69 protein-coding genes and 3 pseudogenes (1 of these 72 cut by a window edge) are annotated in these 54,388 nt (G+C 53.4%); 8 read left to right on the top strand and 64 right to left on the bottom strand.

Annotated elements, in window-relative coordinates:
- From traD to traM, 33 genes are all read right to left on the bottom strand, one after another.
- On the bottom strand, positions 1-2,177 hold the 5' portion of the coding sequence (gene traD, locus DBR02_RS26485) for a type IV conjugative transfer system coupling protein TraD (RefSeq protein ID WP_064343438.1). Its footprint begins 133 nt before the window's first position; 2,177 of the gene's 2,310 nt are visible here — the first part of the coding sequence; it begins with the start codon at positions 2,175-2,177; its stop codon lies beyond the left edge, outside the window.
- A 125-nt stretch (positions 2,178-2,302) separates the two neighbouring features.
- Positions 2,303-2,995: a hypothetical protein gene (locus tag DBR02_RS26750; RefSeq protein WP_009309879.1), complete on the bottom strand. Its 693-nt coding sequence runs from the start codon at positions 2,993-2,995 to the stop codon at positions 2,303-2,305.
- Between the two features lie 734 nt (positions 2,996-3,729).
- The gene (traG, locus tag DBR02_RS26470) at positions 3,730-6,603 is read right to left on the bottom strand and encodes a conjugal transfer mating-pair stabilization protein TraG (RefSeq protein WP_107535769.1); all 2,874 of its coding nucleotides are present in this window, start codon (positions 6,601-6,603) and stop codon (positions 3,730-3,732) included.
- Positions 6,603-7,973, bottom strand: a complete 1,371-nt coding sequence (traH, locus tag DBR02_RS26465; protein WP_009309877.1) for a conjugal transfer pilus assembly protein TraH — start codon at positions 7,971-7,973, stop codon at positions 6,603-6,605. Before traH ends, traG begins: the two co-directional genes overlap by 1 nt.
- The gene (locus tag DBR02_RS26460; RefSeq protein ID WP_004152689.1) at positions 7,960-8,388 is read right to left on the bottom strand and encodes a hypothetical protein; all 429 of its coding nucleotides are present in this window, start codon (positions 8,386-8,388) and stop codon (positions 7,960-7,962) included. The genes traH and DBR02_RS26460 overlap by 14 nt, the downstream gene beginning before the upstream one ends.
- Positions 8,381-8,953: a type-F conjugative transfer system pilin assembly thiol-disulfide isomerase TrbB gene (gene trbB, locus DBR02_RS26455; RefSeq protein ID WP_009309876.1), complete on the bottom strand. Its 573-nt coding sequence runs from the start codon at positions 8,951-8,953 to the stop codon at positions 8,381-8,383. Before trbB ends, DBR02_RS26460 begins: the two co-directional genes overlap by 8 nt.
- Positions 8,925-9,164, bottom strand: coding sequence for a type-F conjugative transfer system pilin chaperone TraQ (gene traQ, locus DBR02_RS26450; RefSeq protein WP_009309875.1), 240 nt, complete (start codon positions 9,162-9,164; stop codon positions 8,925-8,927). The genes trbB and traQ overlap by 29 nt, the downstream gene beginning before the upstream one ends.
- 10 nt (positions 9,165-9,174) lie before the next feature.
- Positions 9,175-9,927: a type-F conjugative transfer system pilin assembly protein TraF gene (traF, locus tag DBR02_RS26445; protein ID WP_042946327.1), complete on the bottom strand. Its 753-nt coding sequence runs from the start codon at positions 9,925-9,927 to the stop codon at positions 9,175-9,177.
- Between the two features lie 20 nt (positions 9,928-9,947).
- The gene (locus DBR02_RS26440) at positions 9,948-10,274 is read right to left on the bottom strand and encodes a hypothetical protein (RefSeq protein ID WP_004194451.1); all 327 of its coding nucleotides are present in this window, start codon (positions 10,272-10,274) and stop codon (positions 9,948-9,950) included.
- Between the two features lie 12 nt (positions 10,275-10,286).
- Positions 10,287-10,535, bottom strand: coding sequence for a hypothetical protein (locus DBR02_RS26435; RefSeq protein ID WP_004152675.1), 249 nt, complete (start codon positions 10,533-10,535; stop codon positions 10,287-10,289).
- Positions 10,513-10,767: a conjugal transfer protein TrbE gene (locus tag DBR02_RS26430; RefSeq protein ID WP_004195500.1), complete on the bottom strand. Its 255-nt coding sequence runs from the start codon at positions 10,765-10,767 to the stop codon at positions 10,513-10,515. The genes DBR02_RS26435 and DBR02_RS26430 overlap by 23 nt, the downstream gene beginning before the upstream one ends.
- A gap of 31 nt (positions 10,768-10,798) precedes the next feature.
- The gene (gene traN, locus DBR02_RS26425; RefSeq protein WP_107535768.1) at positions 10,799-12,754 is read right to left on the bottom strand and encodes a type-F conjugative transfer system mating-pair stabilization protein TraN; all 1,956 of its coding nucleotides are present in this window, start codon (positions 12,752-12,754) and stop codon (positions 10,799-10,801) included.
- Between the two features lie 58 nt (positions 12,755-12,812).
- Positions 12,813-13,451, bottom strand: coding sequence for a type-F conjugative transfer system pilin assembly protein TrbC (trbC, locus tag DBR02_RS26420; RefSeq protein WP_011977786.1), 639 nt, complete (start codon positions 13,449-13,451; stop codon positions 12,813-12,815).
- 12 nt (positions 13,452-13,463) lie between these two features.
- On the bottom strand, positions 13,464-14,453 hold the full coding sequence (gene traU, locus DBR02_RS26415; protein ID WP_009309872.1) for a conjugal transfer pilus assembly protein TraU: 990 nt from the start codon (positions 14,451-14,453) through the stop codon (positions 13,464-13,466).
- Positions 14,450-14,839 carry a hypothetical protein gene (locus DBR02_RS26410; protein ID WP_004194992.1) on the bottom strand — a complete coding sequence of 130 codons (390 nt, stop codon included), beginning with the start codon at positions 14,837-14,839 and terminating at the stop codon, positions 14,450-14,452. The genes traU and DBR02_RS26410 overlap by 4 nt, the downstream gene beginning before the upstream one ends.
- 41 nt (positions 14,840-14,880) lie before the next feature.
- Entirely contained in the window at positions 14,881-15,507 is a 627-nt protein-coding gene (traW, locus tag DBR02_RS26405; RefSeq protein ID WP_009309871.1) for a type-F conjugative transfer system protein TraW, read from the bottom strand.
- Entirely contained in the window at positions 15,507-15,896 is a 390-nt protein-coding gene (gene trbI, locus DBR02_RS26400) for a type-F conjugative transfer system protein TrbI (protein WP_004197815.1), read from the bottom strand. Before trbI ends, traW begins: the two co-directional genes overlap by 1 nt.
- Positions 15,896-18,535: a type IV secretion system protein TraC gene (traC, locus tag DBR02_RS26395; RefSeq protein WP_107535767.1), complete on the bottom strand. Its 2,640-nt coding sequence runs from the start codon at positions 18,533-18,535 to the stop codon at positions 15,896-15,898. The genes trbI and traC overlap by 1 nt, the downstream gene beginning before the upstream one ends.
- A gap of 71 nt (positions 18,536-18,606) precedes the next feature.
- Positions 18,607-19,005 (bottom strand): hypothetical protein, encoded by a 399-nt coding sequence (locus tag DBR02_RS26390; protein WP_023179972.1) that lies wholly within the window; start codon positions 19,003-19,005, stop codon positions 18,607-18,609.
- Positions 19,006-19,381: 376 nt separating this feature from the next.
- A complete protein-coding gene (locus DBR02_RS26375) occupies positions 19,382-19,786 on the bottom strand; it encodes a hypothetical protein (protein ID WP_004197817.1) in 405 nt (134 codons plus the stop codon).
- A 66-nt stretch (positions 19,787-19,852) separates the two neighbouring features.
- Positions 19,853-20,164, bottom strand: coding sequence for a hypothetical protein (locus DBR02_RS26370; RefSeq protein WP_107535766.1), 312 nt, complete (start codon positions 20,162-20,164; stop codon positions 19,853-19,855).
- Positions 20,157-20,381: a hypothetical protein gene (locus tag DBR02_RS26365; protein ID WP_060598869.1), complete on the bottom strand. Its 225-nt coding sequence runs from the start codon at positions 20,379-20,381 to the stop codon at positions 20,157-20,159. The genes DBR02_RS26370 and DBR02_RS26365 overlap by 8 nt, the downstream gene beginning before the upstream one ends.
- 23 nt (positions 20,382-20,404) lie before the next feature.
- Positions 20,405-20,689 carry a hypothetical protein gene (locus DBR02_RS26360; RefSeq protein WP_107535765.1) on the bottom strand — a complete coding sequence of 95 codons (285 nt, stop codon included), beginning with the start codon at positions 20,687-20,689 and terminating at the stop codon, positions 20,405-20,407.
- Between the two features lie 4 nt (positions 20,690-20,693).
- Positions 20,694-21,104 carry a hypothetical protein gene (locus DBR02_RS26355; RefSeq protein ID WP_009309869.1) on the bottom strand — a complete coding sequence of 137 codons (411 nt, stop codon included), beginning with the start codon at positions 21,102-21,104 and terminating at the stop codon, positions 20,694-20,696.
- Between the two features lie 131 nt (positions 21,105-21,235).
- On the bottom strand, positions 21,236-21,820 hold the full coding sequence (gene traV, locus DBR02_RS26350; protein ID WP_009309868.1) for a type IV conjugative transfer system lipoprotein TraV: 585 nt from the start codon (positions 21,818-21,820) through the stop codon (positions 21,236-21,238).
- 113 nt (positions 21,821-21,933) lie between these two features.
- A complete protein-coding gene (gene traB, locus DBR02_RS26345; protein ID WP_004194260.1) occupies positions 21,934-23,358 on the bottom strand; it encodes an F-type conjugal transfer pilus assembly protein TraB in 1,425 nt (474 codons plus the stop codon).
- Positions 23,358-24,098: a type-F conjugative transfer system secretin TraK gene (gene traK / locus DBR02_RS26340; RefSeq protein WP_009309865.1), complete on the bottom strand. Its 741-nt coding sequence runs from the start codon at positions 24,096-24,098 to the stop codon at positions 23,358-23,360. The genes traB and traK overlap by 1 nt, the downstream gene beginning before the upstream one ends.
- A complete protein-coding gene (gene traE, locus DBR02_RS26335) occupies positions 24,085-24,651 on the bottom strand; it encodes a type IV conjugative transfer system protein TraE (RefSeq protein WP_004194424.1) in 567 nt (188 codons plus the stop codon). The genes traK and traE overlap by 14 nt, the downstream gene beginning before the upstream one ends.
- Positions 24,652-24,670: 19 nt before the next feature.
- A complete protein-coding gene (traL, locus tag DBR02_RS26330; protein WP_004178059.1) occupies positions 24,671-24,976 on the bottom strand; it encodes a type IV conjugative transfer system protein TraL in 306 nt (101 codons plus the stop codon).
- A 13-nt stretch (positions 24,977-24,989) separates the two neighbouring features.
- On the bottom strand, positions 24,990-25,358 hold the full coding sequence (gene traA / locus DBR02_RS26325; RefSeq protein ID WP_004194426.1) for a type IV conjugative transfer system pilin TraA: 369 nt from the start codon (positions 25,356-25,358) through the stop codon (positions 24,990-24,992).
- 61 nt (positions 25,359-25,419) lie between these two features.
- Entirely contained in the window at positions 25,420-25,584 is a 165-nt protein-coding gene (locus DBR02_RS26320; RefSeq protein WP_032444506.1) for a TraY domain-containing protein, read from the bottom strand.
- Positions 25,585-25,775: 191 nt separating this feature from the next.
- Positions 25,776-26,450, bottom strand: coding sequence for a hypothetical protein (locus DBR02_RS26315; protein ID WP_004197737.1), 675 nt, complete (start codon positions 26,448-26,450; stop codon positions 25,776-25,778).
- 238 nt (positions 26,451-26,688) lie between these two features.
- Complete coding sequence (traM, locus tag DBR02_RS26310; protein WP_004197733.1) at positions 26,689-27,078, bottom strand: conjugal transfer relaxosome DNA-binding protein TraM; 390 nt, start codon at positions 27,076-27,078, stop codon at positions 26,689-26,691.
- 444 nt (positions 27,079-27,522) lie between these two features.
- Here traM and DBR02_RS26305 point away from each other — a divergent pair, with 444 nt between their 5' ends.
- Positions 27,523-28,005 (top strand): transglycosylase SLT domain-containing protein, encoded by a 483-nt coding sequence (locus tag DBR02_RS26305; protein WP_022644940.1) that lies wholly within the window; start codon positions 27,523-27,525, stop codon positions 28,003-28,005.
- 23 nt (positions 28,006-28,028) lie between these two features.
- Here the strand turns inward: DBR02_RS26305 and DBR02_RS26300 are convergent, their stop codons facing one another.
- The 5 genes and pseudogenes from DBR02_RS26300 to DBR02_RS26280 all read right to left on the bottom strand — a co-directional run bounded on the left by DBR02_RS26300 (position 28,029) and on the right by DBR02_RS26280 (position 30,184).
- The gene (locus DBR02_RS26300) at positions 28,029-28,571 is read right to left on the bottom strand and encodes an antirestriction protein (RefSeq protein WP_022644941.1); all 543 of its coding nucleotides are present in this window, start codon (positions 28,569-28,571) and stop codon (positions 28,029-28,031) included.
- A 348-nt stretch (positions 28,572-28,919) separates the two neighbouring features.
- A pseudogene (locus DBR02_RS27105) lies at positions 28,920-29,156 on the bottom strand (N-6 DNA methylase); the annotation flags it as partial.
- Between the two features lie 47 nt (positions 29,157-29,203).
- Positions 29,204-29,350 (bottom strand): hypothetical protein, encoded by a 147-nt coding sequence (locus DBR02_RS26290; RefSeq protein WP_022644943.1) that lies wholly within the window; start codon positions 29,348-29,350, stop codon positions 29,204-29,206.
- A gap of 92 nt (positions 29,351-29,442) precedes the next feature.
- A complete protein-coding gene (locus tag DBR02_RS26285; protein WP_022644944.1) occupies positions 29,443-29,790 on the bottom strand; it encodes a hypothetical protein in 348 nt (115 codons plus the stop codon).
- Between the two features lie 55 nt (positions 29,791-29,845).
- Positions 29,846-30,184 carry a hypothetical protein gene (locus tag DBR02_RS26280; protein WP_022644945.1) on the bottom strand — a complete coding sequence of 113 codons (339 nt, stop codon included), beginning with the start codon at positions 30,182-30,184 and terminating at the stop codon, positions 29,846-29,848.
- 290 nt (positions 30,185-30,474) lie between these two features.
- Between DBR02_RS26280 and DBR02_RS27210 the strand changes: the two are divergent.
- Positions 30,475-30,583: pseudogene (locus tag DBR02_RS27210) on the top strand (hypothetical protein); the annotation flags it as partial.
- A 386-nt stretch (positions 30,584-30,969) separates the two neighbouring features.
- On the opposite strand, the gene DBR02_RS26260 reads toward DBR02_RS27210, so the two are convergent.
- The 20 genes and pseudogenes from DBR02_RS26260 to DBR02_RS26145 form a co-directional block, all read right to left on the bottom strand.
- Positions 30,970-31,845, bottom strand: coding sequence for a DUF4942 domain-containing protein (locus tag DBR02_RS26260; protein ID WP_165758762.1), 876 nt, complete (start codon positions 31,843-31,845; stop codon positions 30,970-30,972).
- Between the two features lie 48 nt (positions 31,846-31,893).
- On the bottom strand, positions 31,894-32,124 hold the full coding sequence (locus tag DBR02_RS26250; RefSeq protein ID WP_087744744.1) for a hypothetical protein: 231 nt from the start codon (positions 32,122-32,124) through the stop codon (positions 31,894-31,896).
- 91 nt (positions 32,125-32,215) lie between these two features.
- Positions 32,216-32,443 carry a hypothetical protein gene (locus DBR02_RS26245; protein WP_087744756.1) on the bottom strand — a complete coding sequence of 76 codons (228 nt, stop codon included), beginning with the start codon at positions 32,441-32,443 and terminating at the stop codon, positions 32,216-32,218.
- 818 nt (positions 32,444-33,261) lie between these two features.
- On the bottom strand, positions 33,262-33,585 hold the full coding sequence (locus DBR02_RS26240) for a hypothetical protein (protein ID WP_020314937.1): 324 nt from the start codon (positions 33,583-33,585) through the stop codon (positions 33,262-33,264).
- The gene (locus DBR02_RS26235; protein WP_107535764.1) at positions 33,582-34,310 is read right to left on the bottom strand and encodes a plasmid SOS inhibition protein A; all 729 of its coding nucleotides are present in this window, start codon (positions 34,308-34,310) and stop codon (positions 33,582-33,584) included. The genes DBR02_RS26240 and DBR02_RS26235 overlap by 4 nt, the downstream gene beginning before the upstream one ends.
- On the bottom strand, positions 34,307-34,741 hold the full coding sequence (psiB, locus tag DBR02_RS26230; RefSeq protein WP_087744750.1) for a conjugation system SOS inhibitor PsiB: 435 nt from the start codon (positions 34,739-34,741) through the stop codon (positions 34,307-34,309). The genes DBR02_RS26235 and psiB overlap by 4 nt, the downstream gene beginning before the upstream one ends.
- 40 nt (positions 34,742-34,781) lie before the next feature.
- Positions 34,782-36,782: a ParB/RepB/Spo0J family partition protein gene (locus DBR02_RS26225; RefSeq protein WP_107535763.1), complete on the bottom strand. Its 2,001-nt coding sequence runs from the start codon at positions 36,780-36,782 to the stop codon at positions 34,782-34,784.
- A gap of 66 nt (positions 36,783-36,848) precedes the next feature.
- A complete protein-coding gene (locus tag DBR02_RS26220) occupies positions 36,849-37,097 on the bottom strand; it encodes a DUF905 family protein (RefSeq protein ID WP_107535762.1) in 249 nt (82 codons plus the stop codon).
- Positions 37,098-37,145: 48 nt separating this feature from the next.
- On the bottom strand, positions 37,146-37,703 hold the full coding sequence (ssb, locus tag DBR02_RS26215) for a single-stranded DNA-binding protein (RefSeq protein ID WP_102024089.1): 558 nt from the start codon (positions 37,701-37,703) through the stop codon (positions 37,146-37,148).
- 812 nt (positions 37,704-38,515) lie between these two features.
- Positions 38,516-38,836, bottom strand: coding sequence for a hypothetical protein (locus DBR02_RS26200; protein WP_040118460.1), 321 nt, complete (start codon positions 38,834-38,836; stop codon positions 38,516-38,518).
- Between the two features lie 23 nt (positions 38,837-38,859).
- The gene (locus DBR02_RS26195) at positions 38,860-39,123 is read right to left on the bottom strand and encodes a DNA polymerase III subunit theta (protein ID WP_040118459.1); all 264 of its coding nucleotides are present in this window, start codon (positions 39,121-39,123) and stop codon (positions 38,860-38,862) included.
- Between the two features lie 193 nt (positions 39,124-39,316).
- A complete protein-coding gene (locus DBR02_RS26190) occupies positions 39,317-39,508 on the bottom strand; it encodes a hypothetical protein (RefSeq protein ID WP_020803881.1) in 192 nt (63 codons plus the stop codon).
- Between the two features lie 41 nt (positions 39,509-39,549).
- Positions 39,550-40,056 (bottom strand): antirestriction protein ArdA, encoded by a 507-nt coding sequence (locus DBR02_RS26185; protein ID WP_065803199.1) that lies wholly within the window; start codon positions 40,054-40,056, stop codon positions 39,550-39,552.
- Between the two features lie 43 nt (positions 40,057-40,099).
- Positions 40,100-40,528 (bottom strand): antirestriction protein, encoded by a 429-nt coding sequence (locus DBR02_RS26865; protein WP_065803198.1) that lies wholly within the window; start codon positions 40,526-40,528, stop codon positions 40,100-40,102.
- Between the two features lie 434 nt (positions 40,529-40,962).
- Positions 40,963-41,727, bottom strand: a complete 765-nt coding sequence (locus DBR02_RS26165) for a hypothetical protein (protein ID WP_065803197.1) — start codon at positions 41,725-41,727, stop codon at positions 40,963-40,965.
- 48 nt (positions 41,728-41,775) lie between these two features.
- A complete protein-coding gene (locus DBR02_RS26160) occupies positions 41,776-42,186 on the bottom strand; it encodes a DUF1380 family protein (RefSeq protein WP_065803196.1) in 411 nt (136 codons plus the stop codon).
- Positions 42,187-42,231: 45 nt separating this feature from the next.
- A complete protein-coding gene (locus tag DBR02_RS26155; protein ID WP_065803195.1) occupies positions 42,232-42,453 on the bottom strand; it encodes a hypothetical protein in 222 nt (73 codons plus the stop codon).
- Positions 42,453-43,154: a DNA methyltransferase gene (locus tag DBR02_RS26150; RefSeq protein ID WP_065803194.1), complete on the bottom strand. Its 702-nt coding sequence runs from the start codon at positions 43,152-43,154 to the stop codon at positions 42,453-42,455. Before DBR02_RS26150 ends, DBR02_RS26155 begins: the two co-directional genes overlap by 1 nt.
- A 71-nt stretch (positions 43,155-43,225) precedes the next feature.
- A pseudogene (locus DBR02_RS27205) lies at positions 43,226-43,395 on the bottom strand (hypothetical protein); the annotation flags it as partial.
- A gap of 194 nt (positions 43,396-43,589) precedes the next feature.
- Entirely contained in the window at positions 43,590-43,820 is a 231-nt protein-coding gene (locus DBR02_RS26145; RefSeq protein ID WP_022644907.1) for a hypothetical protein, read from the bottom strand.
- Positions 43,821-44,023: 203 nt separating this feature from the next.
- Between DBR02_RS26145 and DBR02_RS26140 the strand changes: the two genes are divergently transcribed.
- The 4 genes from DBR02_RS26140 to DBR02_RS26125 all read left to right on the top strand — a co-directional run bounded on the left by DBR02_RS26140 (position 44,024) and on the right by DBR02_RS26125 (position 46,300).
- Positions 44,024-44,269, top strand: a complete 246-nt coding sequence (locus DBR02_RS26140) for a DinI-like family protein (protein WP_022644908.1) — start codon at positions 44,024-44,026, stop codon at positions 44,267-44,269.
- Positions 44,266-44,715 carry a translesion error-prone DNA polymerase V autoproteolytic subunit gene (umuD, locus tag DBR02_RS26135; RefSeq protein ID WP_044596206.1) on the top strand — a complete coding sequence of 150 codons (450 nt, stop codon included), beginning with the start codon at positions 44,266-44,268 and terminating at the stop codon, positions 44,713-44,715. The genes DBR02_RS26140 and umuD overlap by 4 nt, the downstream gene beginning before the upstream one ends.
- Before the next feature lie 11 nt (positions 44,716-44,726).
- Positions 44,727-45,998, top strand: a complete 1,272-nt coding sequence (locus tag DBR02_RS26130) for a Y-family DNA polymerase (protein WP_053390141.1) — start codon at positions 44,727-44,729, stop codon at positions 45,996-45,998.
- A 113-nt stretch (positions 45,999-46,111) separates the two neighbouring features.
- Positions 46,112-46,300, top strand: coding sequence for a hypothetical protein (locus DBR02_RS26125; protein ID WP_223834410.1), 189 nt, complete (start codon positions 46,112-46,114; stop codon positions 46,298-46,300).
- 184 nt (positions 46,301-46,484) lie between these two features.
- Here the strand turns inward: DBR02_RS26125 and DBR02_RS26120 are convergent, their stop codons facing one another.
- The 3 genes from DBR02_RS26120 to DBR02_RS26110 form a co-directional block, all read right to left on the bottom strand.
- On the bottom strand, positions 46,485-46,760 hold the full coding sequence (locus DBR02_RS26120; RefSeq protein ID WP_032072061.1) for a hypothetical protein: 276 nt from the start codon (positions 46,758-46,760) through the stop codon (positions 46,485-46,487).
- Positions 46,751-47,398 (bottom strand): AAA family ATPase, encoded by a 648-nt coding sequence (locus DBR02_RS26115; protein WP_022644912.1) that lies wholly within the window; start codon positions 47,396-47,398, stop codon positions 46,751-46,753. The genes DBR02_RS26120 and DBR02_RS26115 overlap by 10 nt, the downstream gene beginning before the upstream one ends.
- 353 nt (positions 47,399-47,751) lie before the next feature.
- Positions 47,752-48,270: a hypothetical protein gene (locus tag DBR02_RS26110; RefSeq protein ID WP_022644913.1), complete on the bottom strand. Its 519-nt coding sequence runs from the start codon at positions 48,268-48,270 to the stop codon at positions 47,752-47,754.
- Between the two features lie 539 nt (positions 48,271-48,809).
- On the opposite strand from DBR02_RS26110, the gene DBR02_RS26100 reads away from it, so the two are divergent.
- Both DBR02_RS26100 and DBR02_RS26095 read left to right on the top strand, forming a co-directional pair.
- Entirely contained in the window at positions 48,810-49,397 is a 588-nt protein-coding gene (locus tag DBR02_RS26100; RefSeq protein ID WP_022644914.1) for a recombinase family protein, read from the top strand.
- A gap of 107 nt (positions 49,398-49,504) precedes the next feature.
- A complete protein-coding gene (locus DBR02_RS26095; protein ID WP_065803191.1) occupies positions 49,505-50,458 on the top strand; it encodes an Rpn family recombination-promoting nuclease/putative transposase in 954 nt (317 codons plus the stop codon).
- Positions 50,459-50,497: 39 nt separating this feature from the next.
- Here DBR02_RS26095 and DBR02_RS26090 read toward each other — a convergent pair whose 3' ends face one another.
- The 3 genes from DBR02_RS26090 to repA all read right to left on the bottom strand — a co-directional run bounded on the left by DBR02_RS26090 (position 50,498) and on the right by repA (position 54,388).
- Entirely contained in the window at positions 50,498-51,079 is a 582-nt protein-coding gene (locus tag DBR02_RS26090) for a DUF2913 family protein (RefSeq protein WP_032408940.1), read from the bottom strand.
- A gap of 368 nt (positions 51,080-51,447) precedes the next feature.
- A complete protein-coding gene (locus DBR02_RS26080) occupies positions 51,448-52,353 on the bottom strand; it encodes a hypothetical protein (RefSeq protein WP_022644917.1) in 906 nt (301 codons plus the stop codon).
- Positions 52,354-53,368: 1,015 nt separating this feature from the next.
- Complete coding sequence (gene repA, locus DBR02_RS26070) at positions 53,369-54,388, bottom strand: plasmid replication initiator RepA (RefSeq protein WP_032408924.1); 1,020 nt, start codon at positions 54,386-54,388, stop codon at positions 53,369-53,371.

Genomic DNA, 54,388 nt, shown 5'->3' with positions numbered 1-54,388 from the left:
TCAATCACACCGTCCTCGTTCATACCGGCCGGCAGCATGGCCTGCCCCTGTTCTGCGGACTGCTGCGCCAGTACCTGTTCTGTCCCGCCTGCCGCTGCAGCAGGGGTACCGGCAGAGGATGCTGTTGCGGCAGTTCCGGCCGCTGCGGCTGCTTTTGGTTTGATCAACGGTACGGTCGTGACCCGCAGGACGGGAGGCTCAGCTGTCCTGGCGGAGGGTTCCGCTGCCGGACGCTTTGTTGTCGGCGGCGATTTTACCGGTGCAGGAGTTACCGTCATTACTGCTGGCGCAGGCTGACTGACCGGCTCAGGCTGTTCACCGGCGTGACTGCCGGCATCATCTGGCCCGGATGCCGGGGCATCCGGCGTGAAAAGCGCCCTGGCAAGACTGCCTTCAGCTTCCCGCGCTTCAAGCAGCGCACTGAGCCGCGCATCCACCCGCGCATCGAGAGTGCGAGGAATAAATCCTTCGGCAATTTTCGGACGCGGTTTGTATTTGAGGGCCAGTTTCACGGCCGGATACGGCCCGGGCAGCGTGACATAGCAGGACAGGTCAGGCAGCGTCTGAATATCGGAGTAACTGACCAGCGTTTCCCGCTCTTTTTCTTTCCCGGTCGATACACCATCACGCACCGGGTCAGCACCGTAAGAATACTGCTCGCTGGCCTTGAGGATTTCCTTCTCACCAATTTCACCGGCAGCAAACTCCGCAATCTCCTTACTCGGTGAGCGGAAGAAGGCCCGGGTGTTCATCACGTCAAAGAGCGTGGCGGCAGGCTTGACGCCATAGATATCTTCCAGCTGGGCATAGGACTGAATACCGAACACATAACAACCACCAAATTTACGCGCCTCCGGGAGGATTTCGACCAGGTCCGGCAGCTTGTGCAGCGTGGGGAGCTCGTCGGCGAAAATCCACACGCGCCGGTTACGGTTCTCCCCCATCGCCAGCAGGCCGCGGATAGCAATTGACAGCCACATCGAGATAACCGGCTTCAGGGAAGCATGGGTGTCAGCGTTGGAGGAGATAAACAGCCAGCCATTGGGTCGGTCCTCACGGACACCGCGCATCCAGTCCCGGATAGTGAACGGCTCGCCGTTCTTCTCAATGCCCTGCAGGTAGCGAATAGCCTTGACGTAGTTGGTCAGCACGGCACGAATGGAGATGGCCGTTTTCTCAATTTTCTCTTCAACCAGGTTCGCTGCCGGCGTGTTCTGCAGATAGGCGCGCAGCTTGTCGATTTTAATGGACAGCATGGTATCGACCAGCTTCTCGTAGCTGCGATCCTTGTCTTCACGCATCAGGTACGCGCCTTCGGCAAAGATAGTGCGACCGGAGCCCTGCCAGAACGGGTCTTCTTTGGTACCCATCGGGATAAGGGTGTTGGAGATGTTGTCGAAGTCCGGCAGCGTCAGGCACTCTTTCCACAAATCCCAGGCCGCGCAGCGCGAGTCCAGCGGGTTGAGGATTTTATCCAGTGACGGGTCGTAATAGCTTTTGACGAACTCACAGGAGCGATCGTAAATGATGGCCATATCGCCCCGGGCACGGACATAATTCAGTAGCCGGCGGATCACTTCTGATTTACCGGAACCCACGGTACCGTGGAGGCAGAAGTTCTGGATTTCGGAGTTTTTAAGGATAGGCAGGTCGCCAATTTTAATATCGGAGGCCACACCATCACGCTTCATCTGACGGGCCACTTCTTTGGGTTTATCGGAAAGCTGGCGCCCGCCGGTGTTCTCATCCTCACTCTGCTGTTTCCCCTGGCGGCCCAGCACCCAGCTGGCGATGAAGAACGTCACGATACAGATAACAAGAGAAACCACGGCAGCAAAGGCGAAACCAGTCCACAGCTGCTCTCCACACCAGATAGTATATTTATCGGCCAGGATTTGTTCTGAGGTATATTCCAGCGACTGGCCGTAATACTGAATGGTGTATACCGGCTGGGAGCGAATAATATCGCGCATCGGACCCAGCGTCGTACACCACCAGTATACGCAGCCGTTCACAAAGGTCTGCCAGCTGAGCCGGTACATCAGCATCAGTCCGCACAGCACCCAGAATAAAATAAACAGCACGTAGAAAATAATATTGGCAATCTGACCAAACATGCGAAAGCGCATATTGGCGATCTGACCGCCCTGCGTCATATCTTTGGCATTGAAACTCATGGCACTAATCCGTCAGTAAAGTATTAGGGTCGGAAGGACAAATTAATCAGCGGAAACACACCGGCACAGAAAACAGGATTACAGTCATGCCCGGATCCATAGATGGCCAGGCCGGATACTGGCTGCTATTCAGAGGTTATGCAGAAGCTATAGCCCTCTGAGCCAGGGCAATGTCCGCCTTTAATGTATGACTTCGCCACCTGCCGTCCGGCCTCATCGACCAGGGCATGCAGTGTGGATGGCAATGTTTCAGCCGTGTACTGCAGGCAGACGCAGTAGCATTTCACCGGAGGTTTAATCATATCCGGACGTTCAAACCAGCCGGTCGACGGGAAAATCCGTGTGCCGAAGAGCCTGTCAGAAGGAAACTGAGTCTGCACGGACCAGGCAAACACGTCGTCAGCGCTGTCGCGGCGATTGACGCCGGGGATATACAGATTTTCAGCTTCGCGGACAACACGGGAGGCAAGAGAGGACAAGGCGGAGTCATCCGTGCTGGCCGGGCCTTCCACACATATGGAAAGATGGAAGTATTCCGTTTTGCTCTGTGCTTCTGGCTTTGTATTGGGAATAACTGACGCCGTGTCTCGCTTACGTCCCGTGGAAGACGTCATTAATTTTCGGAAAAAGACACCTGCGATGAAAACAAGCAGAAGAATAACTAACGCGCTGCAGATATACATGATGTGGTCACTGAAGAGAGAACAGACCTCGCGATGTGACAGGGAATCAATTCCCCCCGCTGCAGGATGTGGGTAAATATCGCCAGGCATCAGTTCATGTGCATCAAGAGACCTGACAGGTTCAGATATTGTCATAAATAACCTCTACTCAAATAAAGACGAAAAGACACCGCCAAAGGCGGCAACGCCTCACAGATGCACAAATAAATTGCGCAACTGTTCACCGTTTATATTAGGAAAAAACCGTAAAAATTAAGAAATGAAGAACAAAAGGTTTACTAACCGAACGATTAGATTCGGTTAGTAGAGAGCAGGAACTCAGTTGTTATTGCAGTTTTATTTCTTTATTTTTAACCGATTCAATAACAGACGTCAGAGTAGTTAACTGATAACGACCGAGATCAATATTCATCACCATAACCGTAACTATTATGCAGAAGAATGTTATTACACAGAAGATAATAGAATCTAGATGAGTAAATGAAAAATAAAATGCTAAACATGGAAATATAAATAAGATACAGACCCCATACATCTTACATTTAGCCAGAAGAAAATTAACAAACCTTGAATTTTTCCTGAATGATTCAGGTAGCGAAAGAAAATAAGATCGCGTTTTAGCTGTCACTACGATGGAAAAAAAACCCATCGCACCCGCAAAAACCATAACTGTTATTTTATCAATACCAGAAGCATAATCACTTAGCCAGTACGAAAAATAGGATGAAAGAAGAAACCATAACATACATGTCAGTCCAGGCCAGATACAACTCCAGAACGAGGGGATCATCAAATCCTTCTCAGTCAGAATCCGTTTTAACTCTTCAACTTCACTTTGTATTATTTGATGGGTTATCATCCCTTCCTCCCTATCTCTTTGATTTATCGTTTTCTAATTTTGTTGCCTTATCCAGTAGCTCTTTGGTTGAGTCCGCGCCAGGCAGTCTGGTATGATGTTCTTTCTTATCATTATAAGAATTTTTGAAATCATTTTCTTTTGTTTTGTGGTCTTTTTCCAGTTCAGCATTCTCTTTTTTCACCTCAACACCTTGCTGTTGTATTTTTTCTCGGGCTTCCTGATGCTGTTGTTTATTCTCTGCAATCATCCCATCCACTTTTTGCCCCACATCATCCTTAATACCCGCCTCTTTGGTCATGGCATCAATACGGCCGGCATTATGTCCGTAGTCCGCCATGACCGAACCATTGTCGCCACCGCCTGACACCCCAGACATATTCTGACCGATGCTTTCGCGACCCTGTTGATACGCACCATCAACCCTGGGTTCAACCTGCTCTTTGACGAATTCACGCGCCAGGGCTTCACGCTGCGCCGCAACTTCAGGAGAACTGGTGTTGGTCAGAATAGTTTCAGCGTCCTGAGGTGCACGATGCTGAACAAAGTTCGCAAACTGCTGAGTGAGATTCTCGCTCATCTGGCCAGTCATGCTCTCTGTACGCGAAGCCATCTCACTGTACTCGTGGCTGCGTGTCCGGCTGCTTGTATACTGGTCATAGCTGTTTTTGGCACTGGAGAGTGACGCGGCAAACTGGTCAACACGCGAACTGGCATTGTTATCGGTGTTATTGCCTGATGTGGTTGTTTTATGGCTGGTAAAGTAATCGGATGCTTCCTTAAAGTCTTTCGCCGCCTGAGTGCTGGTATCATGGCGATTATCTTCAGAATGCCTACCTGATCGTCCAACAGTATCCGTTGACCCCGTACTGGCGGCACCACTGGCTGCCACTTTAACACCACCAAATATACTGCCTCCGGTAACCCAGCTCCCTATTTTCCCAAGAGCTGCATCAGAAGAATCAATTTTAGCACCGCCATACAACTCACCCGATATTGTTCTTTTTCTTGACTCATCCATTAAATTCTGGAAAGACTGCTCATTGCTAATGTTGTTGGCTTTCGCATTAGCAACAACCGCATTCCACATTTTGCTTCTGGCCATCGAATCCTGCGAAGACTCGGTAGTATCGGCCCCGGTCGTTGTTGATGCACTGTTCCCTTTATTGGTGCCAAATTGCTGCAGACTATTCCAGGCACTGGTGACGCTGCTGTTATAACCATGCAGTGCGCTTTCGGCCTGGACATCGGCCTCCCTGGCCATCTGCTGCTGCGCACTGGCTATCTGACGACCGACGTTGATATCCACCGGCAGTTTTGACATGGCGCCACTACTGTCCAGGACCGTTGAACCATCCCGGGTCTGGGTACTCATCCCTCCATTCCCCAGCTGACGCGACATCTGTCCGAAACTGGTTGTGCTGTTCGTTCCCCAGCTGTAGCCGCTGACGTTCTCCATCTGCATGTTGGCAAACGAGTAATTGCCGTCCACCACGCCGGAAGCCGCCTGCGATGTTGCACCAAGCCCGGAAGAAGAAAAATGGCTGTAGGCACTGGAGAAGGCTGCTCCCATGCTCTTCACGATCCCCCACGACAAAGGCGGTATCATCACGGCAATATAGCCCGCGGTGGTCGCAATATCCGAGTTTTTGAGCTGAACCTGCGAGAGTTCAGACAGCACCACCGGCACACCGTTTTGTCTGGCGTAATACGCCATTGCGCTGTTCAGGATGGCGAACAGTAATGGCCACGTCTGCAGCCAGATAAGCGCAAACACATACCCCTTTAGCACCTGCAGCGTCATCATATTAAACATGGCGGCCATCACCATGATCGGGAACATCCCAATCATTATCCCCATGATAACGGTCTGCATCAGCGGAAGTGTGCGAAGCGCCTGGTGCCCCATTGTGGCCTGTGCCAGCCGCTGCTTTTCAAGGGATGATGTGTTAGCGATATTGACCAGACTGGCGGTATCGCCGCTGCGGGCTGCATAACTCTGGATCCCGCTGCGCAGGGCGTTCATCGTGACGTTCTGGCGGATAATCTGCCCGGCGCTCTGTCCTGAGCTGTAGAAGTAATTGTAGCTGTCGCCAATCATCTGGCTGAAAAGCAGATCGGGATTAGGTTTGCCGCCAAACAGCTGACGAACATAGTAGTTCCAGGTTTTACCGCCTGTCTGGGTATCCAGTGCAAGGCGTTGTTTCAGCTCCGTCGCCGCCTCCTGGCAACTGATAAATGTGGTACCAAGATAGTTTTTATCCAAAAAATTATAGCTGTTATTGGGAACCTGGCGCAGTGGACTCGGGTTTGCAAAAATCAGGGTGTACGGGTCAGGTGAATTCAGTAAATCCTCAAAAGAGTACTTATGATTGAGGAAAATGTCGCCCATCACACAGTTTTGTACGTAATCGGAGAACAGCGTCGTAATTTCAGGATTTTGTGATAAAAAATCCGTACTTTTCGCGACCAGATTACTGCCAAATAGCATCCCCGTTTTACTGTACGTGACACTGTCCGGCAGAGAGAAGACCATCTCATAACTCTGGATAAGCGCGTTTCCCACCCGTGTTGTCAGCGACGCCGGAATGGCCAGACCAATTGGAACATTATCGACTTCATAGACCTGCGCAACGTTACTGTAATCGATGATCTGCACAGGGGTGCGAATGACAACCAGCATAGAGACCAGGGTGAGCGAAAAGACCCAGCCAATCAGGTCCATTACGTTGTGTTTTTTTACCCAGCTCCCCGCCACAATGAGTACCGAGATGGCGATACACATCTTTTCTATGGTCGACCATGTGCCGGTCCCCATAAACGCCGCAATCGCGTTCAGGTTGCCCCGTAACCAGTCACCGCCTGCAATGGCATATATCTCAAGCATTACTGATTCCCCCCAAAATGATAGTTATTCTGGTAGCGGGTCATCATGCGGGCAGAGACCTGCTGGCGCATGTAACTCATTTGTCTGTCAACCACAAGCAAGGCGTCCTGCTGGACCTGAACGCGGGACTGGAAAGCGGCAATCTGGACACTCGCCTGGTTGAGGTTTTCCATGATCATATCCATTGTCGACTGGGGATAATTACCGGTTGAGATCATCGCCCGGGCCTGCTGGATAAGTTCCTGAATGTACTGCAGCAGGATGTCGTAGCCGATATAGTCCGTCAGCTGGTAAATAAGTGAGTTAGACACCCCGAGCATCTGCGGATCGACCAGGTATTTGAACACCGGGATGGTGGTGCTGGAGATAAACCCTTTCTCCTGCTCCGTCAATGCGACGTCCTCTACGGCCTTGTTCTGGATACTGCTCAGCAGAGCTGATATCTGATTTTTCAACGCCTTCTTGTCAGAAATCGTCACGCTGGCATCGGCCACCACCTTCAGGCACTTATCCGAATCATTGCAGTGGTAGATTTTCGCCGTGCCGCCCTCCATCATGGCTTTAATCAGATCCTGGTCGGTGGTGCGTGCCGGCAGCGGGGTAATTTCACTGTTCTCACCAAAAATCAGCGTCCCGGTCAGGGTCATGACGAATTCCTTCAGCTCCTTGTTGTCATCAAAGAGCCGGTTTTTGGACAGGGCATTCCACATAATGTTGATATTCTTCATCACACGCTCCTTGTCCTTATCGCTGGCTTTATCCTGCACTTTGTCCATCTGCCCCCCCACCGAACAGCCCTGACGGGAAGCCGCCCAGTCCGAAAAAATGTTGCTCTCGCCGGCAATGTCCTGGCAGACCTTTTGCTGCGCCACCTGGGTCCGTGGAAACAGACCGCCCACAATGCCCTGTGCGGCCTGGCAGGAGCTGAGGTTCATGCTGTTAATGTCGCTCGCCATCTTCTGAAGGAAATCCTTCGCGGTTTTGATCTCCGGAACCGTAGTCTGCAGGGCAAGGTCAAAGAAGTAGCCCGCGGCGTTGGACATAATTTGTTTGGCAAAGCGCTGCAGCTGCTCGCTGTTGATAAAGGAGAACGACCCCAGGTACGCATCGATGCCGCCGCAGCCGGCGTTAATATCCGGCAGGGTCATGCTGACCAGCTGGATCGTTTTCACCTGCGTTCTTGCATACAGCGAACCGCCGGAGGCGTAGCCCGCAGCCTGTCCCTGCCAGACCTGCGGCTGGCTGGTATTGGACGCAAACCCCAGCTTATTGAAGAAGTTATTCATGTCACCGTTAACATCTGCAGCCGCCGTCAATGACACCCCTAGCAACATCCCACAAAGCACCGATAATGGTTTACGGATGAACATCAGGCTCTCCTTCTTTCATTTTATTTTTCCGTCGAAGGTTGCGGTTTAAATATCTCTGGAAGCTTTTTTCAAAGGCATATTCAAACCAAAAAGCTAGTTCGGCAATGAGTACCCCCAGTAAAGCCGTTGCCAGACAACCAATGGAAAGCGAGAAAAGAATAAAGGGAACGAAATACATCAGGACATTCCACTGATTGATGATGTTATTTGCCGACTCCAGTTTTTCCGGCGGGGTTAACAGGTCAGTGAACACATTGAAAAAAGCATGGCTTCCCCACCACAGAAATAATCCGGCAAAACCAAACATAAAAGCGAGACAATAATAAACATCGAATCTCTTTTGCCGGGATAACTTCAGGCGTTTATTTCTTTCCAGTACGGGTATCGAAGAATATATTTTGTTGAGATTATCCATTATTCGGGTTCTCCATCATCTGAAATACCGTATCCACTCTGGCCATAAAGCCCTGCGCATCCGTGGCGCCCTGCAGGATCGGGTACGCAGCCAGCGTGTTTACGTTCACCAGAAACGTGGTCGGTGTAGCCACCGGGATATTGGGGAAAAAGGTCTGCATCACGTCAGGAGGCGCCGGCAGAGACTCCGGAAACGCGTCATCACCCTGTCCGTCAATGGTGTAAGAGAACACGGAGAAGCCATACTGTCCGGCCAGCTGCTTCAGCACCGGGTCAAATTTATGACAGTAGGGACAGTGTCCCTGCATGAACAGCACCACTTTCCAGTCGCGCAGGTCCACCTGCTTTCCGTTGCTGAGTCGTAACCAGCGTGGCTGAGATGCCCCGCTCACCGCCTGGGGAATGTCGCTCTGCGGGAAAGCTGTTTCACTACCGGAGATTCCCCGCGGATCCCAGAGCGACTTCACCTCATCGAGCGTTCCCGCCTGTGCCATCCCGGCCAGAGCAAGGGAAAGAGCCAGCGCCGCCAGCGGCGTCTTAGCGATGTTCTTCAGGCTGCTTTTCACAGGCTTTCTCCTCTTTTTCGGCTTCAGCAATCAGGGCGTTAAGAATGCGGTATCCCCCAAACACCACCATACCCAGCCCGAAGATTTCCCCGGCCTGGACGGCCAGCTCAGGCTGCTTTCTGACAAGCCGGGCTATCAGGTGGAAAAACACGCCCACGGCCAGCACCCACATCCCGGTGATATCTAAATCCGGAAAACGAATATTTCGCATGACACACTCCTTAGAAATTCGGTTTAAAGTCGCTGGAGACATAGAGGAACTGTTTCGCCAGGTCGTCCTGACTGATAAAGCCGTAACTGAGAGGCTTAACCTGGCCACTTTTCGGGTTAACCAGCATCATCGCGGGGAAGAACTTCACGCCAAGCTGCTCTGCCTGGCCCTGGTCCGTCCGGCTGTCGGGCAGCATGGGGTTAATCACTCCGTCAACCGACACCGGTATCACGCTCAGGCCATAGGTTTCGCGAAAATTTTTAATCACCTGGACCAGCTGGCCATCGATCGCTTCCCGGCCCCGGTAGAAGAACATCACGCCGTAGTGCTGTGCGAGGGTGGAGATAGCCTGTCGCTGTTCGGCATAGTCGGCAGCGAGCTGGTTTTTTACCGTGCCGTTGTAGTAGCTGTGCTGCAGGTTGTAATCGAGTTCGGGGTTTTCCAGCATCGCTTTCTTCGCACTCATCGAGAACAAACCTGCCTGCTGCGTCCAGTAGTTCTGCAGCCGGAAATACTTCACGAAGTTTTCAGACGATGGATACAGAATGGCCTCGTACAGCGACCGTTTGGTGGCCGCCTGGAGTGTGGCGAGTTTCTCCAGAATATCCATTTGCGGCGGTGGTGCCGCTGGTGCGGCTGGCTTTTCCTCATCACGGGGCTTCAGTTTCTCGTTGTACCACTGCCAGCCCGCGTCTTTGGCGAAAGCCGGCATCAGGGTGCAGCAAAGGCACCCCGCCAGCATGGCGGCATGTATTGTTCGCATGGCAAATACCCTTTTATGAATTATTGCGACTGGCGTGACAGATGTTGATAGACACTGTATTTATCGAGCTGGCGCTGTATCTTTCCTGCATCATCACGGGCTTCAAAGCGGTAACCGCTGCAGTACAGAGGCAGATGATTTATCTGAAGGTCCACCCGCTCCCCGTCCCTGATCACCCACGCGGCCTGAGAAACAGTGTCGCACTGGATCCCCCAGGCCCGGTTGGTTGTCATAAATGCGTTAACCTGCCTGTCCCGCCACAGGCTGTACGACATAATGCTAACCAGGAGAAAGACAAACACCCCGACAAACACCATGACCAGCCCGTATGCTTTTTTCTCTTCCATTGACTCTCCTGGTCACATAATAAGGAATAGCGGCATGCTCAGTACTGAAGATATAAAAGCCTGCCGGTCCGCTGGCAGTTTCTGGAAAGCAGGTGAGTACTGAGCGGCCATCTGAACCAGTTCGGACGAGTTAATCAGGAACCTGTCTGTATGCAGAGAGATATCCGCAAGAACAGCCAGCACCATAACATGATGCTCCTGGGGTAAATTCTCTTCATTCAGAATGTCTATAAATTTCTCAATCGTGATATATCGATTCATCTTTGCTTTTCCTTGCATTTATAACTTTCTCCAGGACTGAGAAAAATAAATAACACACAGACATGGCAAAGCCAGCCATAAGAATAAAGACCACACTTTCGACATAATCACTTCCCGACGTCCCTTTGACTGCATCCCAGGAGAAATAAATCACCGGAGAAATAATGATTACTGTCAGTGTTAATCTCAGGACAAAATCAATGGCAGGCTGTTTGTGAAAATTAATTTTCATGATTATCGGTCTCTTTATTAGGCAGCATGGTTTATTGCGCGGATTGCTGACTCATGATTTCCTTAATTCGTTCTCTGGTTTTATTGGTGAGCACATCGTTTTCCGGTATTTTTTGATTTTTCATCAGGTCGTCCATAAAGTTGGTGAAATCAAGCATGTTAAAGTCGATCCTCTGGAGCTCTTCAACCGTAATCCCCCGACAGTCAGGACTGCTGGCGCCGCCAAAACCGATATGCAGCTGACCGTTTCTTCCCTGCTGCTGAACGATCTGCGCCAGTTTTGAGTCGAACTGGCAATAGCTCCTTTTTTTCTCCAGGCAAATACCCAGAACCTTTTTAGAGCAGAATTCCCCGATACTGACCGTCAGCTTGTCTTTTTTCGCTTTGGCCAGCGCCTTTTCCTCACTGCTGCAGCGTGCCAGCCCCACATCCTGGCCCCAGCCGCTGTCTTTGCAGCAGTTACTGAAGCCTGCAGCAAATTTCTTACAGAACTTCGCTTTTCCGGTGAAGGCCCGGACATCCACCCCGTTCAGTGCCGCGACGTCCTTCCCCGCAGCAGCCAGTGCCGCCAGCTCAGACACCGCCTGCCCAAAGTCGTTGCTCTTCCCGGACGTGGCTTTATCACATTCACCATCAAGGCAGAAGACATCACCGCCGCAGATCATTTGCTTGCCACTCGTCCTGGTTTCGCAGGAATACGTTGCATATTCATGCAGGCACGTACCTTCCTCACTGGAGAAGGCGCACTGACGGGATGACAGGGTACAGGCCGTATTTTTCATCAGGCTTTCACAGGAGCCGTTGTCCGCCGGCTGCGTGAGCCAGGTATCCTTATATTTCCAGCAGGCCTCCGTGAACGAGTAATCCCTGCCTCCGAGGGTGATGGTTCGCGTTCCTCCCGGGCTGATACATTCCTCGCCCGTTTTTGTCCCTTCATCCTTACTGAACGGACAGCTTTCAACCCAGACGACTTCAGGCGCGTAGACGGTTTCGGTTTCCTCCATCACCAGGGTGACCGTGACCTGTACGGGTTTCTGGCTACCCGATGATACGGTCCGTGATGTTTTGCTTACGGCAAAGTTCTGCCCAGCAGTGACCGCTTTGTCCACACCAAACGACTGATGAATCTTCCCCTGCCCGTCATAGGTATATTTCGTACAATGCGTGTTCTGGCCGCCTGAACATATCGATTCTGATCGTGGCCAGTTGATCACATCAATGGGGAACGTTCGTTCAAAGAGGGTCAGGCTTTCACTCACTGCACTCTTGCAGCTATCCCGCACCTTCCCTTCGGAATCGCATTCTTCAATCCAGGGGATCACCAGAGGCTCACCATCCACCGAGGCATTCAGCAGACGACCGTTGGTCGGGATCGTCAGGTTGCCACTCCATTGCCGGGTATTCCGGGCATAATTCAGCGTCACCACCTGCTGATAGGTTCGGTTAACTTTCTGTGTGGTGGCGTTATCCTTCAGGGTCGCTTCCCGTGTGCAAAAATTTTCCACCTGCAGATCACGTTCGCAGGTATGGTTTGTGAACTCACTGCGGTTCACAACCTGGGCGGTACAGGACTGTCCGGTATCGCCGACAATGCTGTCGGCACGGGATTCTGTATCCTTTGCGGCCTGAATAAACGGCGCATCCTGAGATATCTGATCCGGTGGCCGGTTCGTGAACGACTCCGTAATCGCTTTGCCGGTATCTCCCTGGCTGAACTCCAGGGCTGAATCGCTTTTCAGAGAGCTGTCTCCGCTGGCAGTGACGCCGCCATAGTATTTTGTCTGATCAGGGCTGTCGGTATACCCCGGCAGGTTTTGCTCACCACTGAAATTTTTCAGTGAGTTCAGACCATTGCCCTGCACCTGTTTCGCAAAATCCGAACCAGCTTTATAGTCGCTTCCACTGTCAGCGCAGGCTGGGGATGCCAGCCAGATAAAGGCGCTCAGGACAAAAAAATGCGCATGATGCACGGAAATAACCGTCTTCATTTCTGCCCTCCCTCATCCCTCACCATTTCCGGTAACGCTATGAAGTACGGTCTGTCTTTCATGGCTGGCTCCCGGCGGCATTCGAGGGCGCATCAAGTATTTGCCGGGCCACCTGTGCGCAGTCACCGGTTTGTGCCACTTTCTCCAGCGCCTGTTTGACGTGAATGTTACCGCGTACCACGTCATATCCGGCCTGACACCGTACCACCAGAGACGGCACACTCCGGATGCTGTACTGCGTGTACAGTGTCGGGTCGATCTGCACGCCGTCGGTCACGCCATCCTTCACCAGCTGCAGCACCGCGTCAGTGGTGGTCTTCATGTCGTTATTGACGAGCCCACGCAGTGTCGCCGGAATGCCGTACTGCCGGGTTTCGTGCAGCATCCGCTTCAGCCCCTCTTCAGGTATCGAGAAGGAGACAAAGTACAGCGCCCCTTCTGCTGGCTTTTCCTGATTCGCCGCTTTCTGCTGGCTGACCAGATTATCGATAAACTGGCGGTCTGATTTGGGCAGAGGATTACGGTTGATTTGCGCCTCAAGCTCCTGCTGCAGCTGTTTATCCGGATGCTGGCGCAGCTGTTCGCTGAGGGTCTCCTGCTGCTTCAGCCATTCTCTGTCTGTAACAGAGGAGGTTTCAGCCAACACCGCTCGTCCGGTCAGCAAAAGCATGACCATAAACAGATTCATTAATTTCATGAGAGACTCCTGTCAGAGAAAGACACAATTGCGTTTACGCCACATCAGATAGCCATAGTTCTTACGGGTGTTGGGTGGATTTTTACCGGCCTCCCAGCGCATCACGCTGCGCCCCACGGGATGGCACTGGCCGCTGTCCGGGTACATGTTCACCATCTGATAGCGCCAGCGCTCTTTGGGGATGATCGGGGACGGATACTCATAGCAGACCGCCTTGTCCTTCCCGATGCTCTCCATAATTTGTCCCTGCCGGTGAAGCTTGTACGCCATGCGCTCGCTGACAAGTAACGAGGACTGCAGCGGACTGGACTCGTTGCTTACCCAGCCGCTAAACGGGTACATCGAACCCTGAGAGCCGGCACACCAGAACAGAATATCGAGTGGCATATGAAACGCGCTGGCCATAGCGTCAGCCGCGCACGCCCCCTGTGCGATGGGGTTAGCAAACAGGATGGCTTCCGGATTCAGAATAGTGGTGAGGCTGCTGTCCACCCAGGTCGGGTCAATCTCGGACAGATAGGCTATATCCATGTCTCCGCCTTCCAGACAGCCTGCGGAGGTGATGATGTTCAGCCAGTAGGTCAGCGGGTACTTGTACCAGTGAACGTGATAAAAAGCGCCGTTCACCTGCTTGTCGTCCTTTCTCGCGGTCCCCATACCGGTCTTGCCGAGATTGATACTGAAGCCCCCCAGATTGACCATACAGCCAGGCGAACGGCTGACGTCCGTCATGGCCATCGGCTCCCAGTACCCGATGGCCAGGCCGGGGCGAACAAAAATCGGTGGCGGCGCCGGACACAGCTGCAGGGGACTACCCGGATTGCTGGTATCAGGCAGATCGCCTTTACCAACCTGCACGCTGCCGAGTGATAAAGGAAATATGCAGCGCCAGCACACATCGGTGATCGGGTTGACGAATCGACCTTCACACGACGGATCTGCATGTACCTGAGGGACTAACGAAAAAAACAGGAGGATAAACAAAAATGATATTTTTCTCATTGATTATCCCTTCCCCTGTATTTTTCCCAGATGTTGTTTACACCATCGATTATTTCTTTCTGCTTTTTTAAATCCTGTCCCTTAGCGAAATCCTTCAGCACGTTGGAAATAAACTCCAGTCTGTAAACCTTCCGCCAGAACGAGTCCTCATCATGTGGTTTTAAAAGAAAAAGCTCATCCAAATCCTTTTCCATATCGCTGATGAGATGACTTGCTTTGCCTTCAACATACCGACAATACCGACTATTCTGTAATTCATAATCGTCAATTTTTTCTTTCAGAAGCCTTTCACATTCACGTCGGTGGTTAATTTCTTTATTTTGTCGAACCACCGTAAGCCACTGAACAACAATTAATGCTGCGAGAGTAATCTCAGTAATAGTCATATAATCACCTGACAAATAATCGTAATTCGGAATCGTACGGGTCAACGGACGGGAAACACCTCAATATTCAGCCGTTCACCGGAGGGCGCCGGCGTGATCCGCGCCGGGACCGCCGTCAGGCCAAATCGCTTGCTCAGTACGCCGTTCTGGTCGAAATAGATCCGGCTGTCCAGCGCTGCGGAGGTGTCCGGGATACTGCCACGCACCAGGATAATTTTGCTCATCAGGGTTTCCGGCACCTGACGCTTCATCCAGGCCAGCTGGTCGGCATCGTCTCCATTGATGAAGTACAGGGTCTGGACAAACGGTACGGTTTTAAGCGGGTTCACCACATCGCCCTTGCGGGCAAACACCCGCCCCTCATTGTCCTTCAGGTCTTCGGTCAGGCGGATGCTGGGATCAAACCAGCGCTGCTCGTATTTCTCCGCACGCTTAATGCCCTCCACCGGTGCCGGGCGCTGACTGTTCTCGATAACCCGCTGCTTAAACGCATCCATCGTCTGGTCCCACTGGCCAGAGGATTGCAGTGACTGCAGACGCTGCGTGATGAGCTGCAGCATGTCCTGCTCCCGGACGGGCCATAAATCCCCCCAGGTACCGAGATCAGCCGCCTGAGTCAGCGGCGATACCAGGCAGGCGGCGAGCAGACAGTCTTTCAGTCGTATCATTACTGTTCTCCTTTCATCCGGCGGGCAATGTCGTGCTGGATGTTGCGGGTCACATCGGGCGCGCCCTGAACCACGGCAGGTGAAACCAGAATGACCACATGATGCTGCTGCTGATACTCCGCCAGACTCTTCTCCAGCGCGTCGTTAAACCGGTCAGAGAGCGCTTTTGACTGCGCTTCTGTCAGCTGCTTCTGACTGACACTGTCCATAAAGCTGTCGAGCGTCTTCTTCATATCAAAAGCCACCACCCGCGGTGTGGAGTACTCCAGAACCACGCGTGAGAGAAACGCGCTGGTTGCCAGGGCGAAAAGCACGAGAGCAACGATGACAGGTATCCGGCGAAAGGTATGAGAGTTCGTACTGACCGGCTGTTCGGTGTTGTTTTTCATCACTGTTTATCCTCCATGTCATTCACCGGTATTCGGGCTTCAAGCTCTGCCATTTCGTCTTTAAAGTTGCGACACGCGAGGCCGTACACCGCATCGTGGATATCGACCCCCTCCTGCCGGCGAGCTTTCATGTACTCAAAATCCGGGCCTTTTGAGGAGTACATCGCCCGGCTGAGCGGGTCGACGAACAGGCGGTGCCAGGAGCAGTTCGCTTCCACCTGCAGCATAAAAGAGCTGAACCACTGCTCTTTGGCCGAACCGAAGCCGTTAATCATGTCTTTCTCCAGCTTGCTGAACTGATCCGGGTACAGCTGGTTATACTTGGCAAATTCCTTCGCTGACTGTTTCAGAATGGCCTTGTATGACGAGTTCCCCCAGGCAGCGCGTGCAGCGCTCGATGCGGTCGGGGAATCGAAGTCCACGATATTTTGCGTGATGGTGATGTATGCGCCGGTATGTCGACGCGCGGTACGGTAGCCTTTCTCGATGAACTGACCCACTTTTTCATTCTTGAAATCAAGGAGCTTCCAGCCTTCATCGATGACGTTCAGTTTTTTCAGGCCACGCGGTGACTGATACATCCTGTTCTCGATGTAAATAATCAATGAGAACATCACAGCGATAAGCAGAGATGGCCGCGACTCCAGGCCACCGAGCTCCAGTACCACCATCCGGGCATCATCGTGGAGTGTTGGTGTATCTGAGTTGAAATAGTCCCCGTAGATCCCATTTACCGTGTACTGATCGAGCAGGATTATCATCTCGTCCAGACGGCCCCGGATTGTTGGGGAATCAGCATATTCATCGCTGTCCTTCGCGTCCTGTAAAAACTGCACTACGTCATCAACGCGTGCATGATTACGCTTGCTTAACCAGGCCGCCTGCACTGCCTGCAGAAGCAGGCCTTCATGGACTTCATCGAGGTTGCCGTTCGGACTGGCCATGACAGACATCTGATCGCGTATACGTTCTGCTGACATGTCGAAGTGAGCATCATCCAGCACGTTGGCGAACGGGTTAAACTTGAGGGTATCGCCATCGAGGTATACGCCCCCCATGTTTTCACACAGGGACTTATAGCCATCGCCCATGTCGAACACCCAGGCAAACCCGCCGGAGTCGAGCACACTGCGAATGAGGGGCTGAATCAGACCGGTTTTACCCGCCCCGGACGTCCCGCAGACTGCCATGTTGAAATTGGTATTGTTCATTCCCTCGTAGAACAGGTCGATGAACGCCAGCTGATTTCGGTAGGTGGGCGCCAGGAGTCCCGCCGGCGCCAGCGGGCTGTCAGCGACGATCGGCAGGAGGTTAGCCACCTGGAACGTCTCCGCCCGCTTCACCACGCCTGCCGCCTGCAGCTCTTTAAACAGGCCCTCACCACACTTGAACGGCATCATGGCCAGAAAGTTACGCAGGTGATGGTAGCGGGCCGGGATCAGCTGGAAACCGCCTTTACGGTAGCTGTTGAGCACCTGCTGTTCAGCGGCGAGAGAGGCCTCTGTGCTGTCTGCGGTGTACGTGGTGATATTAAAGAAGTAGGACACCAGGGAGGTCTGGTTGGTCGCCAGTCGCTGGCGGATATCGCCCCACTCCTGCATTTCTTTTATCACGTTCGGAAAAAACTTCGCGTAGGAGGTTTTGCTTTTCTTCTCCACGTCCATGAATTTCATGTTGGCTTCATTCTGGGTCTTCACCTGGTCCTCCACCATCAGCGTCAGCGTAATGACAAAGGGGCAGGAAATGGAGAGCTCCGGGTTAAGCAGGTTGGCGTAGTTATCCGCGGAGGTCCAGAGGAAGGCCATTTCCGGATCACTCTCCAGATGGTAGCTCGTCACCCGGGTTACGCACTCTTTCCCGTCACGCCCCAGGCGGCCAATTTTCAGATGACCGGCGGTGACCTGCATATCAAAGCTGTCATCGACACACTGATAGTTCAGATCCTGATAGGGGTCCAGCTTATACGGTACGCGGTACATCTCGTGCGGGTCCGGGTTTATAAGCTCGCGCATCAGTTCGACCAGCCCGGCAGCATCAAGGATACGCGTCGGAATATAGGCACCGCCCAGTGACGCCCGCAGGATTTTAATCTGGTTCTCCATCTCCACAATTTGCGTGGTGGAGTTTTTCTTCCGGGGCACGCAGCAGGAGATGTACACGCGGTAGTTACGCAGCGTCAGGGGTAAATCCAGTGCAGGAGGCAGGGGGAACTTCGTCTCCGCTGCCCGGAGATAGTAGGCCTGGGTGATGGCGTTAAACTTTTTAGCCTGTTTACCGCTCCAGCGGAATTCACGCAGACCGTAGTCGATATCATTGCCGACCAGTTTGCTGGAGACCAGATGAAAACTGACCGGGACGCCCCGGGGAAGTTTGCTGCGCAGTAAATGCTCCAGTGTGGCGACGATACTTTTATCCGCACCGGGTAAAGGACGCGCCTCAAACATAAAACCGATGGTTTTGTTATTAATAAACAGCCCGGTCGCGGAATCATAATCCTTATAGGGCAAAATACGGCTGAACTGGGGGAAATTCATGCTGCCCAGCGTGTCATTGGCTTTCGCGGATTCGTCGGGCAGTTTCAGTGCTGATACCAGTGAATTCACTGCCTGGGTGACGGCATCGATGATGTTATTACTCATGCGGGCGTTCCTTTAAGAGCATTTCAAAATAACAAGGGTAATAAATGGCAAGAAGAATATTCATATCCGCACTAGAAACTCCTTCTTATAATGGAAAGCACTGGAATAAAAAACAATAAACACATGGAGGCAATAATCTGACCCATAAAGATCGAATCCAACAACACCTCCCCTTGCCACAGACAAACAAGCAGAGTGATAAATAATAAAACCACATGAAAGAAAACAATCAGGAACAGAATGTTCGCTGAGAACTCCCCATCACCAACTTCTACCTCTAAGCAGAAAAAATAAAATACACACAAACTACAGATAATATAGACGCCTTCATGTCGAATACCCTGAAAGAAATCAGGAGAAAACTCTCCTGCCAGTCCATTGTAAGTCAGTCTGGCTCCCAGATAGATGAGCCAGTAGACTGGAGGTATAAACAAAAATCCGTACTTTCGAAGAAACAGCATCATATCCATCCCCTGATTATTTGCTCATAGCGTTCAGTGCGTTAAGTTTTTTTCACGTACTGCTTTAATCTCTTCTTTATACTTGCATTCTGATGCCATCTTTTTTGCGTCACCGAAAGTTAATGGCTCTGACGAAGTGCCTGTGTTAGTTTGAATTGCTAAACGTAACGCCTCACCTGCACAAGGTGTCTAATGAATAATACTTTGCAGTTGTTCTGGAGTGGCGGGCTGCATATCGCGAGAATCTTCAATATACTGCACAAAAAAAATACCCAGTTAACACAATTAAAAGAAGAACTATCAAAAAACCAAATTGCTGGCCAATTTCTTGCTGTCTTTCCATTGTTCCATCCCTACCGGTCAATCCAGTTTGTTAATCAGCATTTCATTTTGAGTTAGCTTTATATAATTCCCACTGATGGATATAGGAATAATACTGCCCACCAGGCACATTAATGATGATGCCATCACAGTCCAGTTTATTAACAGGGCTGGTAAAAGCGCCTGTCGGCATGTTTACCTCAAGTGTCCGGCAGTCATCTTTCCAGTGTCTACCTGCTTCAAGTTCATCCATCGAAAATGAGTGAATGGAGATAACGAACATCCCGGAAAACCCAACCACCGCTATAAGCGCACAGTATATGAATGTATCGCCTCTGTTAACTCGAAGATTGAATTTTTCAGGGATGGCAACCATAGCCAGCGCACCGACCACACCAATAACAAAAAGAATCAGGCATATACCGTTAAGCCATGCAACGTTATGTCCGAGTATATAGTACGCTTTCACTTTCTTATTCCTTATGCTGCATACTTTCAAATAACGTGAGATTGTTAATACTGACCATCGGTCTTACTATTCACCTGCCCCCATCCGTTCAAAGGAATAAATCAAGACATAAAACATATAAAAGATGACTGTGGCTGTAAAAAATCCCGTTATTACTGACAGCGTCAAATCAGGAGAGCCGGCCCACATGTTTTTATCCATGAATACCATGAAAGAAAATAAAGCACTGAGACCTGTAAGCCCAAACAACATTAAAATACAGGCAAGCGTATCTCTTACAAAAACACCAATAATTACATAGCCGTAACCACAGATAATGATTGCCATTGCAAAAAAAAGTCGTACAAAACCATCAAAACTTAACTGGTATTCAGCCATTTACACCCTCACTCAATGTTTCCATCACGCTGTTCAAAGGCTCGCGGGTTTTAATTTCAATGCACTCTCCTGTATTACTTCCGTAACCTCTTCCTCCACGTGCTTCGAGTACCCGTAGCATTTTTATGCAAACATCTGTATTAGGCATGGGAGAAACATTCCAAATCCCACCGCCACTACTCGGCGTCATCAGCACCAGAAAAATAAAGGCATGCATACTTTATTGCCCCTGTTTATATATTAACGACTGAATATCTCTTCGATTAACTCCTGTAAGGTAACCGGCTTATTCCCGCTTATCGCCTTTTCATACTCATCTGCACTGACATTTTCAATGACATCACCACACTGAAGCCGGTTTTGCGTGGGAGACAATAAACCTTTATCAATATTCTTCTCCAGCAAGCGGCAGTCATGAGTCCAGTGGTGTGCGAGCGCTTCTGGTACAGGGTCATTACTGAATACAAACAGCAAGAGATATACTGAAAATACAAAAGCAAGCAGCCATTTGAATAATTCATCCATAACGTTACTTACCTTCCGTGCGAAGTTTATTAACCTCTGTCTTATCCCTGTATTTCACATCCATATACCGTGTTACGCCATCCGGGCAAGACCAGGCATCTTTTGCTTTAGCCAGAAACCCTGCCTGCTGTGCTTCAAATGCGGAGACTCTGCAGTTTTTCAGGGTATAGATGACATTCTGTTTATTGGTTTGAATCTGTTTGTATGTTGACTCAGGCTCAATAAAGACAAACACTTCTGTTATCGCGACGACAATACACATTATCAGAATGATTGACTTACCCCACCAGGACACAAACAACCGCTGTAAAAAGAAAGACATAACTGCGGCAGTGCCAACAATCAGCATCAACATAAAAATATATGACGATTCCTCGCACAAAAGCATCCAGAGATATTTAATTGACTCAGTCACTTTCGAAATCCTTTCATTTTTCGTAATCAGTTTTAAGTTCACACGCTACCGCCCATCCCTTTCAACGCAGAGGGCACTCGTTATAATTCAGAAATGTAAACTTACTGCAGCGCCAGTAATGGCGCTGTGAATCAATTAAGGCGAGGTTGTCCCCACGCCGATGGTGTCACGACAAAAAGAACCGTTGCTGGCTGGTGATATACATCATCTGCATCCACATACGGCGCTATCCACAATGACGTTGTCTCCTCCCCTTTTCTTAATGGCCGGGGAAAATTACCTGGCGGTGTTGACGGTGACGTAAACGTTGACGCCACTACTGGTAAAGACATTTTCACTACCGGCAAAGACTGGAGCCTTTTCTCGGTTTCGAAATATGTTGCCTCATTCTTTGCCGTTGGATTATTTAGGTACACTGCACGTGCTCGATCTTTCTCCGCGGCCACTCTGGCCTGGGTCAGGTTGGACTGTGGCGGCAACGGGTACGAATTCACTGACGTGGTTCTGAAATTACCCTCAGCCAGTTGTGGCAACCCGGCCGCAGCCGGCTTTGCATCACTGCGTTCCTCTTTCAGCTTCGCTTTTTCATTTGCCTGCTCCATCGTCATACAGGTATCCGACGTCGTGGCATTACATTGAAATTCAGTCTCTGTGCCCGCGCACCCGGTTAAGAGCAAAGCGCCGCCCAGAGGAATTAACAGCATTAATTCCTTCATGATATTTCTCGCTATTTATCGGTTATTTTTCAGGTTCATCCTGATTGGGTTATTTGCCTTAATTGCCCGGTGTAATTACCCTCAGCGCTGACAGGGCAGCCGTAATAAGAGACTTAGCCATTATTTTCCCCCTGCGGCGCTGCGCCCGGAGAGAACTCCCGCGGATCAAGTTTGCCCAGCTTCTTCAGCATCTCGTCAGTATTGAATCCGTTCATACCGCCGCCTGACTGATGATGGGCATCAGCCTGCGGTGCCGGCTCCGCCTCCTGATTCTGAGCCTGCTGTTGCCCGTTCTTTTCCGCTTCCAGCTCTTCAATCGTTTTCAGCTGGAATCCATCCTGGAACACGACGGTCACTTCGTTGCCGGCACCAATCGGAATGACCGGGTGATACTGCTCGGCCCTTTTGATGTAGTACTCGCTCAGCGTCTGCGCAGCTTTAGATGCACCACCGCCGACCCCCATTTTCAGAACGTCACCGGCGCCAACAGATGCGGTTGCCCCCAGGCCAACAGCCGGCTGTGAAGCCCGTTCCATGCCCTGACCAATCCCGTCAACAAAACCGGCCCCCCATGCCCAGCCGAGGATTTTTCCGTTACGCATCACCACCTCTCCCTTAACCCCGTTTTTCCCCATAAAGGAAACGTGGCCGTTAATGGGCTGATCGATGGTTTTATCACCTTTGATACAGCTGATATTGCGGGTACGGACAATGGCGCGTTCGCTGGAGACATCGCCCCAGGCTTCAAGGCCCACAAAACACCCTGTCAGGTCGTAGGTTTTGCTGTTTGGCATTTCCACGCGACCAGTGATACGCAACTGCATCGGTACAGTTGATTCATTCCCGGTAACAGACGCGTTGGCATCTGCCCCCTCGATAAGCATACTTTTTGCAAAGCTCCCCGACGGAATGTACGGCAATGACTTCGTTTTTTTTCCTTTGTCGTAACTGAACGTTTTACGCTGTATCTGGTTTGGTACCGGTACAGACTGGTAGCTGACCTGCGGCGGCGGTGTCATACCATTCCCCGGATAGAATGCCGTCGGAGGCGGTACCGCGGCGCCGGTTTGCGGCGGATAACTGGCTGGCTGCGGCTCCCCTTCCGGACCGGGTGGCGGTGACGGAGGAGTCGGCGCGGGCTCGCCACCAGAGACAGCCGGTTTCACGCCCAGCGCCTTCAGCTGAGTCTGCATGGCTTCATTGTCACTGCTGAGCTTGTCGATACGTATCTGGTCGGCGGTTCGCGCCTTACTCAGTAGGTCCACTTCCCCCTGCAGGGAGTCAAAACGCTTGTTGAGATCAGCGGCAGTCGCCTGCATTTCTGTTGTCGCGTGCTGCTCCACCTTACTGTTGAAGCTGCTGTCGACCACCCCGGTCATATCCGGTGCGGGTTCGCCCTGAGCCGGGGCTTCCTCATCAGAGCTCATGTTCAGATCTGACAGATACAGCCCGCCTCCGACTGCTGCCGCGCCGCCCGCCAGAATGAGTCCCAGCCAGATATATTGCTTACGTTTGATCAGCGTGTTGAAGTTGGCCATCAGCGCTTCACTCCTTCATCTGACGTCGTGACCCAGATCTGCATGCGACCACCGGCAGTCAGCAGGCCCGCCGGGGTACTGAACATGACGGCACGTGTTCCGGGCTGCCAGAAATCGCTTTCACGCACCATACGGGGCGACCGGGAGACGTTATCCAGACTGTAACGGACGACTTTCAGGTGGTGGCCGACCCAGACCCTGTCGGCAGTGGCGCGCAGACCAGCCGGCACCTGCAGCACTTCAGAGGTGACGGGGACAGACTGATACTCATCGGGTACGCTGCCCTGGCGCACGGCGCGATTAAGCGAAACCAGTAACGATTCATAGGGGTTCGACTCTTCCCAGGCTTTTGCCGGACCGGGGGTACCCGCCAGCTCGCTGACCAGCTGAATTGTCCGGCCTGAGCCCGCACGGGGCACGGCACGAATGGAGAAGTTCAGCCCGCGTTCGGTTTCCACAATGAAGGTGAATGGTTTTTTACTGACGGTCGCCAGAATGGCACCGCCGCTGTCGGTCTGCTCCTGGTTTGTCAGGCCACCGTCCAGGCTGTTTATCGCCGTGATGCGATCTCCAGGTACTGTGAACAGATTCGGGTCGGTGTTACTCACGGCAATATTTGCCTGACCACCATTGGTCAGGGGGACCACTGTCGGCGCCAGCGTACCGCTGAGGGTCGCGGACATCGCGGGGGCGGCCAACAGCAGACAGCCTGAAATAAATAACGGGTTAATTTTTTTCATTATTTATTTCTCCAAAACGCGCCAGCCAGCTGACACCATCGACACGACTGAACTGAATTACATAGCTTTTAATTTCACTGTAGGGTTTGGAATCCCCAATCCACGTTTTCAGCTCACCCCGGATATCCACGCGGTTCTCTGCCGGCCAGGCACGGATCGACGTCATATAAAAGGTGGCATTAACGTTATTGTCTTTAATGCGTTTCGCATCTTCAGCCAGCTGGACCTTGAGGCTGTTCTGCGAGGCGGGTAATACATACCGGAGTAGCTGCTGATGCTGGGCATCAACCGTTTCCGGCGTGACATTCAGACGCAGGGCAACAAAGGACAGGCCCAGCTGCTCAATATAAGAGGCGTCAGCCTGGTTCTGAGACACCGCAAAGGGGGCACTGAATAACATCGGTGTCACTGCCACTTTCTGTTCTGTCTGAAGACGGTAATTATTTATGCCCTGGATAATATTGGTCGCAAGACTGAGGGTCAGGAGCGTCCCCAGACTGATAAATCCCACAGCGATAACGCGGGTGGTATTTTGTCTGGCACCATGTTCCATATGTTATTTCCCCGTTGATTTATTTAATCCACTGCCGGAAACAGGAGTCCGGAACATCATGAAAGAAACCTTTAAGAAGGGAGGTTGGCAGATACCAGTAAATCAGGTCGCGTAGCCAGGAACTGCCCCGCCCTTTTTTCAGTTTCTTGATACCCCAGAAAACCAGTGCCGCTGCAGCCATACCAAAAATGAACTTGCTGGTCCAGAAACCCCAGCCGAGACAAATCACGGCCGGGATAAGTTCATCGAGATATAAGCCAAACCAGCGGGACTGGTTAGTCAGTGTTTCCGGGAAACGGTATCGCTTTAATTCGTCTCCCGTCATCACGTGCTTCCTGTCAGTAACCGGCGACCGACATACCGATGGTGATAAAGGTGGAAATAATCGCGAAGCCAAACAGGAACTTCACGTTTTTGGTCATCATGTACATGATGCCGCCGGCGACAACTTCTGCCAGAACCACCCATTTGACGACGCTGGACTGCTTACCAAACGTGCCTTTAACGGTCGCATCCCCGGACTTCATCAGGTCGGTTGCCGTGGTGGTGGCCATCGCAGCATCCGGGAAGAACGCCGCCACAGCAGCAACCGGCAGCGCAACTTTAGCGACTTTCAGGGCTTTCTTTTTATTGAAAACGCGGGACATAAAAGACGGTTTGGTTTTTTCAGAGACAGCAGAGCCCTGAACACTTAATACAGCATTCATATTTATTTCCTTTAAAAAGAATGGTTGATATATAAAACAGATTTATGACTATGATGTTAAATCACACTTCCTGCTCACCTCCTGGTACGGTTAGTTCTGAGTTATAAAAGTCCGGAAACCGCTCAAGATGATCTTTCAGCCTCAAATAGGCCTCGGATGTTTTACTTCTTCTGCTTCTGTCTTTTGCTTTGATGAGTCGACGATTCGTCTCTTCATCCAGTTTCAAAAGCACATTTTTTCCAGGCGCAGGTCGTGCGTTACTCCTAATCGCTCTTTCCAATCGACCTCCAAAATAAGATTACCAACTCTTAAAAAATTTTACATTGGCAAAGTAAAAAGTAAATAAATCATGGAGGAATATTGAGTAAATTATTTTCACAATTGCGCGCACTAAAAGTGCGCGCAATTAACATAACATTAACATTTACCAGATAGAATCTTAATTACATTAAAAGCAAGCTGACAATAATTAAATGTATTCAATACCAACAATCCTAAGTAATCCCTGTCACTTACAAAACAATCAGTTTTAATTTTCCTTATTAGTTTCTTCACCTTGTCTTCAGTCAATTTTGTAGAGCTACAAATTTTTGATATCGTAAACCCATATGCATACAAATTAAATACCTTCCAGAAATCTAAATCCACTTTCTTTCTCATACAAAAGATATCATCAATTTCCACAGAGGCCCGAAAATATTCGTCACCCAAAGATAAAAAATTCGTGGATTCTAAAAAAAACACCCATCGCACAAATTTAACATTATTGACTGAGATGCATTCAATTAATATTGTTAGCAAACAACCTATTGATTTAACGTTCTTAAAAACAAATGGTCCCATTCCTGATAAAGAATTCAGCTCGGCGTTAAACAAGTCTAACCGAACATTAACTGGGATAGATGAAAACCATATGTTTAATTCATTGCCATTCAGGACAGTTCTTTCAAAAGGAGGACTCAAATAAATTAACTCCCCTTGAGCATCGCGTACGAAGGATTGACTTGATGAGATTGAAAGCAAATCCTCAAGATGATTGATGATTTCCGATTGACTGTACACCATGATTTGACTACGATCCATCGCACACATAGGTGCCTCCTTAGAAGGTTTCTATGGATAGTTGGTGTAGAGAGCTCTCATCTCTCTACACCAATGTTTTTTAAATTTTAAACTACATCCCAATTATAAAACCTACACTCAACAAAATCATCTAATATGAGCAGATCTTTACACTGAATTTTAAACCATCCTTAGAATAATCACATATACAATGAATGATTTCCTGCAAACTAACACTATCAGCTTCATTATTACGTAAAATCTTAAATTACTCTCCCTCAGCATCTTCATCAGGAAAAAAATTTCGCATGGCTTCCTGAACATCCTCCTGGATATTCAGAACCATACTCTTCCATTGCCACCGTGGATCATCTTTAACATGAGGACTCAGACACTCAATACCCAGAATTTTATTCACTGAAAATTGTGTTTTCACAACACTTTCAAGTAATGCTCTGTTGAATGCCATCTGGTTGAAACCAGACTCTTTACGTTCCATCTGAGCCTCATAAACACGTAAGCCTAACTCAAGTAGCATTGTCGATATACTTGAAAAGCTGACATCCTTATCTTTAGCCCCCTCCATTCTGCGTTTTTCTACAATCGCATTAATTTTCTCACACACCTCATCACTGGGGTAGGCCTGCACTTTACCCATCTCGCTCTCCTTATTAAAATTAAAACATTTACTTATTTTTCAGATTCCAGAACAATCGAACTCCTAACAATTCAATTCATGAATCGAATCATAAACCAAGCTTTAATTTTGTAATTCATTAAGCAAATCACATCACGAATTGAATTACAAGTCAATTCATCTCAACCACCTGATTTTAATATCATGAATCGCACTCAATTTACAATTGACTTGTTTATGAATCACTAGTGAATCACCACCAATTCATATATGTATTAGCTTATATTAAATTAAATAACTTAACCCCTCATAACTCACTGTTTCCAAATACCAATCTGCAAAATTTTAATTTTGCGTAGTGTGTGGTGATTTTGTGGTGAGGAGTGCATATTTGTTGAGTCTGGTTCTGGTCTGGGTTAACGTATTTAAAGGAATCGGCCCGGAGGGAGTCTTTTGAGAAAAAAAATGGCGTTTGCTGCCCTGTTATTAATATCCACGCCTGTATGGGCCACGGATTGTTTTGATCTGGCGGGACGGGATTACCGGATTGATCCGGATCTGCTCCGGGCTATTTCATGGCAAGAATCGAAGTGGGTGGTGAATGCCATCGGTAAAAATCCGGGAACAGGATACGGTGCCGGACTGATGCAGATCGATTCGCAGCACCATGCCCGGTTATCGGAGTTCGGTATTAAACCGGAACATCTTCTGACGGATGCCTGCCTGAATATTTATACCGGTGCGTATTATCTGGCGCTGGCGTTTAAGAAGTGGGGCGTCAGCTGGGAGGCGGTCGGCGCCTACAACGCGGGATTTCGCAGAACGGACAGACAGGCGATGCGGCGACTGGCATATGCGAGAAAGATTGAGGCTGTATACCGGGCCATCAAGGCAAATAAAAACGCCGGACAATCCCGGGCGGTTAAAAACGAAAGACCTCATGAATGAGGTCTTTTTTTTCAGATGTATGATTAATCAATCGCCCGCCAGATTAAATGCCGTTCGGGATGATGAATAATGCTGATATAATCTTTCAGCGCATCCTGACGGGAAACCAGATGTTTACAGACTCGGGCATATTCCGGCCCCATATCCGCCACCTGCCATGACAGCCAGTTCATAATCATTAGTGTAGCAATAATTCCTGCTGCATCGGCGCTGACTTCACCCTCAAAATAGTTTCCGGGGATATGCATCCTGTAACGCTGCTCCCCTTCAGGTGCAATGTACCCGGTCTGCGTGGTGATGAACTGAATGCGGCCTGGGGTAATATTCCCGCCGACACCCTGCGGAATAATCCAGTAAGACCAGAATCCGCCATCGTAATCCGAATGCTGGCGTAACCAGCCTGCCGCCATATTATAGGCTGACGGCGTAAAAAAGAGGGCCGGGATAAAATCCAGACGCTCATCGCCATCGGTGACGGCATAACGCAGATATTTGTCTGTTTTAAATTGTTCGTCTGATTCACGAGTGGCGGTGTTGACGTTGGGGTTGACGTTTATTGTGTGCATGCTGAATGTCTCCTTTGCGGTTTATTAAATCGTTCGACTTCATCACTGAGCGGCAAAGGGCAATTTGCAGCCGACGGGGAGGAAATAAAGGGGCGCGAAGCGTTTATACACCCCTTTATTTTCGCCACGACGGATGCTAAAAGCCGCCCTCCGCGAAAAGATGATGTCGGGCGATATAGCGCGGGGCTGAGCATGCACACAACCCGGAACGTCAATTCGGTCTTTACCGAATTCACGTTCCGGCCTGAAGAGTGGCGGGTATTTATCGCCACGGTGAAAGCGGCGCATCCTGATAAGGATGCAGCAAGCGCGATGTTGAATTTGCGTCAGGATGGAAACCCGGCAGGGCAGAGACAGCTCGCTGGCGGCCAGTGACAGAAAATCACTGAACACCTCCCAGCGTCCCAGATGGCGGCCCGTGTCTTTAAACACGCGGATAAAGCGGCTCCGGCTGTGCTGCTCACTCATCATTCTCTGAACAGAAGGCACCACTTCCGCGACCTGCGCCCTGACCTGAATCACAGGGGGATTATCTGCGCTTTCTCTGGCCATGTTAAAAAAATCGGCAAAACTCAGCTGTGACATGACGTTATCTCCGGTAATGCCGCCCCAAAGGGGCGGCGTTTTTCACATCACGCGAGGCCGAGGCCAGCGTAAACCACAGTCATAAACTGCTGCCAGTACTCCAGCTTCAGGGCCGGAACTCGGGCGCGTTTACCACTGCGCAGGGCATTTACAAACGCGTTCGCCTGTGCGACGATTTGCGGGTCGAAATTCATAGATTTTTCCTCTGTTAATTTTGATAAGCCAGATTCATCGTTTCTGAGGCGTTAAAATCCGGCGTGAAAGGGCAGGCGTAAGCCTGCTTTTTTCATTTCTGCGTCAGGTTAAATCCCTCCTTAATGCGCGTTTTAATCTGCGCATGGCTCAGGTTGCACACATCCCGCAGCCGGAAATATCTGGCTCCGCAGCGGGCATAAATCTCTGTCACGTCACCGCAGACCATCTCCTGCAGCATGAACGTCTCCCAGACGCCGTTATCACTCGTTGACCAGTTGAGCGGGTACATCAGGCCCAGCGCGTCGTGGAAGGCGTGAACGTCGATTTCAGCGGGCGCTTTCACCGCCGCTTTCTGGCGACTCAGCCAGTATTCACGCTCGGCTTCGGCGGTGACCTGCATTCCCGGACGGGCTGAGGATTCGGTGAGGTGTAAGTGCATGGTTTTCTCCTTCAGGGGTAAGAGGTGGCAGCAACATGCCGCCATCCGGGGTTGTCTACTCGTTTGCCGCCAGTTCACTCATCAGCACATCACGGGCTTCCTGCGCGTGCTCTTCTTCGGCTAATGTCAGCAGATACCCGCGTTTTGCCGCCGCGCCCATCAACACCGGGCGGTCTTTCAGCGGCAGCGCGTCCAGATAATCCAGCGCATCGCCCAGCACGCGCGCCTGATACAGCTCGTAATGCATCCCGCAGCAGCGCCCTGCCTCTTTCTCGATGCGCGCAAGCACCACATCGGCGCGGATAACATCGAACGGGTTAGCGGCGTGGATATTGCGCACAAAGCCATCAGTACGCAGAACGGACGATATGGAATGAACGATGCGAGTATTCATAAATGTTTTCCTTTTTCTGACTTTAAGGTTTTAAAACCCTCACCCGTTGAGTTGCCGGGGCCGCGGTTTTGACGTTTTGCGGGGACCTGCTGCTCTGCTCCGCTGGTTGTTACCTTCACCCGTTTGAGAGCCGTTCGCCGCAAGGGCGTAAACGAGCACCGGCGATGGCAGATGTCCAGGGCGCGGTTTACCGCGTGTCATTTACCCTGGACGGCTGACAGCGACTGTGCTTGTCTCAGCCCCGGCGAATGGACTCAAAGGGGTGAAACGGCACCAGGTAAGGAAAGAGCAGGAACCCGCCGCAACGTCGGAGAAGCGGCAGCGAAACGGCGTTGCCCCTTACAGCCCGGCGGCCGTTTGCCGGGATGCAGGGAGCGCAGGCCACGGCGCGTAAAAGGGCGGCGCATCCTGACAAGGATGCTGCAAGCCTGCCGTTGACGTCAGACATCAGACACTAGCCGGCAGGCCCGAAACCGCCTGGCGGGTTCGGCGGAGCTTACCGCGTCATTTCGCGGTTAGCGGAGTGTGGCTCGACGACTGAACCGCGCCAGCGGGTCGGGAGCCGAAGGTGTCCCCGGGTCTGGCCTGTCAGAAAGAAACAGCAGAAGAGAGAATGGAACAGGGGAAGATATCAGCGGAACAGTCAGAACGAGTACGGGAAAAGGATATTTTCCCTGTGAAAGAGTGGCCGTGGCGGCGCGTCAGCGCAGCCCTGCCACGCGCCGCAGGCGGGTTTTTGGCGGACTGTCAGACAGTGACGGGGGAAGGAGTCCCCCGCCAGTGCATCAGACCACCGGCGGCAGCGCCCCCGGATAGTGCCGCGCGATAATGTCGTTCACCTTCTCTACGAGGTCGGGCCGGGTAAAGGTGACGTGCGCGGAGCCTTTTTTGTATGTGCGTACCGTGAAATACTCACACGCGAACACCTCGCCCACACTCGCCGCGCCGCCCTGGCTGATAAACGCGCTCAGGTTTGCCCCCTCGGAGACGCGATTATCGGGTAGGGTCTTTCCGTCGAGTAACCAGAACGGGCGGGCAAGGTCATCGATGCGGTTCTGTGCATACGTGCGCACAGAAAAATACAGCCCGCGATGATTATCCAGGACACCATCAATAATAATTTTCTTTCCCAGCAGGCACGGGTTATGCGTTTTATAGTCCCATGAGAGGTTGCGGAACACGTCGATCACACCCTGCTCAAACGTGGCCACCTTGCTGGCGTTAAGCGCCCGGAACGTGGCGATCACGTTGTCGAGGGTGATTTCGGGGCAGTCGTCGCTGTAGAGCTGCGTATCCCACGCCTTGCGCTGCGCCTCGCTCATCAGCGTAAACATGCCCGTGTCATTCATCAGGCGCGTCCAGATGTCGCGATCGGCATAACGGCAGATACTGCGTTTTAAGGCGGCTTCCCGCGTGGTGCTGCGGTCGGCTGACAGGCTGCGTTCGATGATGTCGGTCATGCCGGAGATCCACCCGCGCCCGGATGCTTCAAAAATGAGTTTCTGCGCCTCGCGCAGCAGCCTTATGGCTTCCAGAAAAGCCGCCACGCCACTGTTACGCTGCGCCACAATGCGCTCGACGGGCAAAGACGGGATGACCTCTCCCGCGCCGCCGTGGGGGGTAATGTCGACGCTGACCGCCTGTGTGGTGGTGTGATTCATGATGTCCTCCTGCTGCTGTTGCCGCCCCTTTCGGAGCGGCTCACCTGGTTAGTTAAAGGCGCGTGTCAGTTCGAGGGTGCGGAGCACCTGACCAAAATCGGCGTTTTTCATCGCGGGGATGTGAACGCCGCGCCCCTTGCGTATGCTTTTTGCGATATGCCGTCCGAATGCCCTGAGCGTGGGGTCAATTTCCGGCGCGGGAATATCGACGCGGGGGATGCGGGAATGACGGCGGGGCTTTACAGCCTCTGTGGAAGGTGAAACAATAGTTGTGGTCATAATCTACACGCCTTAGTTAGTGTCGATTAGCCGCAAAACTCCTGGTCGAGATTTCTGCGGCGTGGATAAAGCCGGGTTTACCCGGCTTTTTTCATTTCTGCGCGTTACGTTCTGCTTCTTCTGCCTCCTTTTGCACGTTGTCGGTAATGTCTTCGGGATCGCCCAGAAACCAGCCCTGAACAGGTTTGTAACGCTCAATAAACGCCTTAATCGCGCCCTTTCCGGTCATGGCATTCACGCGGGTAAACATCGGGATAACGCCTTTTGCGTCGCGTCCGGTAAATGTGATCTGATAAACACGCATCGCCTGTGTCTGCATTTTTTCCTCCTGATTTTTAAAGAACATCACCCGTTGAGTTTCATTCGTCGCGGTGTTGACGTTTCGTGGGGTGGCTGCCGGTTGTTTCCAGGTTGTGAACCTCACCCGTTTGAGAACCTTCGCCGCAACGGGAAAGAACAGACACGGGCCGGTGCAGATGTCCGGTACGGAGGCGACATTATTTGTCGGGTTTTCGGCAAAAAATGTCGCCGGAGAGCATCAGCGGTACTGGACAGCCAGGCGGTTTGTGGCGGGATATTCCCGGGCGAAGGGTCTTAAACGGTGAAAGGGCGCACGGAACACCAGGGCAGGCACCCCGGCAACGACGGGGCGCGACGAGCGAAACGGCGTTGCCCCTTACAGCCCGGCGGCCGTTTTCCGGGGTGCGAAAAGCGCAGGCCACGGCGCGTAAAAGGGCGGCGCATCCTGACAGGGATGCTGCAAGCCTGCCGTTGACGTCAGACATCAGACACTAGCCGGCAGGCCCGAAACCGCCTGGCGGGTTCGGCGGAGCTTACCGCATCCTTTCGCGGTTAGCGGAGTGTGGCCCGACGACCGGACGCGCAGCGGTCGGGAGCCGAAGGTGTCCGCGGGTCTGGCCTGTCAGAAAGACATATCAGAAGAGAGAAAGCAGCAGCAGGAGATACTCACCCTGTCAGAAAACCGTATCAGGGAGACAAAGGATTTAAGGTCAATAATACAGTGACAGGATAAAAAGGAGCGCGTCAGCGCCCCTCTTTTTATCCATCGTTGTGCTTTTTTCTTTCAGACGTTGCAGGCTCCACACCGATGCGCGCCTGAACCGGACCTCACCCGATTCAGGTCTGAGATTTTCCCCGGAAATAGTCTGGTCGCCCCTCAAGCTCCCTCTCAATCAGTTCCTCAGCAAACAGGGGCGCCATCCTGTTGACCCGACGCTCAAGATTCCTTCGACGCGCAGCGGCTTTGCGCTCATCGCTCCAGCGCTTAATCTGCCGCTCATCGGGAAAATCCACGCACACCGCATACCCGGCGCCCGCCACCCAGCGCGACATAATGGATTCAGGCGCAGGCTGTCCGGCCTCCACCACTTCGGATGCCAGTTCATGCGGACCGGGACACGGTGATGGTAATTTCCAGCGCAGAGAGTAACGCCATTTCATCCCCGCCTCCGGTCCGTCAGCTTGTTCGGCACCTGCCAGCGCTCTGCCTGACGCACAGCCTCCGGGGTGTCACGCACAATGAAGCCGATTTCATGAATGACCCCGTACACCGGCTCACCAGCGTCACGCAGCCAGTCCAGGGAGGCCAGCGAGGCAAACCGCGACCGCCAGTGCCAGAAAGCCGGCTCCAGCTCACGCGCGTCAAACTCTTCGGCCCACCGGCGGTACCAGCTGCTGACCGTCTCCGGCGACTGGAAGTTCAGCTCCGTGACGGCCTGCCCCAGCAGGTTCTGCCGCAACCGCCAGTGATGCGCCAGCGTCCGTTCCTCCCGGCGCATCCTGCGGGTGAACGCGATGTTTCTGCGCTGCAACCGGCGTTCAGTCCGGGTGTGCAGCACCTCCGGGAACAGTTCAGCCTGCACATCCACCGGCAGCGGCAGCGGACAGCACTCCCCGTGGCTGGCAATCAGTGCGTCGAGCGCCTCCTCCACCTGTTTGAGGCTGCTCAGGCGATGCTTCGGGTCCCAGTTGAGGCCGGGAATGCGCTGTGCCACGGTCGTGTTCATGCGGCTGTTCCCGGTCAGCAGACGCAGGAAGGTGCGCACGTGTGGCATGGCGGGCAGACGCGCACCGAGACGGCGGGATTCCTCCACCGACAGGACCGCCTGCAGCGCTGCCTGTCGGGCTGGCTTCAGGGTCACCAGAGACGTTGTTGATGCGTTCACTGTGCGCCCTCCATGACCAGCATGCTGATGATGCTGGCCTGACTGTAGCCATCGGCATCGAGCCGGGCAACCAGACTCAGCGTGTGGCTGATGGCTTCCGGCGACCAGTCCGACAGCGTGCTGATAACCGAGAACGGACGACCGCTGGCCGGGACAAACACCACCATCCAGGCCGGAGAGATATCGCCGGGACTGCACACGGCGAGATGATAGTTACCGTGTGAAGGCGTGAAGCGGATCTGTACCGGGAAAAAGCCCCCGAACTCGCTGCGGTACTCCCCGTTCATGTCCCAGTTATCAGGGCAGTTCAGGTCACGCATCACGGCATGGGTCAGTTCGCGGCGCAAATCCTCCCCTCCTTCGCGCCAGTCTTCGTATTCCTGTGGGATCATGGTTTTCAGGACTTCGGGGGTAATAATATTGCGCATCATCGTCTCCTTATCGCCGCCCCGCAGGGCGGCGTCTCCGTTATCAGGCAGCGTGTGAGGTGGGTTCGTCAGTGTCAGGCGTGGAGGCTGCTTCTTCCGGCGTTGCAGCATCCGGGGACTGCATCCATCCCGGCACCCATCGGGTCCCGGAGAGCCACTGTTCGGCGTGACTGGCGGCATCGCCTTTCTTCATTTTTTCAGCATCCGAGGCGGCCCCGGTCAGTCCGGCGTCGTTCAGCGCCGCCACAATCTGATTTTTGCTGAGTAACCCGAGGAAGTTATCCGCCGTTGGCTGCCACCAGTCGCGCAGGTGGAACCCGAGTGCCGCCTCGACACCGTCAAGGTCACTGCGGCGGGTATGCCCGTGTTCGCGGGTCTGGACGCCGTCCACCGAACAGGCGGTACAGAAAGCCATCAGCGACATGAGGGTCTGTCCGTCGAGGGCAAAAAAGGTGGTGAAATCGTTCTTCCATCCCTCCGGCAGCAGCGCCTCCAGACGGGCTTTCTCCTGCATCAGAGACTGCCATGCCTGACCGTTTTCTCCGGTCGGGGCTTCGCTGGTGAGGCTGCTGTGGTGAACCCCGAGATTCATCACGAACGGGTGCCGGGTGGTGATACAGTAGTGGAACACGCAACTGCACAGCCGCCAGACCATCAGGGCCACGGCTTTCTGTGGTTGTCTGACCAGTTCCGCCTGCACCGCCAGCGTTCTCTCGGACGACATTTTTTTCAGGAGCGGAAGGCTGATACCCTCTGCCGCATCCGGGGTACTGCGGCTCACCACATGCAGGGAGGCCTGAGTACCCGTGCTTTCCTGCCCGTCAGCGACCGCCGCCTGCACCTTCTTCTGCACCCCGCGCTGGATACGAAGCTCGCCGTCACTCAGGCTGGCCACCACGCCACTGGCCGCTTTCTGCTCCGGTGTCCATGCCCGGATCGATGCTGCATCTTCAATCTCGTCAATCAGCACCTGAATCGCGGCTTCGTCCTCATACGTCGCCGTGGCTTCCTGCGTGGCGTACAGTTCATCGAGACGATGCTGCTCGTCAGCGCTGAGTTCGCCCTCCGGCTCCGGCAGGACCAGATAATGTTCCCGGTCGTCACCGTAGTTCCGCACCGCCCCTTCCCGTGCCAGTGACCATGACCAGCCCTCCTGCATTTCAACAGCCAGCGCGGCGGACTCCAGCTTCTCCTGCACCAGACGCCCGACCAGCACCCCGTCTGCCGTTCCGTCGCCCTCCTGAGCGCTGAACAGGTCCTCACGCACTTTGCCCCCGGCAGCCTCATACGCTTCGCGACCGACAAACATAAAGCGGGCGTCGCGAACCGATATTTCGGTGTCCGTGATGGCGCGTTTCAGCAGATGGGCCGGAGCGTTGCTGTATGAAGCCTTCACCTGCTCATATACCTGTATCTGACGCGCCGGGTCACTTTCCAGACTGAGCGCCTGACACTGCTCCACATCGAGCGTGTTCTCTGCCAGCAGGGCGATAAGCTCCGGGGCAAGGCTGGCGAGCTTCAGCATGCGCTGGACGTGGCGCGAACTGTAGCCCAGCTGGTCCCCGATTTGCGCCGGGGTCTTGCCCTGCTCAGACAACGTGCGGAATCCGCTAATCTGCTCTGCCGGGTGCATCGCCACCCGGTTGTTGTTCTCGACCATCGAGGCCACCACCGCCAGTTCGTCGCTGACGCGCTTGACGATGACCCGATGCCCGGCATCGATGCGCTGCTCGCGCTGTAAAAGTTGCAGGGCCGCCAGACGACGACCGCCCGCCGCCACGCCCGAGAGACCGTCCGGCAGGGTATGAACCACCAGATTCTGAATGAGGCCGACCGCGAGAATGGAGTCAGCCATTTCCCGCACACTCTCCGGCGGATACGGGATAGTACGGACGTTCAGCGGGGATTTGACCAGTGCTGACAGCGGCACCATCTCAATCTGTGCGGCCTCAAGCGCGGCTTTCAGGGCGGCGGATTCGGCAGGTTTCACCGTTTTTTTACTGGTTTTCGCGGGGGTTTTTGCTTTAGACTCGGTCACTGACATGATTGGATACCTCCAGTATTAATGATTGTCTGCCGGACAGCCGACCTGTCCGGCACCTTTTACCGCTTACTGCGTTTTGCGTACTCCGTAGTCCCGGATATAACGGTTCATCAGGGCCTCACCGCCCGGTTCAAAATTCCAGACACGCCAGACCAGGCTGCCGTCATCCTGATGACGGACGACAAGGCGAAAATGGGTCCCCTGGTCATCTTCAATCGCCACATTCTGATACTGCGCCGCGACCGCTTGCGCCTGACTACGGGTGAAGGTGCCATCCGGCAGGGATTCAAGGGGGGACAAAACGTTGTGGTCCATGTGTTTCTCCTTTTCTGCCCCGCCTGAGCGGGGCGTGCTCATCATGGTTTAAAAGGGTGCATCGTCATCGGTCAGCGGGTAATCGTCCGGGAACGGCTGGGGAGGCAACTGAGACGGGGCAGCGCTCTGACGGCCTTTTTTACCGCCCTTCGCTTTCGGGGATTTAGCCGGAGCCTGAGCAGGTTGAGCCGGGGCGGCAGGACTCTGCGGCTGCGCGGGCTGCTGCGGTGCGGCGCTCTCAGTCGGACCGCCCTCACGACGACCGCCGAGCATCTGCATGGTGCCGTTCTGCCCGACCAGCACCTCGGTGACATAGCGCGTGGCTCCGGTATCGTCCTGCCAGCTACGGGTGCGCATCTGGCCCTCGATGTAGACCTGCGCGCCTTTACGCAGGTATTCGCCCGCCACTTCCGCGAGCTTGCCGAACATGACAACACGGTGCCATTCGGTGTTTTCGCGCAGTTCCCCGCTCTGCTTATCACGCCATGTTTCGGACGTGGCCAGCGTCAGGTTTGCCACTGCGCCGCCGTTGGGCATATAACGCACTTCGGGGTCCTGCCCCAGATGCCCGACCAGAATGACTTTATTAACGCCACGTGCTGCCATGATGAATCTCCTTACTCTGTTGTTTTGCCTTTAAAAACCATCACCCGTTGAGTTGCCGGGGCCGCGGTTTTGACGTTTTGCGGGGACCTGCTGAACGCGCCCGCTGGTTGTTACCTTCACCCGTTTGAGAGCCGTTCGCCGCAAGGGCGTAAACGAGTACGGCCCGGTGAAGCCGTCCATGCCGGACGTGAAAAGTTTTTGCGGGTTCAGGCAAAAAGTTTTTATGGCCGTGCGCCAGCAGTGCATGGACGGCAAGACGGGTTGTGCTTGTCTCAGCCCCGGCGAAAGGACTCAAAGGGGTGAAAAAACCAGGCAAGGAATGAGCAGGAACCCGCCGCAACGACGAAACGCGCGGGCGCGAAACGGCGTTGCGCCTTACAGCCCGGCGGCCGTTTGCCGGGGTGCGAAAAGCGCAGGTGACGGCGCGTAAAAGGGCGGCGCATCCTGACAGGGATGCTGCAAGCCTGCCGTTGACGTCAGACATCAGACACTAGCGATAGCCCGAAACCGCCTGGCGGGTTCGGCGGAGCTTACCGCATCCTTTCGCGGTTAGCGGAGTGTGGCTCGACGACTGAACCGCGCCAGCGGGTCGGGAGCCGAAGGTGTCCGGGGGCAGATTATGTGAAAAGCAAATGAGGAAGAGGAAGAGGAAGAGCATCAACATCAACAACAGCAGCAAGAGGCAAAGCCAGAAGCTGAAGCAGATTCAGATTCAGATTCAGATTCAGATTCAGATTCAGAGGCAGAGGCAGAGACAGAGACAGAGACAGAGACAGAGACAGAGACAGAGACAGAGACAGAAAGAATACCGGTCAGGACAGAGACTCTCTCTTCTCTTTTCTGAACTGAACCCCGGCATACCATGCTGAGGCGAGACAGGCGAATGTACTGATGAGTACCCGGTTTTCTTCATTGGGTTCTGCACCATTAAGCATAAAAGCGACGATGACGGCGGCAGCCATCGCCCATGCAATACCGGACCACAGACGCAGTCTGTCGGCAATTATATTGACAATAATGAAGGCGACAGAGAGGCCGAAAGCCCATAACATCATGACGGGATGGAATGGCATAAATACAAGATTAAACGCGCTGAACAAACACGTGATAGCAAATAGTACAGACATACGCATCGCAGTCCCTCCCTGGGAAAAAATTAAGGCTTACTCTCACCGCCACCGTCTTCCGGCTTCTGGTATTCGGGCGCATTTGCGCGCGGCAGCTGCTGACTGTTCAGCCGATGCACCCGGAGCCGTTCACGGAAATATTCGCGCAGATGTTCGGGCTGTTCCCGCTCAACGAGTTCGTGAACAACAGGCTTGTTCATGCGTTCCTGCCAGGCAACAGCGGCGGCTGCTTTATCGACGGAGACTTTGTCCTGCTCGTCTTTTGAGAATGAGGCGATATTCCATTTTGACAAATCTGCACCTGCAACGTTTTCCAGAAAGATACTGTGGATAATACGCCCATTATCAGGCTTCAGCGACTGAGAACGGAGAAGAGAGCGAGCGGCGCCGAAGGCGCGGCGATGTTTCTCTCCGGCAGGCGCAGCCTGCCAGGGTTTTGCGCGCGGGCTGACAGGCGCCCTCCGGCCCGGACGCCTGCCATCATGCTTACTGGCCTTTTCCACCCTGTAAGATAAAGTGCCCGCCGATGTAGACGGCACACTGACAGGTCATGTAATAGCAGATTTCATCCATCACCTGGGCGGTGGTCAGTTCCCGCTGACCGGCATCCCGGCGGCGTGCGTTAATCAGGGCTTTGTACTGGCGCAGGATATCGCGGCTTTGTGGTGCAAGTTTCATGTGTTTTCTCCTTAACCGGCGGCTTCCCCGCCGGACATTATTCAGTTTCTGAAGACATAACCGTCATGGAGCACATACCCGCTGCTGAATAAATCCCGCGCGTATGCCTCATAATCGAAATAGACGCGCAATGATTCGGGCACCTCGTTTAACAGGCCGTTGTCCTCCACAAAGCCATAAGCAAAATCTTCCTCGCTTTCCGCTTCGCCGTAATAAGCGTCATCAAAGGCGTCATAGTCACACTCGCCGGTATACTCCGCCCAGGCCACAAACGCGGCGGCGCGCCCGTCATCCTGTGCCTGCCGGAAAGCCTCAATAAACGCCCACTTAACAGAGGATTCAGAGGCAAACTGTGACGGGATGCCCTCGATGTCCTGAAACATCAGTTCGGGGTCATCTTCCCCGGCGTGCAGCGTCCGGCAGGCATCATAGAACGCGTCCTCGTCGTCGAAATCGGTTAAATCAAACCATTTGCCAAAAATGCTGCCGCAGTTGTACTGGTGATACGTACCCACGTAGACCGCCGGAGTGGTGATGGATGAATTCATTTTTCGTCTCCCTGCGGGGCGGCATGGCCGCCCCGGTCGTTAATCAGTCCAGCGCGGCGTATATGGCGTTGCATTCCGGGTGAAGGGTGATGTGATTCCAGAGCTGGGCATCACGCAGCATGTAAAGGTGAGTCAGGGCCGGGTTGCCGCTGTCATGATTTGCCGCCAGACGACGGTTAACGGCCAGGGATGTCAGAATAATGCCCGCCGCGTCGGCGCTCACAATGCGATCAAACCAGTTTTCCGTGCTGACCAGATGAACGCGGCCACTATCGGGCATCATGTAACCACCGCCTTCCGGTAAGCGGATGTAATGCCAGAACTCGCAGCGGTATTCAGGCATCCATTGTTTCGCCAGTGCATACACCTGCAATTCTGCGAGCATAAAATCCGTGCCGAACAGGTAGGGCATAAAAGACAGGCGGTCACACTCTTCAACATTCAGGACGGGGCGTGTTGTCACATACTGCATGGTAAAACCTCCGTAATCACATGGACTGCGACACCGGGCGGTGCCGTGCCGACACGACAGCCCGGCGAAAAGCGGAAGATGCAGGGGCGACACCGGAGGCCGCAGCGCAGATAAAGCGCGAAGCCGGTCTGGACGGTTTTGGAGCGAAATCTGAGCGAGAAAACGACGGGAAGAACGGCGAGACTCATTACAAACACTGCGACCGGGCGAGGATGGCGGCGTCAGCGCACCCTTGCATCTGCAGCGGCCGGGCTATAGTGAAGGCACGGCACAGCCCGCACACGACACGGCGATAACAGAGGCGGGTTTTCACCCAAAAGGCCCGGAACCCGGGCCGGGTGAATGCGGAGCCGGCACGGTGACATCCTTATCGCATACGGTCATCCCGCGCCGGTCAGTGGGGGGAAGTGATTTTTCTTCCCCCGCCATCATCATTAAGTCTGTGCGGGCGTCGCCCGGGCTTCACTCACCACCTCGCGCAGTACACGGCGATCAAGCCAGCGGCGGGCCGGGTCGCCGGGGAAACGCAGCATATCGGTGATAACGCCTGCGGCTTCGATTTCCTCCCGTCGTTCATTGACCACGGTGAGCAGGATGGGGCAGAACCTTGCTCCGCGCACCAGAACAGCATCAAGGACGGCATCCAGTACGTCCGTGTCGTTTTCATCCAGCCAGTTTTCATGCTCGTACTCGTCAGCCAGTACGCGCCAGTCACCAAACCGCCTGTCCATGAGTCGCGGCGTGACGGACGGTTTCAGCGCAGCGGCAAGGCGGTGCGCATCCAGCCTGACGATTTCCGTTATCTGCGTGAGGGAGGCTTTCAGGAAAGCCAGCAGATCGTCACATTCTGCCGCCGTCAGCCACTCCTGCGCGTAAGGCAGGCGGATAACCTGACAGTCAGCCAGCCGCTCCGGATGCGGATATGCCTGTACCGGAAAGAGATGCAGACGCGCCGGGGTTCCCGTCAGCCGCCGGGCGCTGGCGAGCAACAACGCAGCCCGGCCATACGTCAGCGGCTGGCAAAGCTGTTCTGTCAGCGTGAGGATTTCCGCACCGCTGAGAGAGCCGCAGGCGACGAGCCAGCCGGGTACGGTTTCGGGTGCGACGGGCGCCATATCAATGACGTCGGGCCAGCCAGCCTGGCGCAGCATCCGGTCGCCGAGGCGGAGTATCAGCGCGTTGAAGGTGTCGTTTCTCATGGTTGTTTTCCTTCGGTGAATGCCCCGCCGTTCAGCGGGGCGGACGGGTCAGGCGGCCAGTTCACGTTTCAGCCAGGCGATTTCTGCCTGAGCGTCAGCGACACTCGGGTAGTGATCGACCGTCAGCGACGGCGAATGCTCGTCTTCTCCGTTAATCGCCTGTGCGGCAATGTCCGTGATGCGATACAGCGTATCGACGGGGACGCTCACGCGGGGAATGCCCGGGCGAATCCCGGCGTACAGCGCCTGCACGGTGCGGAATGACACGCCTTCTTCGGTGTGCTCCCCCGTTCCCGTGCGGCCGATAAGCTCAAGCAGGGTGTGAGCCTCGGCCTCCGTCATGTTCTCAGCCTGGGCCATCACGTCTTCTTTCGTCCAGACCAGCAGGGCGTAGCGTTCTTCGTTCCCAAACATACGTTTGAGTTTTTTGTTCAGTTCTTTACGGGTGCCGTACAGCATGGTGTTTTCTCCGTGATTCAGTGGGGCGGCATCGCCGCCCGGGTGTCAGTCCTGAAAACTTTCATCCAGCATCAGGGCGATATTGAATGCCTCATCCATCAGGGCGTTGATACGCCGCAGGCTGATACCCGCGAGTCGTTCCGGCAGCCCGTCATGCCGGTAGTGGTACGTTTCTTCCAGCACTTTGAGGGTGGTTTTCAGGTCGCACATGTTGTTGGCCAGTCCGGCCATATCGCGCCGCAGGGCTTCGTGTCCGTCGTAGTTCATCACGCCGCCTCCGGGAGCCATTCATCGTTCGCCGCCGGGGTGTTGACGGCCCGGCGCATGGCGGCCAGCCGTTCGGTTCCGGCCCGGTGGTACTGCGCCAGCATTTCAATGCCGATATAGCGGCGTCCGGCGCGGTATGCGGCAACGCAGGTCGAGGCACTCCCGGCAAACGGGTCGAGGATAATCGCGCCCGGGGCGCTGAATGACTCAATCAGCGGCTGTAGCGCCTCCACCGGTTTCTGGTTCGGGTGCAGGGGGTTGCCGGTATACGGGAAAGGCATCACATCCGGCAGCGGTCTGAGGGGCGGCACCGGGCGGCCTTTGGCAAGGACATAAGCCCCTTCATGGCGGTAGTCCACGAATCCTCGTCGGTCTTTCGCGTTGCGACGGTTGGAAGCGTAGGTTTTGGTGAATACAATCTGGCCCACGGCATAGAATCCCGCCGCCTTCCACGCGGCCATAAAGCGGTCCACCCGGTTCCAGCCGTAGAAACTGACCATCAGGGCGTCTTTTTTAAGGACGCGGTACATCTCCAGCGTGGCCGGTTGCAGCCATTCGTCCGTCACATCCCCGGCAATCTGTCTGCCCTGACGGTCCTTAAAGCCGACGAGATAAGGCGGATCGGTCACGATAAGGTCCACGGCGCGGTCGGGGAATCCGCGCATCACATCAATACAGTTCCCGAGAATGAATCTGGACATGGCAGCACTCCTGTAGTCAGAGGGGACAGGAGGTATCACCGCGATACCGTTCCCTGCCGCACGCTGCCTGTTCATCGCGTCCGGTCACGGGTCAGGCCGACTGTGGAATATCGCAGCCGTCAGTCTGTTAGACGGCGAGAATATGCCGCAAAAGCGGCTTGAAGGGCGTTCCCTGACAGGGCGAGGGACTGGCGTACACACTCAACGGCGCCGGGACTGAGCAAAAAAACCGCCCGTCCCGTACCAGGCCGGACGCGAGACACTGGCAGCGGGAGGCAGGCCTTCAGCAACACCAGGGGAAAGAGGAGCATCGACATACCTGTCCACAAACGCGGGGTTTAAGATTGTGGATAACCTGAAGGCAGACAGCGGAGAAGCGCGGGAGAACAGGCGCCACCACGTCTGTTCTTTTTTTGTACAATCAGCGGCGGGATATCAACGGCTCCGGGTTTTATCTCCGGCCACGGAGAGCCCGATATACACGCCCGCGCCCCAGATGACCTGGGAGAGCACGAAAACCCACAGCGGGACGTCGAACACCAGGAGCGGGAGCAGGCATACCGTCACAATGCCAATCATGCGACTGCCGTACTGCCTGCGTACCGGTTCGCTGCTGTCGACGGGGACGCCGGCAAAGCGAAGAACGTTTCTGAAGCCGGGTGACATAAAGACCTCCTGGATGAAAATTCATTGGGTATCTGTACATTACAGGATACCGCTACCGGTGTAGCCCCGACATACGTTTTTTCACGTCACTCATTTTTTCGCAACCACAGCAATGTTTTAGCCCGGAACTGCACAAAGAGGCTTGCAAATTCTGAAAACCGGGAAAATAATAACTGTACATCCATACAGTAAAGAGGTGCGCCATGTTACAGATTTCCGTCCGTTTCTCCCCGGAGCAGGTGAAGGCCATGCGCAGCGGTACCTTTGCCGCACTGCAGCAGGAAATTGAGCGCCGCCTCACCCCACGCTACCCTCACCTCTGGCTGAACATCGGGAAAAGTTCGCAGACCGCGCTGGATGTCAGCGGCGCGCGCAGCGACCAGGAAAAGTCAGACATCATGAACACGCTTGAAGCTATCTGGCAGGACGACACATGGCTGCCGGAATGAGTCGCAGGGAGCCCCTGTTTGACCCGGAGGCGGTGTTCACACTCCCGGCCACGCCGTCTTCCCAGCAGATCCCCCTGTTTGCGGATGCCTGTGCGGCGGGTTTTCCGAGTCCTGCCGGGGATTACGTTGAGCAGGAGCTGGACTTAAACAGCCTGTGTATCCGCCATCCGGCAGCCACTTACTTTCTGCGCGCCAGCGGGGAAAGTATGCGAGACCTGGGTCTGTATGACGGCGACATTCTGGTAGTCGACCGTGCAGAGAAGGCCGTGGACGGCGATGTGGTGATTGCGGAAGTGGACGGCGGGTTTACGGTGAAGCGGCTGCGCCTTACCCCCCGCCCTGCCCTGGAGCCGATGAATCCGGCTTATCCGACGCTCTGGCCGGAAGAACTCACGCTGTTCGGGGTGGTGATGCACTTCATTCATCGTACCCGCGCCCGCCTGTAAGGAGTACCGGTATGTTTGCCCTGGCTGACGTCAACAGCTTCTATGCCAGCTGCGAGAAGGTCTTTCGCCCTGATTTGCGCGGAAAACCCGTCATTTGCCTGAGTAACAATGACGGCTGCGTAATCGCGCGCAGCCGCGAAGCCCGCGACATCGGTATCCCGATGGGCGCCCCCTGGTTTAAGGTGAAAGCGCTGGCGGAAAAGCACCACGTGGCGGTCTTCTCCAGCAATTATTCGCTTTATCATTCATTTTCAGAACGCGTCATGCGCTGCCTTGAGGCGCTGGCCCCGCGCGTGGAACAGTACAGTATTGATGAAATGTTCCTCGACGTCGCCGGCATCGACAGCTGCATCGCTTTTGAGGACTTCGGTCGTCAGCTGCGTGAACATGTTCTCCGTCACACCGCCCTGACCATCGGCGTCGGTATGGGGCCAACCAAAACACTGGCGAAATCGGCGCAGTGGGCATCCAAAGAGTGGCCGCAATTTGGTGGCGTGCTCGCGCTCACGCGGGGTAATCCCCGCCGGACAGAGAAACTGCTTTCACTGCAGCCGGTGGAAGAAATATGGGGTGTTGGGCGCCGGATCTCGAAGAAGCTGAACACAATGGGGATCACCACCGCGCTGCAGCTGGCGCGCGCGAATCCGACCTTCATAAGGAAGAATTTCAACGTGGTGCTGGAGAGAACGGTCCGGGAGCTGAACGGAGAAAGCTGTATTTCGCTGGAAGAAGCGCCTCCGCCAAAACAGCAGATAGTCTGCAGCCGGAGTTTTGGTGAACGCATCACGGAATATGACGCAATGCGCCAGGCTGTCTGCCAGTACGCGGAGCGTGCTGCGGAGAAACTGCGCAGTGAGCGGCAGTACTGCAGACACATCGCGGTCTTTGTGAAAACGTCGCCGTTTGCCGTGAAGGAGCCTTACTACGGAAACATGGCCAGCGAGAGTCTGCCGTTCCCGAGCAGAGACTCGCGGGATATCATCGCCGCTGCCGTCAGAGCCCTCGGACACATCTGGGTCCCCGGTCACCGTTATGCCAAAGCCGGCGTGATGCTGAACGATTTCACACCTGCGGGGGGTTCTCAATTGAGTCTGTTTGATGATGTTCAGCCCCGGGCAAACAGCGAAGCGCTGATGAACGTCGTGGACGGGATTAACCATTCAGGGCTTGGAAAAGTGTGGTTTGCAGGACGAGGCATCGCTCCCGAGTGGCAAATGAAACGAGAAATGCTCTCCCCTGCCTACACCACCAGATGGACTGATTTGCCCGTCGCTCATCTGTAATCCACAAAATTTGAGCAATCATCCATCCTCTGTGAGGATGCAAAAGCACATATGCAGTGTGATATGTTGATGCTGACTGTACACAACGGGAGCGAAAAAGGATGGACAGAGGAATGCTGGCAGAGTGGCTACGGGATATTGCCCAACATATAGAAGAGGAAAGCCCACTGATACGTGATGTCAGTGTGGATGATGCCCTTTCAGATGAGGGGCTGGCCAAAAAGATCATCACCATCACGTTCAATGCGCCTGGTCGTGTCATACAGACTGAAGAAGACGTCAGCAGCATCCCCCGGCACTAAAATTGAAGAGGCAGTATTAAGGAGTTAGCCCCGGAAATTTACCGGGGTTGGAACGCGTCTACGACAGAGATCAGTCACGGGATAGCCGGAAAAAAACAGAACGACCAGGCTGGAAGTACATAGTTATTTATCAAAATCATTAAATAATATTTTGATAAAATCATAAAATCATAAAATCATAAAATCAGTTATCACTATTCCGCCGCTCAAGATATTGCTCTAAAGCCTCTCGTATGACAGCACTGGTATTTTTCGGACCAGAGCCGCTGAGTTTGTTCTCTGCTGACACACGAGTAATTGCCTGATCAAGAGACAGCGGAAGAGCAAGACTCCGCTGTACTGTTTTTTCAGTTTTAACTATAGGTGCAGCCCCCCCATATTGCTTATCAGCCAGTTTGTCAGCGAGCGCAGCTACCTGAGCATCGGATGGTTTTTTAGCAGATCGTGGTTTTAAAGCCATTTGGAATACACCTCTTCAATCAGTTGCTCAACCTCCTCTATTGCAGTTCTATTGGTTGCCTCCAAAACAGATTTCCCGAGAGGAACAACATCTCGATAAATTTTTCGTTCACAGTTAATAGCATTAAGAGGAGGTAAGGTTGGGAAATCCTTCAGATATTCGAGAAACTCTGCACGCTCTTTACCACGCAATACGGGATTAGTCGTCGCTCGTGTCTGGTACATATAGAGGTTTAAATCAGGATTTAGATCCTGCCAAGCTTCCAACTGGCCTTCAAGCTCTTCCAAAGTGTCCAGATCGAACTGTGAGCACAAGTGCGGAGCAATTATTATATCAGCCACAGCCCCAGCATTAGCGAGTTCGCGGCTATTGCGACCTGCCACATCTACAATTACGTGATCAAACTTTTCATCGAGCTGGCGCAAAGTCTGGCTGATGTTGCCATATTTCTGGATAAGGGTAATGCGAGGTAGCAGGTCGGCTTCCTCACGAGAAGCATGCCACTTTGCCGCAGATGACTGAAGATCCGCATCCAAAAGGCAAACATCCTTTCCGCGTAATGCTAAAGCAATTGCAATGTTTGTAGCGGTTGTGCTCTTTGAAGCACCGCCTTTATTTGAACCTATTACAGTAATCATAGGGACCTCTAGTGCAAATGGACATTATGAAGCCACTTTATCATAAAAAATTATTTTGATAATATGATTTTTTATCATTTTATCATTTTATCATTTTATCATTTTATCATTTTATCATTTTATCATTTAACAAAAGCATAAATTCAAATCCACTTGTAATCTGGTGCATAACCTGAGTGGGGGGGATGGGTGGAAAGCCAAGTGGTTTTATTTGGGTATGCTCTATGTGTTCCACTTAAAAAGATATCGGGTAATATTATTGTGACCACATAAGTTGTGGCTGGCTGGCAAAGTCAGCACTGAATGCCTCCCTGACCAACCAGTTTATATTGGTATCCGATTTTTCTACTTGCCTATTTTCTTTTGGCCGGAAACATCAGCATCAGGGTGTGAACACCGTTGATATCGATCGTATGGGCGCCTTCCGTGAAAGCCTCAAAAATCCCGACGTCTTTCAGACCGCCCAGTATCGCATCGACGTCAGTTTCTGACAGCTGACGCGCTGTTTTGTATTCCAACATGTAAGTGTTAGGGTTCGATGCGCGCTCAGACTCGACTTTCATTTTAATTTCGGCAATGACTGCAGGAATATTATCGGTGTTGAGCTCCAGTGCTCTAGCCTGAATGCACGCGGCAAACTCCTTGGGGATTACAAACCACACGGGATATCCCCGCGACAGCGGCATACCTTTACTACCCTCATCCAGATTACCATTCCAGCGTATGCCGGTACATTCGCTGAAGGGCTGGTTCAGTTCGTCCCGGTAGTTAATGCGGGCGACGGACACGTCCCATTCGCCCGCATCGTAAAGCACATCCAGCACCTCTACATGGCCTCTGGGGGATAAAACATCTGTGGGTTTTACGTACATACTCTCTCTCCTGTAAGCGTGGATGATACACAAATTAGCTATTAATTATAGTTATATTACATAGCTAGTTTTTTAGCTAGAATTAATCAGCTGAACGTGAAAAAATTGTCCTCAGCTATCCAACTACCATGCTCTGGAGAAGCAGAAGGGGAGCCCGGGAGCAGGTTATCGGGGGAGCCAGTACTGGCTGCGCGACCTAGCAGCTCAGAATGGAGCGAGAACAGTAAATAGGGGTCAGTTTGGATATCGAAAATTATTCAGCCGAGATACGTCTGGTGAGCAGAGTCTCTTAAATGTAAAGCTAAAGCCTTTCAATAATATAAAGGTTCATTCATCAAAAAATTAGAAACAGTGCCGACAGTAATGCCTATACATAAGCCCGTAGAGCGCGTCTGCCAGTCACTCTGGGATATACAATATGGGAAGTACAAAACCGACCGTTTTCGTACATTGCTTACAGTACCTGTCCAAAACTTAGTGAAATTAGTTTCGTACATGCGTTATAATTCGTACACCCATTTCGTACAGAAAATTATGCCATGTCACGAGTTTTTGCTTACTGTCGGGTCTCCACGCTTGAACAGACAACGGAAAATCAGCGCAGGGAAATTGAAGCAGCCGGTTTTACCGTTAAACCACAGCGCCTGATTGAGGAACAAATTAGTGGTTCGGTAGCGGCCAGCGAACGGCCCGGTTTTGCCAGGTTACTTGACCGCATGGAAAATGACGATGTGCTGATAGTGACCAAACTTGATCGTCTGGGTCGTGACGCAATGGACGTGCGAAAGACCGTAGAGCAGCTGGCAGCGTCCGGTATTCGTGTACACTGCCTCGCGCTGGGTGGCGTGGACCTCACCAGCGCGGCCGGAAAGATGACCATGCAGGTCATTTCGGCGGTAGCGGAGTTTGAGAAGGACCTGCTGATTGAGCGCACACATTCCGGCCTGGCAAGGGCCAGAGCAGCCGGGAAACGGTTTGGTCGGCCACCGGCGCTGAATAACGAACAGCGACAGACCGCGCTTGAGCAGCTGAAGGCAGGGGCCAGTATCAGCGCCGTTGCCCGCCAGCTTGGAACCTCACGACAAACCATCATGCGCCTGCGTGACGATGCGGTGAGCTCGGAGTGACTAGAATAACAGGGGAGGGGACCGAACCACCCCGGAACGGTCCCCTAGGACCTCAGCTCCGGTATAATACTGCCAGATGACCACACTTAAACCAACGGAGACGCGGAATGTCAGGCAGAAAAGGAAAGGGCGGGAAGTCACCGGTTCCCCATGACGGGCTGTTTAAAACCTTCCTGACCCATACAGATACCGCCCGGGATTTTCTGGCCCTGCATCTGCCGGCAGAGTTACTGCAGCTGTGTGACCTGACCACCCTGCAGCTGGAGTCAGGCTCCTTTATTGAGGAAAACCTGCGAACCTATTTTGCCGACGTGCTGTACTCCCTGAAGACCACCGAGGGTGAGGGATACATTTATACGCTCATTGAGCATCAGAGCAGTCCGGACAGGCATATGGCGTTCAGACTCATGCGGTACTCAATTGCCGCCATGCAGAAACACCTGGACGCCGGCCATGAGCAGCTGCCGCTGGTTATTCCGCTGCTGTTTTCCCACGGCCGTGGCAGCCCCTGGCCCTGGACGCTGAACTGGACGGAGCTGTTTGCCAGCCCGGAAACAGCACGAAAACTGTATACCGGTGATTTTCCCCTCATTGATGTTGGCGCCATCGATGACGATGAAATCATGAAGCACCGCCGGATGGCCCTGCTGGAACTGATGCTGAAGCACGCACAAACCCGCGACCTGGCTGAGCTGACCGAACATCTGGTCACCCTGCTGATTGCGGGTTACACTACCGATGAGCAGCTGGTCACTTTGATGAACTGGATGCTGCAGACGGGAGACACGGCCAGACCCGAGGCATTCCTGCAGGAACTGGCCCGCCGGTCACCGCAACACGAGGAGATTTTAATGACTATTGCACAACGCCTGGAACAGAAGGCCCGTGAAGAAGGTATCCAGCTTGGCGAACAGCGCGGCATCGAGAAAGGACGCTCTGAAGGCGAGCGCGAAGCGACCCTGAGAATTGCCCGCACGATGCTGCAGAGCGGCATCGACCGCAATACAGTGATGGCCATGACCGGTCTGACTGAAGAAGATCTGCAGCGCATCACCCACTGACACTACCGGGTTGCCTGCTGGCGACCCGTTCTTTACTGGTCAACCAGCGCTGATGGTCACCAGTTTCCAGTGATCGTCGTTGCTGACGGCCTCCCAGCCACAGCTTTTCAGCAGCGCATTAAGCCCCTCGGCGCGGCCGCCAATTCTTGCCGGCACAGGTAGCACCTGCGTCCCGTCATCATTAAAACCAATATCCAGCGCGCTTTTCAGCAGACAAATACTGTTCACCGATGCCGATGGCAGAATCTTATTTCGACCGCTCCACTCACTGTCGCTGAGGACGTGATACCCCCAGTCGTACTGCTTCGCCAGTTCCAGCGCGTAGGTCAGGCGAAAAAGGTCGTTCTGCTCAGACAGTTCGCCGGTGCAGCTACGCCAGAGATAATCCAGCTTATGGCGCAGCCGCGCGCGAACGCCGAGCGTACGGCCCTGGTTGAGTATCCAGTCAACATCGGTGGCCACGTCACGAGAAAAGCGACGCTGTTTTTTCACCTGCGCAAACCAGCGGGTGATAAACAGGTTTTCCTGCGACTCCGACGCCACCAGGCCATCTTCCCTGGCAGTCAGCAGGGCGATAAGTGCGCACCATGCCAGGTGACCCGTTTTTTCCATATTTCTCATATCATCACCAGCGCGGGGGGCTGTCCTCTTTCTATTTAAGTTGGCTGCACCTCGTTCACTACACCATGATATACAAAATTTTGGCGGCTTGCCGCTTACAACCCCATCACGGAAATTTCGGCGGTTCCGGCGTACAACCCCATACACCGCAGCCATGACAGCGATCCTGGCGTTGTTGCTGCCGTTGCCGAACGTTACCGGCAGCAGGCAGACAACCACTGGCAGAGTATCCTGAAGAATATCGAAAGAGTGAAGCAGGACTACCGTAAAAATCAGAACAACGAGAGAGCTGAAGGTGATTAACGTTCATTATCAATGCTAATGTATGCGTACATTAGCATTGATATCATGCAGGAGGGTCTGCCGCCTCAGCGCATGGCCCAGGCGTAATGTTTTTCCGCATAATCGTACAGTCGGTAAGAGTTCTGCTCGTCGCCACCAATATAAATACCATTATCCATTATCCCCTCCGCCAGCCGCTGCGTGTACCGGTGCGCAGCCTCATCCAGCTCTGCCCGGCTTCCCCATGTCCCCTGTTGCTTACGCCAGTTCAGCCTCACGGCTTTCAGCAGGCGGCACATCTGCTGGCAGATGAAGTAGCAGGCCACCACGTTGCGCGCATCGCCCACAAAGACCACGTCGCTGTCCGGCCGCATCATTTCGTTCCACAGGTAGATATCGTAGCAGCCCAGCATCATGGCCACCCGCTTTGCGACAAAACCGCCGTACCAGTAATACGCGGTGCGGGGAATGTTCAGCCGGCGGCTCTCGGCAATATTACCGGTATGGAATGACAGCAGGCCAGACTCCGTCAGTTCCCGGACCAGCCCCTCCAGCACCCTGTGCCAGGCACCGGTTTCACTGCGCTCAGACAGTGCTGAAAAGTACCGGCTGACAATGCCGGCAATCTGCTGTTCCGGCACGGCGTCACTATTCTCCGTCTGAAGGGACAGTTTACGGCACAGCTCCTCGCGCTCCACCAGGGCATTCAGCATGGCATCAGTGGTCACGTTCTGTGCGGTGGCCAGCGATGCGACACGTTCACGCAGGTCATCAGAGAGAAAGACGCCAGCTCCGGCGGCAACCGCTGACGGTATCCTGACGCGACGTGATACGGGTTTGTAGATTTCTCCGGTCTCAGGTCTGATTTTCAGGCCAGCTTTAAGCCAGCGGCTCAGCTCCTGGGGAAGGATATCCGGGTTGTCCTTCAGAAAGCGCGCCCGGTTTCCGCGCGCCGTTCCGTACACGCTGTCAATGTAGTCGGTCAGCAACATAACGATATCCACAGAAGTGTTTATAAACACTATCGTTTATATCACATGCATACCGGACTGGCGAGCAGTGCGCAGCCGGTCCACTGAATGGCGCGAAGCGTCATGGAGGCGCCAGCTGATAGTGAATATGGCTCAGTGAGAGACTGGCGCCGTAGCCCGGCGCAGCCGGTTACATTGTTGATAGGTTCCACCAATCCATCCCTTCGCCCTGCCAGACCAAAACCCGCTAAAAACGATACAGAAGCTTCTGTGCGCGGTCGGAGTGGTCACGACAAGGCGGTAGCCGCAGTCGGGGCGTATCTCCGCGTTAGCGGGCCGTCAGGGTCGCTTACGAGCGTGTATACCAGAACTCAAAGCCACACCACCCACAGCAACCACAGGATCTAGTTACAACATCCGCCATTTTAAAGCGATGCATTACCCCGGCCGATGGCCGGGGTGGGGCGGCGCTTTTCAGTGGCGGTCATGTGGGCACTGTTTCGATTGAAGCGTCAGCGTTCTCCGGTGGTCAGAGGCGAGGTTTCTGCTGTTTTGTGGTGTCTGATGCGATGCGGAGGACAGCACGGGTGCGGCTCTCAGGGGATTTACCCGGATGATGTAACTAAATGATGAAGTGTTGCTGACAGGCCCGCCGCATGGCGGCGGGAGGTACCTAATTTCTGAGCGGCGCGAACGCCTGCGGTCGCTGCGAGCGAAGGCATTAATGTGATTATTCACGGAAGTGACACAGATAAAGGATCTCCCTGCTGCTTGTTATGCAGGGGATTAATAACTGGGTTAAGACTGTTTTGCAGATTTCTGTTTATCTGTTTCCGGAATCTGTATGTTATCTGTTTGCGGATTTATGTGGATAAGTATTCAGGCACATGCGCGCTGTGGCCATGACGGCAGCAAAATCATAAGAAAAAGTGTGAAATCAGGTCGGAGACGGACTGAATTGACAACAGTGACTGAAAAAATCCAGCACGAAAAGCCCCGGAGGGGCCGTTTTTAACGCAAATTGTGATTTGCCTGACTAATGAGGCGGAGAAGGGTTCAGTGACAACTCCAGCTGGTACAGATGCCGGACGGCCAGCTGCTCAAGTTTATCTGCAGAATAACCATAGAGCTCGTCTGCCGGCAGCGTTTTCTTCAGCCAGCATGTCATTTCGTAGACCTGACGGTCCCGGGGCATTCTGGCCAGGCGGTTTGCACGCTTACGTGCGGCACCTTTTGCACGGCGATACTGTAGGGCTTCACGACTGCGCTGCTCATACCAGCGTTTACGCGCCCTCAGAACAGAAATCTCCTCATTCTCGCCTAGCAGCCCCTCTTTAATGAGCGCCTGACGTTCCTCGCATTCACGTAGTTTTTTCAGCTGCTGCTCCTGCAGCTTCATCAAATCAACACCCAGCATTTTCCAGCCAACGGGCGTGATCCAGACGTATTTAGGCAGTCGCTTCCGTGATTCCCTGTCCCACAGAGTTTCTTCTGATACGCCAAGTACACCAAAGCGGACCTGCTCGGCAATTAATGCCGAAATCCGGCGTACCGTGACTTCCGTACCGGAAATCACTTCCCCCCGGGCATCTTTCGGGCTGAGTTCTCTGGCCAGTCTGGACACACTCATTCCTACCGTGTGTTTACCGGCATCGCAGAAGCTGACCAGTACCGGCCAGAGCGCATCGAGAAGACGTTGTTTTTCCGGGCGAAAAGCATATCTGCGCCCCGCGCGCTGCCGTTCCTGGACGTAGAAAGGATGCAGTGACATGTGCATGCGAAGTCTGCACTGACCCGTGGCCGGGTCTTTTTCCACCAGACGGTTATAGGCGTGCCCCAGCTGGCCACCCAGCGCCTTATAGTGAGACGGCCGGAACCAGGACGGGTTTTCGCATTTGGGTTTAGTGGAGTGTTCACCGCGACGGCGACGGGTACGTTTCTTCTCCGGAGAAACCAGAAAAGACCCGACGTGACCATCATCAATGCCCTGCCAGAAACGGATCTGTTCTTCCGTATCCAGCTGACTCCAGTGCTGCGGATTGTGTTGTTCAGTCAC

The organism is Enterobacter cloacae complex sp. (assembly GCF_900322725.1).
GTDB lineage: Bacteria > Pseudomonadota > Gammaproteobacteria > Enterobacterales > Enterobacteriaceae > Enterobacter > Enterobacter quasihormaechei.
Note: the sequence above shows the minus strand (reverse complement) of the source record. Positions and strands in the feature narration are given on the sequence as shown.

Excerpts from the sequence above, each read along its gene's own strand:
- DBR02_RS26410 (WP_004194992.1), bottom strand. The coding sequence starts at position 14,839 with ATGACTATTACTGAGATTACTCTCGCAGCATTAATTGTTGTTCAGTGG.
- traE (WP_004194424.1), bottom strand. The coding sequence starts at position 24,651 with ATGGAACATGGTGCCAGACAAAATACCACCCGCGTTATCGCTGTGGGA.
- DBR02_RS26285 (WP_022644944.1), bottom strand. The coding sequence starts at position 29,790 with ATGCACTTACACCTCACCGAATCCTCAGCCCGTCCGGGAATGCAGGTC.
- DBR02_RS26435 (WP_004152675.1), bottom strand. The coding sequence starts at position 10,535 with ATGAATCGATATATCACGATTGAGAAATTTATAGACATTCTGAATGAA.
- traH (WP_009309877.1), bottom strand. The coding sequence starts at position 7,973 with ATGTTCATCCGTAAACCATTATCGGTGCTTTGTGGGATGTTGCTAGGG.
- traB (WP_004194260.1), bottom strand. The coding sequence starts at position 23,358 with ATGGCCAACTTCAACACGCTGATCAAACGTAAGCAATATATCTGGCTG.
- DBR02_RS26190 (WP_020803881.1), bottom strand. The coding sequence starts at position 39,508 with ATGAAACTTGCACCACAAAGCCGCGATATCCTGCGCCAGTACAAAGCC.
- traA (WP_004194426.1), bottom strand. The coding sequence starts at position 25,358 with ATGAATGCTGTATTAAGTGTTCAGGGCTCTGCTGTCTCTGAAAAAACC.
- DBR02_RS26160 (WP_065803196.1), bottom strand. The coding sequence starts at position 42,186 with ATGCTGTACGGCACCCGTAAAGAACTGAACAAAAAACTCAAACGTATG.
- traW (WP_009309871.1), bottom strand. The coding sequence starts at position 15,507 with ATGATACGACTGAAAGACTGTCTGCTCGCCGCCTGCCTGGTATCGCCG.
- ssb (WP_102024089.1), bottom strand. The coding sequence starts at position 37,703 with ATGGCAGCACGTGGCGTTAATAAAGTCATTCTGGTCGGGCATCTGGGG.
- DBR02_RS26145 (WP_022644907.1), bottom strand. The coding sequence starts at position 43,820 with ATGTCACCCGGCTTCAGAAACGTTCTTCGCTTTGCCGGCGTCCCCGTC.
- traK (WP_009309865.1), bottom strand. The coding sequence starts at position 24,098 with ATGAAAAAAATTAACCCGTTATTTATTTCAGGCTGTCTGCTGTTGGCC.
- DBR02_RS26280 (WP_022644945.1), bottom strand. The coding sequence starts at position 30,184 with ATGAATACTCGCATCGTTCATTCCATATCGTCCGTTCTGCGTACTGAT.
- DBR02_RS26360 (WP_107535765.1), bottom strand. The coding sequence starts at position 20,689 with ATGGATGAATTATTCAAATGGCTGCTTGCTTTTGTATTTTCAGTATAT.
- DBR02_RS26225 (WP_107535763.1), bottom strand. The coding sequence starts at position 36,782 with ATGTCAGTGACCGAGTCTAAAGCAAAAACCCCCGCGAAAACCAGTAAA.
- DBR02_RS26125 (WP_223834410.1), top strand. The coding sequence starts at position 46,112 with ATGCTGGCAGAGTGGCTACGGGATATTGCCCAACATATAGAAGAGGAA.
- DBR02_RS26115 (WP_022644912.1), bottom strand. The coding sequence starts at position 47,398 with ATGATTACTGTAATAGGTTCAAATAAAGGCGGTGCTTCAAAGAGCACA.
- DBR02_RS26185 (WP_065803199.1), bottom strand. The coding sequence starts at position 40,056 with ATGAATTCATCCATCACCACTCCGGCGGTCTACGTGGGTACGTATCAC.
- DBR02_RS26080 (WP_022644917.1), bottom strand. The coding sequence starts at position 52,353 with ATGTTGCTGACCGACTACATTGACAGCGTGTACGGAACGGCGCGCGGA.
- traF (WP_042946327.1), bottom strand. The coding sequence starts at position 9,927 with ATGCGAACAATACATGCCGCCATGCTGGCGGGGTGCCTTTGCTGCACC.
- DBR02_RS26130 (WP_053390141.1), top strand. The coding sequence starts at position 44,727 with ATGTTTGCCCTGGCTGACGTCAACAGCTTCTATGCCAGCTGCGAGAAG.
- trbC (WP_011977786.1), bottom strand. The coding sequence starts at position 13,451 with ATGAAATTAATGAATCTGTTTATGGTCATGCTTTTGCTGACCGGACGA.
- traC (WP_107535767.1), bottom strand. The coding sequence starts at position 18,535 with ATGAGTAATAACATCATCGATGCCGTCACCCAGGCAGTGAATTCACTG.
- traG (WP_107535769.1), bottom strand. The coding sequence starts at position 6,603 with ATGCTTGAGATATATGCCATTGCAGGCGGTGACTGGTTACGGGGCAAC.
- DBR02_RS26200 (WP_040118460.1), bottom strand. The coding sequence starts at position 38,836 with ATGCGTATGTCTGTACTATTTGCTATCACGTGTTTGTTCAGCGCGTTT.
- DBR02_RS26095 (WP_065803191.1), top strand. The coding sequence starts at position 49,505 with ATGTCAGGCAGAAAAGGAAAGGGCGGGAAGTCACCGGTTCCCCATGAC.
- trbI (WP_004197815.1), bottom strand. The coding sequence starts at position 15,896 with ATGAAAAACAACACCGAACAGCCGGTCAGTACGAACTCTCATACCTTT.
- DBR02_RS26165 (WP_065803197.1), bottom strand. The coding sequence starts at position 41,727 with ATGAGAAACGACACCTTCAACGCGCTGATACTCCGCCTCGGCGACCGG.
- DBR02_RS26370 (WP_107535766.1), bottom strand. The coding sequence starts at position 20,164 with ATGGCTGAATACCAGTTAAGTTTTGATGGTTTTGTACGACTTTTTTTT.
- DBR02_RS26240 (WP_020314937.1), bottom strand. The coding sequence starts at position 33,585 with ATGAAATGGCGTTACTCTCTGCGCTGGAAATTACCATCACCGTGTCCC.
- DBR02_RS26440 (WP_004194451.1), bottom strand. The coding sequence starts at position 10,274 with ATGGAAGAGAAAAAAGCATACGGGCTGGTCATGGTGTTTGTCGGGGTG.
- DBR02_RS26290 (WP_022644943.1), bottom strand. The coding sequence starts at position 29,350 with ATGAATTTCGACCCGCAAATCGTCGCACAGGCGAACGCGTTTGTAAAT.
- DBR02_RS26245 (WP_087744756.1), bottom strand. The coding sequence starts at position 32,443 with ATGCAGACACAGGCGATGCGTGTTTATCAGATCACATTTACCGGACGC.
- DBR02_RS26260 (WP_165758762.1), bottom strand. The coding sequence starts at position 31,845 with ATGAATCACACCACCACACAGGCGGTCAGCGTCGACATTACCCCCCAC.
- DBR02_RS26155 (WP_065803195.1), bottom strand. The coding sequence starts at position 42,453 with ATGAACTACGACGGACACGAAGCCCTGCGGCGCGATATGGCCGGACTG.
- umuD (WP_044596206.1), top strand. The coding sequence starts at position 44,266 with ATGAGTCGCAGGGAGCCCCTGTTTGACCCGGAGGCGGTGTTCACACTC.
- DBR02_RS26140 (WP_022644908.1), top strand. The coding sequence starts at position 44,024 with ATGTTACAGATTTCCGTCCGTTTCTCCCCGGAGCAGGTGAAGGCCATG.
- DBR02_RS26100 (WP_022644914.1), top strand. The coding sequence starts at position 48,810 with ATGTCACGAGTTTTTGCTTACTGTCGGGTCTCCACGCTTGAACAGACA.
- traQ (WP_009309875.1), bottom strand. The coding sequence starts at position 9,164 with ATGCGAAATATTCGTTTTCCGGATTTAGATATCACCGGGATGTGGGTG.
- DBR02_RS26460 (WP_004152689.1), bottom strand. The coding sequence starts at position 8,388 with ATGGATAATCTCAACAAAATATATTCTTCGATACCCGTACTGGAAAGA.
- DBR02_RS26750 (WP_009309879.1), bottom strand. The coding sequence starts at position 2,995 with ATGACAATATCTGAACCTGTCAGGTCTCTTGATGCACATGAACTGATG.
- traM (WP_004197733.1), bottom strand. The coding sequence starts at position 27,078 with ATGGGTAAAGTGCAGGCCTACCCCAGTGATGAGGTGTGTGAGAAAATT.
- DBR02_RS26315 (WP_004197737.1), bottom strand. The coding sequence starts at position 26,450 with ATGTGTGCGATGGATCGTAGTCAAATCATGGTGTACAGTCAATCGGAA.
- psiB (WP_087744750.1), bottom strand. The coding sequence starts at position 34,741 with ATGATGCGCAATATTATTACCCCCGAAGTCCTGAAAACCATGATCCCA.
- DBR02_RS26300 (WP_022644941.1), bottom strand. The coding sequence starts at position 28,571 with ATGCACACAATAAACGTCAACCCCAACGTCAACACCGCCACTCGTGAA.
- traU (WP_009309872.1), bottom strand. The coding sequence starts at position 14,453 with ATGAGAAAAATATCATTTTTGTTTATCCTCCTGTTTTTTTCGTTAGTC.
- DBR02_RS26305 (WP_022644940.1), top strand. The coding sequence starts at position 27,523 with ATGGCGTTTGCTGCCCTGTTATTAATATCCACGCCTGTATGGGCCACG.
- traL (WP_004178059.1), bottom strand. The coding sequence starts at position 24,976 with ATGACGGGAGACGAATTAAAGCGATACCGTTTCCCGGAAACACTGACT.
- DBR02_RS26390 (WP_023179972.1), bottom strand. The coding sequence starts at position 19,005 with ATGGATATGATGCTGTTTCTTCGAAAGTACGGATTTTTGTTTATACCT.
- DBR02_RS26110 (WP_022644913.1), bottom strand. The coding sequence starts at position 48,270 with ATGTACGTAAAACCCACAGATGTTTTATCCCCCAGAGGCCATGTAGAG.
- traN (WP_107535768.1), bottom strand. The coding sequence starts at position 12,754 with ATGAAGACGGTTATTTCCGTGCATCATGCGCATTTTTTTGTCCTGAGC.
- DBR02_RS26865 (WP_065803198.1), bottom strand. The coding sequence starts at position 40,528 with ATGCAGTATGTGACAACACGCCCCGTCCTGAATGTTGAAGAGTGTGAC.
- DBR02_RS26150 (WP_065803194.1), bottom strand. The coding sequence starts at position 43,154 with ATGTCCAGATTCATTCTCGGGAACTGTATTGATGTGATGCGCGGATTC.
- DBR02_RS26250 (WP_087744744.1), bottom strand. The coding sequence starts at position 32,124 with ATGACCACAACTATTGTTTCACCTTCCACAGAGGCTGTAAAGCCCCGC.
- DBR02_RS26090 (WP_032408940.1), bottom strand. The coding sequence starts at position 51,079 with ATGAGAAATATGGAAAAAACGGGTCACCTGGCATGGTGCGCACTTATC.
- DBR02_RS26220 (WP_107535762.1), bottom strand. The coding sequence starts at position 37,097 with ATGGACCACAACGTTTTGTCCCCCCTTGAATCCCTGCCGGATGGCACC.
- DBR02_RS26430 (WP_004195500.1), bottom strand. The coding sequence starts at position 10,767 with ATGAAAATTAATTTTCACAAACAGCCTGCCATTGATTTTGTCCTGAGA.
- DBR02_RS26120 (WP_032072061.1), bottom strand. The coding sequence starts at position 46,760 with ATGGCTTTAAAACCACGATCTGCTAAAAAACCATCCGATGCTCAGGTA.
- traV (WP_009309868.1), bottom strand. The coding sequence starts at position 21,820 with ATGAAGGAATTAATGCTGTTAATTCCTCTGGGCGGCGCTTTGCTCTTA.
- DBR02_RS26365 (WP_060598869.1), bottom strand. The coding sequence starts at position 20,381 with ATGCATGCCTTTATTTTTCTGGTGCTGATGACGCCGAGTAGTGGCGGT.